Raw genomic sequence first — 49,153 nt, 5'->3', positions numbered from 1 at the left:
TCCTCAGGATCTTGCGATCCTGGGCGAGAGGCTTGTTTGTTTCCCCGTGCGTTTCCCGCTCGGGGCTTCACCACTCTACCCCATCTCCCGGCCGTTCGGAACCGCCCTGTCGAGCGGCCCTGGACCACCGGTCCTGGGCCCAACCGTGCCGCAGGCGCACGAAGCACCTGCGATCTGATCGGGGTTGTTCGCCTGCGGGACCAGCCACATCCAGATCCTTGCGGATCCGGCTCCGTGTCCGTTCCTCCCTGCCGGGCGACCTCGAGAACATTACGCGGATGTCGCGGCGAACGCCAAATCCGTGGTCGCGTGACGCCGCTCACCGGGCCCGATCTGTGCTCTGACCTGCGCGGACGCCCCCACGTCGGGTGCCGGCGGTGCTCCGGGGACAGCGCGGGCCGGCTCCCGAGGACCCCGTGGGACCTCCGGAGCCGGCCCGCGCCGGGTGACGCCGAGCGGCTGACGCCCGGTCCCGCGATCAGGCCCGGGTGTCCACGACCGCGAGCGTGCGCTTGCCCCGACGCAGCACGGCCCAGCGTCCGTGCAGCAGGTCACCCTCGCCGAGCGCAGCGTCCTCACCGGCGACGCGGACGTTGTTGACGGACGCCCCGCCCTCGGCCACCGCCCGCCGCGCCTCGGACTTGCTCTTCACCACCCCGGTCGCCGCGAGCAGGTCGACGACGAGGTCGCCGACCGCGCCCGTCGCGGTGGGCAGCTCCGCGACCGCGGCGCCGAGCGTCGCGGCGTCGAGGTCGGCGAGCGAGCCGCGGCCGAACAGCGCCTGGGACGCCGCGACCACCGCGTCGGCCGCCGCCGTCCCGTGCACGAGCGCGGTGACGTCGTACGCGAGCGCGCGCTGGGCCTCGCGGGCGGCGGGTCGGGACGCGACCGCCTCGGCCAGCTCGTCGATCTGCTCGCGGGTGCGGAACGTGAAGACCTTGAGGTAGCCGAGCACGTCCGCGTCGTCGGCGTTGAGCCAGAACTGGTAGAAGGCGTACGGCGTCGTCATCTCCGGGTCGAGCCACACCGTGCCCGACTCGGTCTTGCCGAACTTCGTCCCGTCCGCCTTGGTGACCAGGGGCGTGGTCAGCGCGTGCACGCCGACGCCTTCGACCTTGCGCACGAGCTCGACGCCCGACAGCAGGTTGCCCCACTGGTCGGAGCCGCCCGTCTGGAGCGTCACGCCGTGCCGGCGGTACAGCTCGAGGAAGTCCATGCCCTGGAGCACCTGGTAGCTGAACTCGGTGAACGAGATGCCCTGGTCGCTCGCGAGGCGTCGCGCCACGGTGTCCTTCGCGATCATCGTCCCCAGGCGGAAGTGCTGGCCGACGTCCCGCAGGAAGTCGATCGCCGACAGCGGCGCCGTCCAGTCGAGGTTGTTGACGAGCGTCGCGGCGTTCTCGCCGTCGAAGCGCAGCAGCGGCGCGATCTGTGCGCGGATCCGCTCGACCCAGCCCGCGACCACGTCGCGCGAGTTCAGCGTGCGCTCGCCCGTCATCTTCGGGTCGCCGATGAGGCCCGTCGCGCCGCCGACGAGCGCGACCGGGCGGTGGCCTGCGTCCTGGAGCCGGCGCACCGTGAGGATCTGGACGAGGTTGCCGATGTGCAGGCTCGGCGCCGTCGGGTCGAAGCCGCAGTAGAGCGTCACGGGCCCGGCTGAGAGCGCGTCGCGCAGCGCGTCGACGTCGGTCGTGCTGGCGATGAGCCCGCGCCACGCGAGCTCGTCGAAGATGTGGGTCACGTCTGGTCTCCGGTCAGGGGGCCGCGCGGGGGCGGCTGAGGTCACGGTCGAGAGGTGGCGGCGGGGGCACCGTCGCACGGCCGACGTCGTCGTCCCGTCACGGGACGTCTTCCGACGCCGGCGGGAGATACCCGTCCGACGAGCCGCGCGAGCGCGAGGTCGACGACCGGTACGCCGGGCGGTAGGCCGACACGCTCGGCTCGCCCACGAGCCAGTAGCGCCAGGGGTGCCGGGACGCGTCGCCACCCGGGCCGGACACGCCGACCCGCGGACCGCTCGCCTGCGTCGAGAGCACGGGACCCTCGTGCCGGTGCAGCACGACGCGTCCCCCCGCCTCGGTCACGTCGTCGCCGTTCCACGACCGGTCGACGCCGAGGCACACCGCGAGCCGCGCGGGACCCCGGGCGAGCTGACGGTGGGAGTCGACGACGCCCACGTGCTCGCGGCGCGCCCAGGCGAGCTCGGCGCCCGCGACGACCTCGCCCGCCCGGAGCAGGACGGCGGCGGCGCGTCCCGTCGGCTCGGCGACCACGTTGACGCAGTGGTGCAGCCCGAGGTGCCGGTACACGTACAGACGACCGGGCTCGGCGAACATCACAGCGTTGCGGGCCGTGCGGCCCCGGAACGCGTGCGAACCCGGGTCGTCCGCGCCGGAGTACGCCTCGACCTCCGTCAGCCGGACCGTCACCTCGCCCTCGGGGGTGCGGGACGTGAGGTAGGCGCCGAGCAGGTCCCGCGCGACGGCGTGCACGTCCCGCGCGTACCAGGTGCGCGCGGGGACCGCGACGAAGCGCAGCGGGTCGGCGGTGTCCGGCGAGCGGGGCACGTCCGACGAGCGGGGAGCGTCCGACGAGCGGGGAGCGTCCGGCACGGCGTCCGGTGGGGCCACGGCGTGCGCGAGCGCCCGGTCGACGAGGACCGGTTCGCGGGGGGCGTCCGCCGCGGGGCTCATGGGGTCATCCTGCCAAACGCGTCCAGCCGCACGTCGGCGCGTTCACGGGTGCGCTCGCGCGCGAAGTGCGCCGCCTCGTCCGCCATCCACCGCAGCCAGTGCGCTCGCGCGTCCTCGCCGTCGCGCGCGAGCCCGCGCTCGAGTCGCAGCGCACGGTCGGCCTCGACCCACACGCGCAGCACCGCGATCGGGTCGCACGCACGTTGCGCCGATCCGCACCCCTCCACCACGAGCAGCTCGGGCACCGGGACGTCGACCCAGTCGGCGAACCGGCCCGCGGTCCAGTCGTACCGCTGGAACCGCCCGGGCCGCCCACGCCGCAGCGGCTCGAGCACCTGCGCGGCGAGCCGCGGCCAGAGCGTGCCCTCGAGCCCGGACCAGCCCGCGTACAGGTCGTCGAGGTGCACGACGAGGGCGCGCACGCCGCGCGCGGACGCCCTCTCGACGAGGCCGTCGCCCGCGGTCGTCTTGCCTGAGCCGGCCGGGCCGTCGACGCACACCACGCGGACCGGACCCAGCCGGGGTGAGGCGACGAGGGCGCGCTCGAGCACCAGCCCGAGCGCGCCCTCGTCGGAGCCGGTGGTCACGGCCTCGGCGCCGCCCAGGCGCGCAGCTGCGCGGCACGCGCGGCCGCCCGCCCCAGCTGCTCGCGGACCCGCACGGGCGCCGTCCCGCCGTACGCCGAGCGCGAGGCGAGCGAGCCCTCCACGGAGAGCACCGAGCGGACCTGCGGCGTCAGGTGCGGCGAGATCGCCGCGAGCTCGTCGTCGGACAGCTCCCACAGCTCGATCGCCGGGGTGTGTGCCTCGCACGCGCGAACGCACTCGCCCGCGACCTCGTGCGCGACGCGGAACGGCACGCCCTGACGCACCAGCCACTCGGCGATGTCGGTCGCCAGCGAGAAGCCCTGCGGTGCGAGCGAGGCGAGCCGGTCCGTGTCGAACGCGAGCGTCGCGACCATGCCCGCGAACGCCGGCAGCAGGACGGTGAGCTGGTCGACCTGGTCGAAGACCGGCTCCTTGTCCTCCTGCAGGTCGCGGTTGTAGGCGAGCGGCAGGCCCTTGAGCGTGGTCAGCAACCCCGTGAGGTCGCCGACGAGCCGGCCGGCCTTGCCTCGCGCGAGCTCCGCGACGTCGGGGTTCTTCTTCTGCGGCATGATGCTCGACCCGGTCGAGAACGAGTCGTGCAGCCGCACGAAGCCGAACTCCTTGGTCGCCCAGAGGATGACCTCCTCGGCGAGCCGCGACAGGTCCACCGCGAGCATCGCCGACACGAACGCGAACTCCGCGACCACGTCGCGCGACGCCGTGCCGTCGATCGAGTTCTCGACCGGGGCGTCGAAGCCGAGCTCCGCGGCGACCGCGGCGGGGTCCAGGCCCAGCGACGAGCCCGCGAGCGCACCCGAGCCGTACGGGGAGACCGCGGCGCGGCGGTCCCAGTCGGTGTAGCGCTCGACGTCACGCAGCAGCGGCCACGCGTGCGCGAGCAGCGCGTGCGCGAGCAGGACGGGCTGCGCGTGCTGCAGGTGCGTGCGGCCCGGCATGGGCGCGTCGCCCGCGGCCTGGGCCTGCGCGACGAGCGCGTCGACGACGTCCAGCACCAGACCGCTGATCGTGCGCGCCTCGCGGCGCAGGTACATCCGCACGAGCGTGGCGATCTGGTCGTTGCGCGACCGGCCCGCACGCAGCTTGCCGCCCAGGTCCGCGCCCGCGCGCTCGATCAGGCCGCGCTCGAGCGCCGTGTGCACGTCCTCGTCGTCGGGCGACGGGCCGAACGCACCCGACGCGACGTCGGACCGCAGCCGCTCGAGCGCGTCGACCATGCCCGTGACCTCGTCGTCGGACAGCAGGCCCGCGGCGTGCAGCACGTGCGCGTGCGCGACCGAGCCCGAGATGTCGACGTCCGCCAGGCGCCAGTCGAACTGCGTCGAGCGCGACAGCTCGGCGAGGGCCGCGGCCGGGCCGGACGCGAACCGGCCGCCCCAGAGGGCGAGCGGCGCGTCCGGCGCACCGGCCGCGGGCGACTCAGGCATCGATCCCGCCCTGCGAGCCCAGGTCCACGCCGTTGCCGAACTTCACGTCACGCGCGGCCGCGAGCTTGCTCGACAGGCCGTAGATCTCGATGAAGCCGCGCGCGGCCGCCTGGTCGAACGTGTCGCCGGTGTCGTACGTCGCGAGGTTGAAGTCGTACAGCGACGAGTCCGAGCGGCGGCCCGTGACCGTCGCGCGGCCGCCGTGCAGGACCATGCGCACGTCACCCGAGACGTACCGCTGCGTGTCCGCGATGAACGTGTCGAGCGACCGCTTCAGCGGGCTGAACCACTGGCCGTCGTACACGAGCTCGGTCCAGCGCTGCTCGACGCCCCGCTTGAAGCGCGCCTGCTCACGCTCGACGGTGACGTTCTCGAGCTCCTGGTGCGCCGCGATGAGCGCGATCGCGCCCGGCGCCTCGTACACCTCACGCGACTTGATGCCCACCAGGCGGTCCTCGACGATGTCGATCCGGCCGACGCCCTGGGCACCCGCACGGCGGTTCATCTCCTGGATCGCCTGCAGCGGCGTGACCGGCACGCCGTCGAGCGCGACCGGGACGCCCTGCTCGAACGTGATGACGACCTCGTCGGCGACCGGCGGGAACGTCGGGTCGTCGGTGTAGGTGTAGACGTCCTTCGTCGGACCGTTCCAGATGTCCTCGAGGAAGCCGGTCTCGACCGCACGGCCCCACACGTTCTGGTCGATCGAGAACGGGTTGTGCTTGGTGGTCGCGATCGGGAGCTTGTTGCGCTCGGCGAACTCGATCGCCTTGTCGCGCGTGAGCGCGAGGTCCCGGACGGGCGCGAGGCAGGTCAGGTCCGGCGCGATCGACGTGATGCCGACCTCGAAGCGCACCTGGTCGTTGCCCTTGCCCGTGCAGCCGTGCGCGACCGTGGTCGCGCCGAACTGGCGCGCGGCACGCACCAGGTGCTTGACGATCACGGGGCGGGACAGCGCCGAGACCAGCGGGTACCGGTCGAGGTACAGGCCGTTGGCCTGGAGCGCCGGCATGCAGTACTCCTGCGCGAACTCGTCGCGGGCGTCCGCGACGTACGCCTCCACGGCGCCGCAGTCCAGCGCGCGCTGACGGATGACGTTGAGGTCCTCGCCGCCCTGGCCGACGTCGACCGCCACGGCGATCACCTCGGCGCCGGTGGCCTCGGCGATCCAGCCGATGCCGACGGACGTGTCCAGACCGCCGGAGTACGCGAGGACGACGCGCTCAGTCATGAGATGTCACTTTCTACGAGCTGGTGTGGGTGGGGCATGCGGTTCGCGGCCGTCATTCGCCGGACGCGAGGGTCAGGAAGCGCGACGCCAGGGCGGCGCCGTCCGGGTCGCGCGACACCACCAGGACGGTGTCGTCGCCCGCGATCGTGCCGAGCACGGCGGGCAGGACCGAGTGGTCGATGGCCGAGGCGAGGTACTGCGCGCCGCCGGGCGGCGTCCGCAGCACGACGAGGTTGCCGGACGACTCGGCGGTGAGCAGCAGCTCCGCGCACAGTCGCTCGAGGCGCGCCGCGAGGTGCTCGGTGTCGGCGGCGGGTGCGCTCGGCAGCGACCGGACGGCGCCCTCACCGGGCACCGCGTACACGAGCGCGCCCGACGGCGTGCGGACCTTGACGGCCTGCAGCTCGACGAGGTCGCGCGACAGGGTCGCCTGCGTGACGCTCACGCCCGCGTCCGCGAGCAGGTCCGCGAGCTGCTGCTGGGAGTGCACCTGCTCGCGCGTGAGCAGCGCCGCGACGAGCGCCTGGCGCGCCGCCTTCGTCTGCGGCACCGTCGACGCCGAGCCGCCGGACGAGGTCGCCGGGGCGCCCGGCACCGCCGCCGGCGTGCTCGTCGTGCTCGACACGGACACGTGCGTCACCGTGCCTCGAGCAGGAACGTCAGCAGCGCCTTCTGCGCGTGCAGGCGGAACTCGGCCTCGTCCCACGCGATCGACCGGGGCCCGTCGAGCACGCCCGCGGTGATCTCCTTGCCGCGGTACGCCGGGAGGCAGTGCAGCACCTGGGCGTCCGGCGCCGCGAGCGCGAGCGCGGCCTCGTCGAGCCGGAACGGGACGAACGGCAGCTCGCGCTGCGCCGCCTCCTCCTCCTGGCCCATCGACACCCACGTGTCCGTCGCGACGACGTCCGCGTCCGCGACCGCCTCCGCGATCGAGCCGACCACGGTGACCGAGCCGCCCGTCTCCTGCGCGACGCGCTGCGCGGCCGCGACCACCTCGGGCGCCGGTCGGTAGCCCTCCGGGGAGCCGACGCGCACGTGCAGCCCGGCGGTCGCGCCACCGAGCAGGTAGGAGTGCGCCATGTTGTTCGCGCCGTCGCCCACGTACGCGAGCGTGAGTCCGGCGAGCGCGCCCACCCCGCCGCGGTGCAGCGCGACCGCCGACAGGTCCGCGAGCACCTGGCACGGGTGGAAGTCGTCCGTGAGCGCGTTGACCACGGGGACGCCCGCGTGCTGCGCCATCGACTCGATGCGCTCCTGCGCGTGCGTGCGCCACACCACGGCCGCGACCTGCCGGCCGAGGACGCGCGCGGTGTCCGGGATCGACTCGCGCGTGCCGATCTGCGCGAGGTTGCCGTCGACGACGAGCGGGAAGCCGCCGAGCTCGGCGATCCCCGTCGAGAACGACACCTGCGTGCGCAGCGTCGGCTTGTCGAAGATCACCGCCACCGCCCGCGGACCGGCCAGCGGCGTGCGGATGTGCCGGTCGTCGCGGAACGCGAGCGCGAGCTCGAGCACCTGCCGCTGCTCGGCGGGCGTCAGGTCGTCGTCGCGCAGGAAGTGGCGCGTCATGCCGCCACCTCGCCCGGGTCGAGGTCGGCGAGGAAGTCGACGAACGTGCCGAGCTGCTCGTGCGTCACGACGAGCGGCGGCGCCAGCCGGATCGACGTCGGGTTGACCGGGTTCACGATGAACCCCGCGGCCAGCGCGCGCGACGCGACCGCCGGCGCGACGGCGGCCGTCAGGCCGATCCCGACGAGCAGGCCCTCGCCCCGCACGCCGTCGACGAGCGGGTGGTGGAGCTCGGCGATGCGCGCGCGCAGCGCGGCGCCGACGTCGCGCACGTGCGCGAGCAGGTCGTCGCGCTCGATGACGCCGATCGTCGCGAGACCCGCGGCCGACGCGACCGGGTTGCCGCCGAACGTGGTGCCGTGCTGGCCGCGGCCGAGCAGCGTCGCCGCGGTGTCGCCGAACGCGATGAGCGCCCCGACCGGGAACCCGCCGCCCAGGCCCTTCGCCACCGTGACCGCGTCCGGCACCACGCCGCCGCCGACGTGCGGCAGCTGGTGCGCGAACCACTCCCCGGTGCGCCCCATGCCGGTCTGCACCTCGTCGAGCACGAGCAGCGTGCCGTGCCGCGCGGTGAGCTCGCGGGCCCGTGCGAGGTAGCCCGGGGGCAGCGGGAGCACGCCCGCCTCGCCCTGCAGCGGCTCGACGAAAAGCGCGGACACGTCGCCCGGCTCGAGCGCCGCCTCGAGGGCGTCCGCGTCACCGAACGGCACCCACTCCACCCCGCCGGGCAGCGGCTCGAACGGCTCGCGGTACGCGGCCTTGTGCGTGAGCGCGAGCGCGCCCATCGTGCGGCCGTGGAAGGCCCCCTCGAGCGCGAGGACCCGCGTGCGACCCGTGCGGCGCGCGAGCTTGAAGGCGGCCTCGTTGGCCTCGGTGCCCGAGTTGGTGAAGAACACGCGCGAGCCGTCGGGCGCCTGCGCGAGCTCGAGCAGCCGCTCGGCGAACGCGATCTGCGTCGGGCTGCCGAAGAAGTTCGAGACGTGCCCGAGCGTGCCGAGCTGGGCGCTGATCGCCGCCGTGAGCGTCGGGTGCGCGTGGCCCAGGCTGTTCACCGCGATGCCGGCGAGCAGGTCGAGGTAGCGGTTGCCGTCGGCGTCCCACACGTAGGCGCCCTCGCCGCGCACGAGCACGCGCTGCGGCGGCCCGAACGTGTCCATCACCGAGCGCGAGTACCGCTGGGTCCACTCCGCGACCGACCCGCCCGCGACCGAGACGGGGAGCCCGTCGACGGTCGCGGCGGCCTGGCGCAGCGCGCGACGGGTCGTCGGGGCGGGGGGTGCCGGGGCGGCCGGCGTGGTCGTCGGCTCGCTCATGCGGGCACCTCCGGGTGGACGACGGGGATGGGGGCGGTGAACGGGGCGTCCTCGGGCTCGGTGTCCGGCAGCACCATCGTGCCGATGCCGTCCGAGGTGAAGACCTCGACGAGGATCGAGTGCGGCGCGCGACCGTCGATGACGTGGGCCCGTCCGACGCCGCCCGTCACGGCGCGCCAGCAGGCCTCCATCTTGGGCCGCATGCCGGAGTCGAGCGTCGGCAGGACCTCCGCGAGCTGGCTCGCCGACAGGCGCCGCACGAGCGACGAGCGGTCCGGCCAGCTGAGGTAGAGGCCCTCGACGTCGGTCAGCACGATGAGCTTGCGCGCACCGAGCGCGACCGCGAGCGCGGCCGCCGCGGTGTCCGCGTTGACGTTGAGGACCTGCGTCGGGTCGTCGATGTCGGGCGCGACCGTGCTGACCACCGGGATCCGACCCGCGTCCAGCAGGTCCTGGACCGCACCGGGGTTGACCTGCACGACGTCGCCCACGAGCCCGACGTCGACCGCCTCTCCGCCGACGAACGCCGTGCGGCGTCGCGCCTGGAACAGCCCGCCGTCCTCGCCCGACAGTCCGACCGCGTGGGGGCCGTGCGCGTTGAGCAGGCCGACGAGCTCACGCGACACCTGGCCCGTGAGCACCATCCGGACGACCTCCATGGCCTCCGGGGTGGTCACGCGCAGGCCGCCGCGGAACTCGGACTCGATCCCGAGCCGGTCGAGCATCGCGTTGATCTGCGGGCCGCCGCCGTGCACGACGACGGGGCGCAGCCCCACCTGGCGCAGGAACACCATGTCCTCGGCGAAGGCGCGCTTGAGCTCCTCGTCGACCATCGCGTTGCCGCCGTACTTCACGACGACGAGCGCACCCGCGAACTTCTGCAGCCACGGGAGCGCCTGGATGAGCACCTCGGCCTTCTGGTCGGGGCGCAGGTCGGTGCGGGTGTCGAAGACGAAGTCGTCGGGCACGGGGGTCGCGCTCGGGACGGCGCTCGAGCCGGTGGTCGCGTCGTCGTGGCTCACGTGGAGTACTCGCTGTTCTCGGAGACGTAGGCGTGCGTCAGGTCGTTGGTCCACAGCGTCACGACCTCGTCGCCCGCGTGCAGGTCGACCAGGACGTGGACCTCGCGCGTCGCCGCCAGGTCGACCTTCGAGCGGGGCTCGTGCGCGCCGCCCGCGCGGCAGATCATCACGCCGTTGATGGACACGTCCAGCGCGTCCGGGTCGAACGCGGCGACCTCGACGGGCACGGTGCCGACGGACGCGAGCACGCGACCCCAGTTCGGGTCGTTGCCGTACACCGCGGCCTTGAACAGGTTCGAGCGCGAGATCGCGCGGGCCACCGCGAGGCCGGCGTCCTGCGACTGCGCACCCGTGACGGTGATCGCGATGTCGTGGGTCGCGCCCTCCGCGTCCGCGACGAGCTGGCGCGCCAGCTGCGCGGCGACCGCCGTGACCGCGGCCGTGAAGCCCGCCGGGTCCGGGGCGACGCCCGAGGCACCCGACGCCAGGAGCGTGACCGTGTCGGACGTCGACATGCAGCCGTCCGAGTCGACGCGGTCGAACGTCTGCGAGGTCGCCGCGCGCAGCGCCGCGTCCGCGAGCGCCGCGTCGACCACGGCGTCGGTCGTGATGACGCACAGCATCGTCGCCAGGCCCGGTGCGAGCATGCCGGCGCCCTTGGCCATCGCGCCCACGCGCCACACGCCGTCGTCGCCCTCGACCGTCAGGTCCGCGGTCTTGGGGACCGTGTCGGTCGTCATGATCGCCTGCGCCGCCGCGGGGCCGCCCGTCCCGGACAGCGCGGCCGCGGCGGGTGCGACGCCCGCGAGCAGCGTGTCGATGGGCAGGCGCTCGCCGATCAGGCCCGTCGAGCAGACGACGACGTCACCCGCGGAGACGCCCAGCGCGTCCGCGACCGTCTCGGCGGTGCGGTGCACGTCGAGGAAGCCCTCGGGCCCCGTGCAGACGTTCGCGCCGCCGGAGTTGAGCACGACCGCGCTGACGACGCCGTCGGCGACGACCTGCCGCGACCAGGTCACGGGGTGGCCGACCACCCGGTTGGACGTGAACACGGCGGCCCCGACCTGCAGCGGGCCGTCGTTCACGACGAGCGCGAGGTCCGGCCTGCCGGACGCCTTGAGGCCCGCCGTGACACCGCTCGCCCGGAAGCCGAGCGGGGCGGTGACGCCGGGCGAGGGCTGCGCGGAGCCGTCGGCGGTCTGGGTCGAGGTGCTCACGGTGCGACTCCGTCCAGGGGCAGGCCGAGCGTCTCGGGCAGGCCGAGCGCGAGGTTGAGCGACTGCAGGGCGCCACCGGCGGTGCCCTTGACCAGGTTGTCGATGGCCGTCACGGTGACGACGCGGCCGGCCCGCTCGTCGACCGCGACCTGCACGAGCGCGGTGTTCGCGCCGAGCGTCGCGGCCGTGGTCGGCCACTGCCCCTCGGGCAGCAGGTGGACGAACGGTTCGTCGGCGTACGCGCTCTCCCAGGCCGAGCGGACCGCGGCCGGGTCGGTCCCGGGCACGAGACGCGCGGTCGCGGTGGCGAGGATGCCCCGCGCCATCGGCACGAGCGTGGGGGTGAACGAGAGCGTGACGTCGGGCGCTCCGGCGGTGCGCAGGTTCTGCGCGATCTCGGGGATGTGCCGGTGGGAGCCGCCGACCGCGTACGGCTGCGCCATCCCCAGGCCCTCGGACGCGAGCAGGTGCGGCTTGAGGCTCTTGCCGGCGCCCGAGTAGCCGTTGGCGAGCACCGCGACCAGGTCGGTCGGCTCGACGATGCCCGCCGCGACGCCGGGCTGCAGCCCGAGCGTCACGGCGGTGACGTTGCAGCCGGGCACGGCGATGCGGGTCGTCCCCGCGAGCGTGGCGCGCTGCGCCGCGGCCGTCCGCTCCCCCGCGTGCAGCAGCTCGGGCAGACCGTACGGCCAGGTGCCGGCGTGCTCGCTGCCGTAGTACGCGAGCCAGTCGGCCGCGTCGGACAGGCGGTGGTCGGCGCCGAGGTCGACGACGACCGTGCCGGCGTCGCGCTGCGCGAGCTCGGCCGCGACCGCGCCCGAGGCGCCGTGCGGCAGCGCGAGGACGACGACGTCGTGGCCGGCCAGGGTGTCGGGCGTCGTGGGGGCGAGGACGCGGTCGGCGAGGCCTCGCAGGTGCGGCTGGTGCTCACCGAGATGCGTGCCCGCGTTCGCGTGGGCCGTGACCGCGCCGATGCGTGCCTCGGGGTGCTGCAGCAGGAGCCGGAGCATCTCGCCACCGGCGTACCCGCTCGCGCCCGCGACCGCGACTGTGAACGACATGCGCATGAACATACACGTTCGCGCGAATCGATGCACATAGCGTCGGGTCGGGCCCCACCGGGATGAAATGGTGCCCCACGCGCGTTCGGCTCGACGTGCACGCCGTCGAAGCCACCCGCGCCGGTGGACCCGAGGTCCTGTCGTCCGTCACCCGTCCCGACCCGGAGCCCGGGCCGCACGAGGCCCTGGTCCGCGTCGCCGCAGCGGGTGTGAACTTCATCGACACCTACCGCCGCTCCGGCGTGTACCCCGCGAGCTTCCCGCACGTCCCCGGCTCCGAGGGTGCCGGGACCGTGGTGTCCGTCGGTGCGCAGGTCACGCACGTCGCACCCGGCGACCGCGTCGCCTGGTCCGCGGGACCCGGCTCGTACGCCGAGCTCGTCGCCGTGCCCGAGCGCGAGCTCCTGCCCGTCCCGGACGGCGTGGCCGACGAGGTCGCCGCCGCGCTGCCGCTGCAGGGCATGACCGCGCACTACCTGGCGACGTCCACGTTCCCGGTCGAGCCCGGCACCACGGTGCTCGTGCACGCGGCCGCGGGCGGCGTCGGCCTCCTGCTGACCCAGCTCGCGACCCAGCGCGGCGGTCGCGTCATCGCGACGGTCGGCTCCGTGCAGAAGGAGGCCCTGGCGCGCGGCGCGGGCGCCACCGACGTGATCCGCTACCGCGAGCTCGACGACCTGACGACCGACCTGCCCGCTCGCGTCCGGGACCTGACCGACGGCCGCGGGGTCGACGCCGTGTACGACGGTGTCGGGCGCGACACGTTCGACGCGTCGCTCGCGTCGCTCGCCCGGCGCGGCATGCTCGTCCTGTACGGGGCGTCGTCCGGCCCGGTCCCGCCCGTCGACCCGCAGCGGCTCAACGCCGCCGGGTCGGTGTTCCTCACGCGCCCGACGCTCGGGCACTACGTCGCCGATCGTGCCGAGCTCGAGTGGCGCGCGTCCGAGCTGTTCGGCGCGGTGGCCGACGAGCGTCTCGACGTCCGCATCGGCGCCCGATTCCCCCTGTCGGCCGCAGCCGACGCCCACCGCGCGCTCGAGTCGCGCGCCACGACCGGAAAGGTCCTGCTTCTCCCGTGAGCACCACGAGCACGCCCACCCTGAACCCCGTCCGCACGATCACGGTCGAGGTGTGGTCCGACATCGCCTGCCCGTGGTGCTACATCGGCAAGCGCCGGTTCGCCGCCGCGCTCGCCGCCTTCCCGCACCGCGCCCACGTCGACGTCGTGTGGCGGTCCTACCAGCTCTCCCCCGACACGCCGCGCGGACCGGGCCGTCCCGAGGCCGAGGCGCTCGCGGAGCTCAAGGGGCTGCCGCCCGAGCAGGTGCAGCGCATGTTCGCGCACGTCACGGCCGTCGCGGCGGACGAGGGGCTGGCCTACGACTTCGACTCGGTGCTCGCGTTCAACTCCTACGACGCGCACCGCCTGACGCACCTGGCGCGCGAGCTCGGCGGGTCTCAGCTCGCGGACCGCACGATCGAGGCGCTGTTCTCCGCGCACTTCGAGCGCGGTGCCGACCTGGGCGTCGACGACGCGCTCGTCACCGTCGCGCGCGAGGCCGGGTTCGCGCAGGCCGGGCACGACGACGCGGCCGTCGCGGCGTTCCTCGCGGGCGACGCGCAGTCGGACGCGGTCGACGCCGACGTCGCGGCGGCGCGCGAGCTCGGCGTGACCGGCGTGCCGTTCTTCGTCGTCGACCGCCGCTACGCGGTCTCCGGCGCCCAGCCCGCCGAGGTGTTCGCCCAGCTCCTCGACGCGGGCTGGCGCGAGGCGAACCCCCTGCAGGTGCTGACGGGCGACCCGTCGGCCGCGACGTGCACCGACGACTCCTGCGCGGTCTGACGGCGAGCGGTCCGCAGGCGGTCCGCGGCCGCCGCGCGACCGGCCTGACCGGGGCGGCCGTCCGGACGTCGCCTCTCCCCTAGGCTGCAGCCTGCGGACCCACGGCGTCGTGGCCCCTCGCACGCGCGTCGGCGGCCCGCACCGCTCCACGACGCGCCCAGGAGGCACCCGCATGACGACATCCCCGGACGTCCGGCCCGCATCCCGTCCGCTCACGGAACCGGTCGGCACCGTCGTGCCGTCCCAGGTCCCGACGCACTGGTACAACCTCGCGGCGGACCTGCCCGAGCCCGCGCCGCCCGCGCTGCACCCGGGCACCCGCGAGCCGCTCGGCCCGGACGACCTCGCGCCGCTGTTCCCGATGGCGCTCATCGCGCAGGAGGTCAGCACCGAGCGGTACGTCGAGATCCCGCAGACCGTCCGGGAGCTGTACGCGCTGTGGCGCCCGTCCCCGCTGATCCGGGCGCTGCGCCTCGAGCGCGCGCTCGGCACGCCCGCGAAGATCTACTACAAGTACGAGGGCGTCTCCCCGGCGGGCTCGCACAAGCCGAACACCGCGGTCGCGCAGGCGTACTACAACGCCATCGAGGGCACGACCAAGCTCACGACCGAGACGGGCGCCGGCCAGTGGGGCGCATCGCTGTCCTTCGCGTGCTCGCTGCTCGGCCTCGAGTGCGAGGTCTGGCAGGTGCGCGCGTCGTACGACGCCAAGCCGTACCGGCGCATGCAGATGGAGACGTACGGCGGCGTGTGCCACCCGTCGCCGTCCGACCTCACCGAGGCGGGGCGCGCGATGCTCGCCGCCGACCCCGAGACGACCGGCTCGCTCGGCATGGCCATCTCGGAGGCCGTCGAGGTCGCCGCGCAGGACCCGAACGCGCACTACGCGCTCGGGTCGGTGCTCAACCACGTGCTGCTGCACCAGTCCGTGATCGGCCAGGAGGCGCTGGCCCAGCTCGACGAGGTCGGCGCGAGCGCGGACGTCGTGTTCGGCTGCGCGGGCGGCGGGTCGAACCTCGCGGGCCTGAGCTTCCCGTTCATCGGCCGCAACCTGCGCGACGGCACGACGACGCGCGTCGTCGCGTGCGAACCCGCCGCGTGCCCCTCGCTCACCCAGGGCGAGTACCGGTACGACTTCGGGGACGTCGCGGGCCTGACGCCCCTGCTCAAGATGCACACGCTCGGCAAGGACTTCGTCCCGCCGCCCATCCACGCGGGCGGGCTGCGCTACCACGGCATGGCGCCGATGGTCTCGCACGCGCTCGAGCTCGGGCTCCTCGAGGCGATCGCCGTCGACCAGGAGACCGCGTTCGCGGCCGGGATCGAGTTCGCACGGGCGGAGGGGATCATCCCGGCGCCCGAGTCGACGCACGCGGTCGCCGGGGCCATCGCGCACGCGCGGGCCGCGACGACCGAGGAGACGATCGTCATCGGGCTGTCCGGCAACGGCGTGCTCGACCTGCCCGCGTACCACGACTTCCTCTGACGCCCCGACGAGCGGCCCGCGCCCACCGCGGGCCGCTCGTCGGGTCAGGCCGGCACCCCGGCGTTGACGAGCTCGTCGGACGTCGCGCGGGCAGGTCCGGGCGCCGGGCGGACCTGGTCGAAGAACGCGACCTCGTGCTCGCAGGAGACCGCGAGCACCTCACACATCCGGGCCCGACCGGCCGCGTCGAGCGACCGGCCCGCCGCGTCCGCGTGCGCGCGCGCCTGGGCGGTCAGGGCCGCGAACTCCTCGTCGCCGTACGTGCCCACCCAGTCGCCGTACGGGTGCGCCGTGAGGTCGCCGGCCCGCGCGCGCAACCGCGCACCGAGGTCCGCGTACACCCAGTAGCACGGCAGCACGGCGGCCACGACGTCGGCGTACGACCCGGTCGCCGCGACCGCGAGCAGGTGGTCGACGTACGCGGTCGTGACCGGCGACGCGCCCGCCCCCTGACGTGACCCGTCCCGGGCCGACCTCGCCAGGCGCTGCTCGTGCAGCCGCCGCTCGACGTCGAGGCACGCCGCGGCGCCGCGCGCGAAGAACGCCTGCGACTCCCCGTCCGGGGCGAGCTCGCTCGCCCGCGCGAGCACCCGCGCGTACCCGGTCAGGTACAGCGCGTCCTGCCGCACGTACTCCTCGAACCGGTCGACCGGCAGCGACCCGTCCGCGAGGGCCCGGACGAACGGCAGGTCCTGCGACCGCTCGACGGCGTCCGCGACGAGACCGGCCACCTGCGCGGTGAACGGCCGGGCGCCCAGCCCCGGCGCGTGGTGCAGGTGGTCGACGGGGCCGTGGCCCGCGCCGACCTCCAGCCGCGCCCCGGCCGCGATCGCCCCGGTGAGCCACTGCTTGGCCTCGCGCACCGCCTCCGGCCAGCCGTCGCGCGCGGGCCGCAGCGCCGCGACCGCGGCCGACAGCGAGCACCCCGTGCCGTGCGTGCTCGTCGAGGCGACGCGCTGCGCCGCGACCTCGACGACCGCACCGTCCGGGCCGACGAGCGCGTCCGGGCTCGTCGGCCCGCCCAGGTGCCCGCCCTTGAGCAGGACCGTGGTCCCCGACCCGCGGGCGAGGCGGGTCGCCTGGTCGAGCGCCTGCGCCCACGTCTGCGCGCGCGGCTCGTCGACGAGCACCGCCAGCTCGGGCAGGTTCGGCGTCACGAGGTCCGCGCGGCCCACGAGCTCGCGCACGGCGATCTCGGCCTCCCGGTCGAGGAGCCGGTCCCCGCTGGTCGCGACCATCACCGGGTCGAGCACGACGACGGGCGAACGCCCCGCGGCACGCTGCCGGTCCAGCCACGCCGTCACCTCGTGCGCGACCTGCGGCGTGGCGAGCATGCCGATCTTCACCGAGTCGACCGTGACGTCGTCGCTGACGGCCTCGAGCTGCGCACGCAGGAACTCCGGCTCGGGGACGTGGACCGCGCGCACGCCGCGGGTGTTCTGCGCGACGAGCGCCGTCACGACCGCCATGCCGTACGCCCCGTGCGCGGCGAACGACTTGAGGTCCGCCTGGATCCCGGCGCCGCCCGTCGGGTCGGTGCCGGCGATGGACAGCGCGCGCACGCGCGACGGGCTCACCGCGCACCCGCCGGCGTCGCCACCGTGCCGCTCGCCGACCGCCGCCACGTGGCGACGAGCCCCGCGGCCGCGGCGGACGGGTCGGGCGCGGAGCACACCGCCGAGACCACCGCGAGCCCGTGAGCGCCGGCCGTCCGCACGGCGTCGACGTCACGCGCGTCGAGCCCGCCGATCGCCACGACCGGCAGCCGGGTGCTCGCGACCGCCGCGGCGAGACCGTCGAGGCCGAGCGCGACGTCGGCGTCGGGCTTGGTCGGCGTCAGCCGCACCGGCCCGCTCCCGACGTAGTCGACCAGGTCGGCCGGGACCGCGCGCACGTCCTGCGGCCGTGCCGCCGAGACGCCCACGACCGCGTCGGGGCCGAGCAACGCACGCGCGTCGGCGGCCTCCAGGTCCCGCTGGCCGACATGCACACCGTCCACGACCGCACCGCGGGCGCGTGCCGCGAGCACCACGTCCACGCGGTCGTCGACGACGAGCAGCGCGGGTCCCGCGGTGCGCACGGCCTCCGCCACCGCCGTCGTGAGCGCGACCAGGTCGCGCACCCCCGCGCGCGTCGCACGCACCTGCACCACGCCGACGCCCGCGCGCACCGCCGCCGCCGCGACGCCTGCCGGGGCGCGGCCGGCCGCCGCGCACACGTCGGCGTCGAGCACGAGGTAGGGACCGCCCGGGAACGGGGGGCGCCGGGACGCACCCGCCGCGCCGGTCACGCGGGTGCCCCGACGGGCGCGGTCGCGGCCCGGCGCGCGCCGGTGCGCGCGGGCTCGACGACCAGCCGGTCACCCAGCCCGACGACGTGCTCGGGCCGCAGCCCGTACAGCTCGTCGAGCAGCGCGACCTGGAACGAGCCCGGACCGCGCGCGACCGACGCGGCGCGCTCCGCCGCGAGCCCGAGGACCAGCGAGGAGCCGACCGCCGCGGTGAGCGGGTCGGTGACCGCGGCGAACGCCGCCGCGAGCGCGCCGAGCGCGCACCCTGCGCCGGTGATCGCCGTCAGCAGGGGGTCCCCCGCCGACACGCGCACGGCGACGTCACCCGCGACGACGAGGTCGACCGCGCCCGACACCGCGACCGCGCCGCCCGTCGCGTGCGCGAGGCGGACCGCGGCCACGCGCGCGTCCTCGACGGCGTCGCACGAGTCGACGCCCCGTCCCGACGACGTGAGCCCCGCGAGGCCCAGGACCTCGCTCGCGTTGCCGCGCACCACCGCGGGCCGCGCGCCCAGGAGCTGCTCGGCGAGCCGCGTGCGGACCGACAGCACCCCGACGGCCACGGGGTCGAGCACCCACGGCACGCCGGCGCGCCGCGCCGTGGTGACCGCGGGCTCGAGGCACGCGCGCAGGTCGGGTCCGGGCGTGCCGAGGTTCGCCAGGACCGCGCCCGCGACGGCCGCGAGCTGCTCGGCCTCGCCCGGGACCGCGGTCATCGCGGGCGAGGCGCCCACCGCGAGCAGCGCGTTGGCGACGAGGTTCGTGGTCACCTCGTTGGTGAGGCACTGCACGAGCGGCGTGCGTGCCCGGACCGCCGCGAGCGCCTGCGCCGCGTCGGCGGCGAGCCTGCCGGGGCTCAGGGGCGGGGCGCCGCCGGGTTCGTCGGCGCGCTCGTCGGCGCGATCGTCGGCGGGAGGGCAGGGTGGGACGGCAGACGTCATGGAGATGACATCCCTTCGCTAGTACGAACTAGATCAGGTTCGGCGGGTGTGATCTCAGCCCTGCGTGCAGGGCACCCCGTGTCAGTGCGGCCAGGCTAGCCCGCGCTCACCGCCGCCGTCCGCCCCCCGTCCGCCCACCGGACGGCGCGTCGGCAGGCGCGTTGTCAGGCGCGTCGGCGGGCGCGTCGACGACGACCACCGGGCGAGCCCACCGGCCGGTGGGCCGCACGGGTGGGCATGCGCGAGGGGCGCCCGACCGTGGTGGTCGGACGCCCCTCGAGCGTGTCGGCTGCCGCGTCCCTCGGGTCAGCGGCGGCCGTGCCCCCCGTGCTTCACGACGAGCGTCCGGACCGCGGACACCGAGATGTACGAGTCGTCGCCCTGGTACCTGGCCCGGACCGTCACGTCACGGGTCACCGCCGGCAGCCGGAACGTCGCCTTCCCCTTCTGGAGCGTCGCGACGAGCGGACGGCCGCCGGCCTCGAGCGTCACCTTGCCGGTCGGCGAGGGGGCACCGGCCACCCCGGCGACCGTGACCGCGATGGTCGGACGCGTGCCACGGGTGACGGTCCACGACGCGGTCGACAGCGCGATCGTCGGCGTCGCCCTGGTGACGGTGAGCCGCACGGGCGCGGAGGTCGAGGCGGTCAGGTCCGCCGAGCCGCCGTACACCGCGGTGAGCGTGTGCGTGCCGCGCGCGAGCGTGCGCGGGAGCACGACCGTCGCGGTCGCCGTCGCGCCCGACCCCGTGAGCGTGCCCGCCCCGAGGACCCTCGCGCCCTCGCGGACCTGGACCACGCCGGTGGGAGCGCCCCCGGTCGACGTGACCGTCACGGTCGCGGTGACCGTGCCGCCGAACGACACGGTCGTCCGGTCGAGGGACAGCGTGGTCGTCGACGTCGCCTTCGCGACCGTCACGGACAACGAGCCCTCGGACCCCTCCCATGCCTCGTCGACCGGGACGAGCACCGCCCGCAGGGCGTGCGTACCCCCGCCCAGCCGGACGTCGAGGCTCGCCCGGCCGAGCTTCACCGGGACGGTCCCGAGCCAGGTGCTCCCGTCGACGAACGTCACCGTGCCGGTCACACCCGCGGGCGTCACGGTCGCGACGAGCGTCTGCGTCGCGCCCGCGACCGGGTCGCCGGTCATCGTGAGCGTCGTGGTGGTCGGCCCGGACGACGCCGGCTCGACCGTGAGCCGCAGGTGGACCGTGGTGCCGCTGGGGCTAGCGACGAGCGTGAGCTCGTGCTCCCCCGCCGCCGTGCCCGCGGGCACGACCGCGGACACCGTGGCCGCGCCGCCGGTGACCGTCGCCGTGCCGATCGACTCACCGTCGAGCCGCACGTCCAGGCTCGTGTTGCGCGGCGAGCCGAGGCTCGTGAGGTCCAGGTGCGACACCTCGAACCCGAGCGTGCCGCCCGCCTCGACCGACTCGGGTGCGTCGCTCACGGCCACGGCGTGCCGCGCGAAGTCGGGCGACAGGCCGGGGTGCGCCCGCAGGTACGCGATCCACGCGTCCCGGTCGACCAGACCCGAGTCACGCGTGTCGCTGCCCTGCGTGAACACCCGGAAGTTGTCGCCGCCCGTCGCGAGGAACGAGAACGTCCCCACGCGGTAGTCGGCTTCCGCGTCCAGCGGCTCGCCGTCGATCGTCACCGACGTGATGCGGCTGCCCTCCGGCAGGCTCGCGTCGTACGTGTACGACACGTTGTCGGAGAGCCCGAGCTGCAGGTATGGCCGGCTCGGCACGTTGCCCGCGGCGTCACGCTGCCACTGCTGCTCGAGCATCGTGCGGACCTGCGCACCCGTGAGCGTCGTCGTCCAGAGGTTGTTGACGAACGGCAGAACGGCGTTCGCCTCGGCGTACGTCACCACACCGTCCGTCGTCTCGGCGCCCGAGCGTGCGTACAGCAGCTCGTTGCGCAGCCCGCCCGGGTTGACGACGCCGATGTCGGCGCCGCCCAACCGGTCCTCCGCGAGGGTGTCGCGCAGCGCGTTCGCCACCAGGTTCCCGAGCGTCGACTCGCTCGCGCGGTCGTCGCGACCCGTCGTCGGCAGCGGGCCGGAGCCTGTGTAGACGCCGTCCACGTACGAGCCGCCGGAGTACGCCGTCGTGATGTCCGCCGTGACCGAGCCGACCGGCTCGCTGCCGACCTCGTTCGCGTACGCGACCGCCGCGTCGACGATCGTCTTGACCTCGGCCACCCGCGGGAAGGCCGCGACCAGGTCGGCGTCCGCCGTCGTCGTGCGCGCCACGTTCGCCTCGGTGTGCGCGAGGACCTCGTCGGTCGCCCGGTCGTACGTGAGGACGACCTTGCCCACGAACTCGCCGTACGAGCCCGTCTGCACGACGGGTCGCGTCGCACCCGGGACACCGGGCACGTCCGCCGACCACGCGTACTGCTTGTGGGTGTGGCCGGTGAAGATCGCGTCGACCGCCGCGGACGTGCCCGTGACGATGTCCGCGAACGCGCCGCCCGCCGCGACCTCCTGCGCGAGCGTGGCGCCGTCGGGCGTGCCCGCGCTCGCACCCTCGTGGTACTCGGCGACGACCACGTCGGCCTCACCGTTCGCCTCGTCGCCGTCGGTGAGCCGCGCCGCGACGCGGTTGACCGCCTCGACCGGGTCGCCGAAGTCGAGGTCCGCGATCCCGGCCGGGGTGACGAGCGAGGGGGTCTCCTCGGTCACCGCGCCGACGACCGCGACGTCGACGCCGTCCATGTCGACCATCGCGTACTCCGGCAGCACCGGGTCCGTCGTGCCCTTCGCGTAGACGTTCGCGCCGAGGTACGCCCACGCCGCGTTGCGGTCGTCGTCCGGGCCCACCACGCGGTCCCGCAGGTCCGCGAAGCCCTGGTCGAACTCGTGGTTGCCCACCGCCGAGGCGGCCAGGTCGAGGGCGTTGAGCACGTCGATGGTCGGCTGGTCCTGCTGGACCGCCGACGCGAACAGCGACGCACCGATGTTGTCGCCGGCCGACAGGAACGCGACCGGTCCCGGTGCGGCGGCGCGCAGCTGCTCGACCGTGCCCGCGAGCTTGACGGTGTTCGACCCCGCGGCGGCGGACTCGATGCGGCCGTGGAAGTCGTTGATGTTGAGGAACGTCAGGTCGACCGTGCTGCCGGCCTCGCCCGCGTCGAGCCCCACGACCACCGGGTCGTGGTCCGACGAGCGGTACTCGTCGGACGCGTAGTACAGCGCGCCGTGGTAGTCGTACCGGCTGTACTCGAGCGCGATCGACTCCTCGGCGTTGATCTCCCAGACGTCCGCGCCGGTCGCCCGTGCGAGCGCGTGCTCGTTGAGCAGCACGTGGTCCAGCGACCCCGACAGCCCGCCGAACGAGTACGAGTACTCCCCCGGCGCGAGCTCGGTCGTCGCGTCCGCGTAGCCCGCGTCGTACAGGACCTGGAGCGGGTCCTCGAGGGTGTACGCGTTGAAGTCCCCGACGAGCGCGACCGACTCGACGTCGCCCTGGATGTCGGCGACCCAGTCCCGCAGCGCGGTCGCCTGCGCGACGCGCGACGCGTTCGACGCGCCCTGCCCGTCGCCCGCGTCCGCATCGCCGGGCAGCGGTCCCGCCGAGCCCTTCGACTTGAGGTGGTTGACCGCGACGAGCACCGGCTCGCCGCCGCCGACCGGCGCGAACACCTGCGCGATCGGCTCGCGCGCGTTGTCGAACGGCTCACCGGAACCCGACAGGGTGCCCAGCGCGCGGGACTCGCCGACGCGTTCCACGGCGGCGGGCTGGTAGATCAGCGCGTTCGAGATGACGTCCATCTCGCCGACCGGCGGCAGCTGCGACGACGAGGGCACGAACGCCCAGCGCTCCTCGCCCGCGGCGTCGTTCAGCGCGTCCACGAGCGTGCCGAGCGCCTCGTCGGCGACGCCGTCGACCACGAGCGAGTTCTCGATCTCGAGCAGCCCGACGACGTCCGCGTCGAGCGCGTTGATCGCCGTGACGATCTTCGCCTGCTGACGCTCGAGGTCCGCGGGGTCCCACGCACCGCGCGGGTCGCACCCCTCGCGCACGGTCACGCCGTCGCCGGTGCGGTCCGTGTACGGGACGCAGCCCGGCGTCTGGGCGCCGAGCGTCGTGAAGTAGTTGAGCACGTTGAACGACGCGACGGTGAGGTCGCCGCCCACGTCGCGCGGCGAGTCGGTCCGCGTGTTCTCGACCGTGACCGGGCTGTTCGCCAGACCCTGCACCGGGCGCGTGGGGTCGAGCTTCCACGTGGAGTTCACGTAGGTCACGACGACCGGCTCGTCGAACGTCACCGACGCACCGACCCGCACCGGGCTCTCGAGCGACACGTACGACGGGACGAGCCCCTGGTTCGCGGCGCTGAGGAAGTTCGTCGTCGCGCCGTCGTCGAGCACGACGCCGCGGGCCGCGTTGTCGTCCTTGACGGCCTGGATCGCGGCGGTGTCCTGCGGGTCGGCCACCTCGGTCCACTGCAGCAGCGGCGTGGTGCCCGTCGCCAGCCCGAGCTCCCCGTACTGGTTGGTGGAGAACGTGTTCGTGACCGTGAGGTCGCCGGTGGGCAGCAGGAGCATCGACTCGATCGCCTCACGTGCCGCGGCGGTCGCGGGCCACGCGCCGGTGAGCGGCGTGACGCTCGCGTCGGAGTCGAGGACCTCCAGCCCCGCCGCGCTCGTCACGGTGATCTCGGTGAGCCCCTGGAACTCGCTCACCGCGCCCGTGACGCGCACCTCGTCGCCGATCGTGACGAGGTCGTCGGTGCTCGCCGAGAACACGAAGATCGCGTCGGACGCGGTGCGGCTGCCGAGGGCACCGCCCGTGCCGGCGGTCTGGATGACGTAGCCGTTGCGGCCGCCCGTGGGGTACGCGGCGGTGACCACGCCCTGGGTCGTGACCGTCCGGCCGGCGTACGGCGACGTGTCACCGGTCCCCTGGACCTCCGCGATCGGGACGACGGTGGGGTCGGGGTCGGGGCCGGGGTCGGTGCCGCCCTGCGCGCGCTGCGGCGTCGGAGCGCCCGCCGTGAAGTCCGCGGCGTTGTCGGCCGTGTTGGTGTGCTCGTCGTCGCGCGAGACCGAGGTGGTCGCACTCGCCGCCGGCGCGGGGCCCGAGCCCGCGTACGACGACGCCGTCGGCCCGTAGCCGACCAGGTCGACCACCGGGTCCTGCCCGGCGCAGCCCGTCGAGCACGTGAGCGACGTCGTCGAGCTCACGAGCGCGACCTTGCCGGCGGTCCCGCTCAGGTTGATCGTCCCGTCGACGTCGACCTCGAGCGCGGCGCCGTTCGACCCGCCCGCGCCGCCGACGAGCAGGTAGCCGCCCGCGGCGATCGAGCCGGACAGCGGCGTGGTGTTCGTCCACGAGCTCCCGGTCGCCGACGCGTACTGCACCGACCAGCCGGAGAGCGCCACGGGCTCGTCGCCCGGGTTGTACAGCTCGACGAAGTCGCGGGCGAGGACCGCCCCGGAGTTGCCTCCTGCGCCGTACACCTCGTGGACGACGACGGGTGCCGTCGGTGAGACGGCAGCGTTCGCCGGGGCGGCGGTGGCCGCACCTGCGAGCACGACGGCGAGGGCGGCGATGCCCCCGGTCAACGATCTGGTGCCACGGAGCACGGGGGCTCTCCTTCGTCGGGGAACGCACGAGCGGTCGCCCGGTAGGGCGACCCGCGTTCACCCTGACGCGCAGCCCGATTTGTCGCAACTACTGGTGAGTAACGATGCGGTGAACTCATCGGACGTCCCATGACGAGCACGTGACGCCGGGTCGTCGTCACCCGTGCGGGGAACGGCGCGGACCGGCCCGGGGACGACGACGGCCCCGGGCGGACCTCCGTGGGAGGCCGTCCGGGGCCGCCGTCGCGTCGCTCAGACCAGCAGCGCGGCTCAGGCCCGCAGCGTCGCGCCGAACCGTGCTCCCGCCTCCGCGACGACTGCCTCGCGCACGCCGGCGGTCTCGGCCGCCGTGAGGGTGCGGTCGTCGGCACGCAGCCGCAGCGAGAACGCGAGCGACCGGTGCCCGGGGGCGACCTGGTCACCCTCGTACACGTCGAACAGCCGCACATCCTCGACCACGTCGCCCGCGGCGCTCGCCCCGGCTCCCGTGCGGACCGCGTCGAGCACGTCCGCGGCCGGCACTCCGGACGGCACGACGAGCGCCACGTCCTCCTTCGCCACCGGGAACGTGGAGACCCCGCGCGCCTGACGCGCCTCGCGCGGCGCGGCCGCCAGCAGCGCGTCGAGGTCGAGCTCGAAGGCCGCCGCGCGGGCCGGCAGGTCGTGCGCCGCGACGACGTTCGGGTGCAGCTCCCCCGCCCAGCCGAGCACCGCACCGTCGGCGGTCTCGACGCGAGCGCACCGCCCCGGGTGCCACGGCGCACGTGCGCCGTCCGCGACGAGCCGCACCTCGAGACCCGCGACCTGCGCCACGCGCTGCACCGCCGCGATCGCGTCACCGTGGTCGGCGCGGCGACCCGCGCCCCACACCCCGGCCGGCTCGACGCGTCCCGCGAGCACGCCCGCGACATGCCTCGGCTGCGGCGGGACCGCGGCCTCGAGAGCCGCGAGGTCCTCCTGCGACGGCCGCGCACCGCCCGGCAGCGACACGGCGGCGCCCGCACCCGCGCCCGGGCGAGTGACCAGACCCACCTCGAACACGCAGACGTCCACGTTGCCCCGGGCCACGTTGCGACGCGCGGTGTCGAGCAGCGTCACGAGGAGGTCGGTGCGCATGAACGGCTGCGCGTCCGAGAGCGGGTTGACCAGGCGAACCGCGCGACGACGCTCGTCGTCCTGCGGCAGCGCGAGCGCGTCCAGCTGCTCGGTCGACACGAACGGGTAGCTCAGCACCTCGACCAGCCCGGACTCGGCGAGCGAGTCCGCGATCCCGCGGCGCGCGCGCTGCTCCCACGTGAGCCCCAACCCCGCGGGCGCCGGAGGCACCACGGACGGGATCGCGTCGTAGCCGCGCAGGCGGGCGACCTCCTCGACCAGGTCGACCCCCGTCGTGAGGTCCGGGCGCCACGTGGGCGGCGTCACCGCGACGACGCCCGGACGCACGTCGCGCACCTCGCAGCCGATCTCGGTGAGGACCGAACGGACCTCGTCGTGCGTGTACGGCACGCCGACGAGCCGGCCCGGCTGCTCGAGGTCGAACTCGAACGACGCGACGGGCGTCGTGCGGTCCACGTCGGTCAGCGCGACGTCCGCGGTGCCACCACCGTGCTCGACGAGCAGGTCGACGACCCGCTGCACCGCGACCCGCGGCAGGCGCGGGTCGACACCGCGCTCGAACCGCTTGGACGCCTCGCTCGGCAGCCGGTGCCGACGCGCGGTGCGCGCGACGGACACCGGGTCGAAGTGCGCCGCCTCGATGAGCAGGTCGCTCGTCGTCGGCCCGACCTCGGTCTCGCCGCCGCCCATCACCGCCGCGAGGCCGATCGGCCGCGAGCCGCGCCCGTCCGGCGAGTCGGTGATCAGCAGGTCCTGCGGGTCGAGCGTGCGCACCTGGTCGTCGAGCGTGCGGATCGTCTCGCCCGGGCGCGCCCGGCGGACCACGATCGGCTCCGCGAGCGTCGCCAGGTCGTACGCGTGCAACGGCTGGCCCAGGTCGAGCATCACGTAGTTGGTGACGTCGACCGCGAGCGAGATCGGACGCATGCCCGCCTGCTGCAGCCGGCGCTGCAGCCACGCCGGCGACGGGTCGTGCGCCCGCACGCCCCGCACGACCTGCGCGACGAACCGGTCCGCGCCGGGCACGCCGTGGATCGGCGCGTCGTCCTCGATCTCGACCGCGAACCCGGCCGGACGCTCGTCGACCGGCTCGGGCAGACCCGGGTCGGTGAACGCCGCCCCCGTCGAGTGCGCGTACTCGCGTGCGACGCCCCGCATCGAGAAGCAGTACCCGCGGTCGGGGGTCACGTTGATCTCAAGGACCTCCTCGCCGAGCCCGAGCAGCTCGCGCGCGTCGGTGCCGACGGGCGCGTCGAGGCCGAGCTCGCTCAGCACGATGATCCCCGAGTGGTCCTCACCGAGGCCCAGCTCGCGCGCCGAGCAGATCATCCCGTCGCTCACGTGCCCGTACGTCTTGCGCGACGCGATCGGGAACGGCCCCGGCAGCACCGCGCCGGGCAGCGCGACGACGACGTGGTCGCCCACGTCGAAGTTGTGCGCACCGCACACGATGCCCCGCGGGCCGCGCGTGCCGTCCTCGGCGACCTCGTTGTGCTCGTCGCCCACGTCGACGCGGCACCAGTTGATCGTCTTGCCGTTCTTCTGCGGCTCGGGCGTGCGCTCCACGACGCGCCCGACGACGAGCGGACCCGTCACCGCGGCGGCGTGGATCGCCTCCTCCTCGAGACCGACGCGCACGAGGTCGGCCGCGAGCTGCTCGGCCGTCAGGCCGGCCGGGAGCTCGACGTGCTCGCCGAGCCACGACAGGGGGATGCGAGGCATCAGATCACCGCCTGGAACTGGGTGGAGAACCGCACGTCGCCCTCGACCATGTCGTGCATGAGGCCGATGCCGTGGCGGAGCATGAGGGTGCGCTCGATGCCCATGCCGAACGCGAAGCCCGAGTAGACCTCCGGGTCGACACCGCAGGCCCGCAGCACGTTCGGGTTGACCATGCCGCAGCCGCCCCACTCGATCCAGCCGGGCCCGCCCTTCTTCTGCGGGAACCACAGGTCCATCTCGGCGGACGGCTCGGTGAACGGGAAGTACGACGGGCGCAGCCGCGTACGGGCGTCGGGCCCGAACATCGCCTTGGCGAAGTGGTCGAGCGTGCCCTTGAGGTGCGCCATCGTCAGGCCCTCGTCGATCGCGAGGCCCTCGACCTGGTGGAACACCGGCGTGTGCGTCGCGTCGAGCTCGTCGGTGCGGAACACCTTGCCCGGGCACGCGATGTACACCGGCACGCCGCGCTCGAGCAGGGAGCGCGCCTGCACGGGGCTCGTGTGCGTGCGCAGGACCAGGTTGGACGGCGCGTCGGACCCGGCGGGGTCCGCGACGTAGAACGTGTCCTGCATCTGGCGCGCGGGGTGGTCGACACCGAAGTTCAGCGCGTCGAAGTTGAACCACTCCGCCTCGAGCTCGGGACCCTCGGCGATCTCCCAGCCCATCGCGACGAACACGTCGGCGACGCGCTGCTGGAGCACCTCGAGCGGGTGGCGCGCGCCGCGCGGGCGACGGTCCACGGGAAGCGTCACGTCGACGGTCTCCTCGACGAGGACACGCGCGTCGCGCTCGGCCTCGAGGACGACCTGGCGCTCGGCGACCGCGTGGTTGACGCGAGCGCGGGCCTGCCCGACGAGCCGGCCGGCCACGCCCTTGTCGGCGGGTGCCAGGCCGCCGATGGCGCGGTTCGCGAACGCGAGCGGGCTGCGGTCGCCCGTGTGCGCGAGGCGCACGGACTTCAGGGCGTCGAGGTCGCCCGCGGCGGCGACGTCGGCGAGCGCCGCGTCGACCGCGGCGGCGACGCCGGCCTCGTCGAGCGGGGACAGGTCAGGTGCGCTGCCGTCGGCAGCAGCAGGGGTCTCGGACATCCGAACCTTCCGAACGATGGTCTTCGGCGGGCGCGCGTGCACGCAACCCACCGGCGGGCAAGTCTAGGTGTAGTGACCAGGACACCGGTGACGAGGTCGGCGACGCGGAACGCGACAACGCGTGTTCCTGGTGCGCGCCGCTCTTCGCACCACGCACGGGGTACGATCTGCGGTATGACCACTGGTGCGAAGCATCGAGGCGCCACGAAGTTCAGCGCGAGCCTGCCCACCGGCGAGCTCGTGTACCTCGAGCAGTACGCGCAGCTGCACGGACTCGCCTCGCGTTCAGCAGCTCTGCACGCGGCGGTGCGTGCCCTCCGCGAGCAGGAGCTCGCCTCCGAGTACGCACAGGCGTACGCCGAGTGGGACGACTCGGGCGAGGCGGCCGCGTGGGACGGCGTGGCATCCGACGGGATCGACGGCCCCGCGTGAGGCGCGGCGAGATCTGGACGGTCGAGCTCGATCCCGCGCGAGGCTCCGAAGCGGCCAAGACGCGACGCTGCGTCATCGTGTCGAACGACGCGGGCAACCAGGCAGCGGTCGAGCACGGCCGAGGCGTCATCACCGTCGTCCCGCTGACCTCGGCCACCGGACGCGTCCTCTCGTTCCAGACGCTCGTCCCCGCCGACCCCGAGACCGGGCTCGACCATGCGTCGAAGGCGCAACCGGAACAGGTCCGGGCCGTGGACGTCTCCCGCTTCGTGGCCCGTGTGGGGTCGCTGGGCAGGGAGCACGTCGCAGCGATCGACGAGGGTCTGACGACCCATCTCGCGTTGTCCTGAGCGAGGCGACATTCCGGACGCGGGCGGACTGCCGGCCGACCCCGGACCCGAGCGCGTCCTCGGGACCGCTAGCCTGCCGCCTGTGATCACCGGCGAGTTGAAGAGCAGGATCGACCGCGTCTGGGACGCCTTCTGGTCGGGGGGCATCAGCAACCCGTTGCAGGTGATCGAGCAGATCACCTACCTGCTGTTCATCCGCCGCCTGGACACCCTCGAGACCCTCGAGGAGAACAAGGCGGCACTCACCGGGGCGCCGATTCGCGACCGCCTGTTCGCGCACAACCAGCAGCACCTGCGGTGGTCACGTCTGCGGAACAAGGACGCCGAGTCGATGTTCGAGATCGTCGACAAGCAGGTCTTCCCGTACCTGCGCGAGCTCGGCACGACCGTCGGCGGGGACGGCTCGGCGTATGCGGAGCACATGAAGGACGCGCGGTTCGCGATCCCGACCCCGGCGCTGCTGTCCAAGGTGATCGACATGCTCGACCACATCCCGATGGAACAGCGCGACACCAACGGCGACCTCTACGAGTACCTGCTGAGCAAGATCGCGAGCGCGGGGGTCAACGGGCAGTTCCGCACCCCTCGGCACATCATCGGCCTCATGGTCTCGATGATGGCGCCGCGGCCCGACGACGAGATCTGCGACCCCGCCTGCGGCACGGCCGGGTTCCTCGTCGCGGCGGCGGAGTACGTGCGTACGAACCACCCGGCGGTACTCAGCGACACGGCACAACTCAAGCACTACCACCGCTGCATGTTCCACGGGTACGACTTCGACTCGACGATGCTGCGCATCGGCAGCATGAACATGCTCATGCACGGCATCAACTCGCCGGACATCCGCTACCGCGACTCGCTCGCCGAGACCGCGCCGGACGAGGAGGGCCGGTACTCCCTCATCCTCGCCAACCCGCCGTTCGCGGGATCCCTCGACTACGAGCAGACGGCGAAGTCCCTGCTGGCCACGGTCAAGACGAAGAAGACCGAGCTGCTGTTCCTCGCGCTGTTCCTCAAGCTCCTCAAGACCGGCGGCCGCGCCGCCGTCATCGTGCCAGACGGCGTCCTGTTCGGCTCGTCGACGGCCCACAAGACGCTGCGCAAGACGCTGGTCGAGGACCAGAAGCTCGACGCGGTCGTAAAGCTGCCCTCCGGCGTCTTCAAGCCCTACGCCGGAGTCTCGACGGCGATCCTGTTCTTCACCAAGACCGAGTCCGGCGGCACCGACGACGTCTGGTTCTACGACGTCCAGGCCGACGGATTCTCCCTCGACGACAAGCGCAACCCCGTCGAGCCCAACGACCTCCCGGATGTGCTCACCCGCTGGTCCCAGCGCACGACGACGGAGCGCGACCGCGCCCGCACCGACCAGTCCTTCCTCGTCCCGAAGGCCGACATCGTCGCGCAGGGCTACGACCTGTCGATCAACCGCTACAAGGAGATCGTCCGCGAGGAGATCGAACACCGCGCCCCCCTGGACATCCTCGCCGACATCGAAGCCCTCGACGCCGAGATCGCGGCAGGCGTCGCCAACCTGAAGGCGATGCTCGCGTGAGGCGCGTCGCACTTGGCGAGGTCGCGACGATCGAACGTTCAGTTGTTGATCCCGCGACCCTTGACCGCGACACGCCATACCTCGGTCTGGAGCACATCGCACGCGGCGGCGAGATTATAGGTAGCGACTCCATTGGCGGCGCTGAACTGGCCAGCGCGAAACATCGCTTCGATGATGGGCACGTTCTCTTCGGCAAACTCCGGCCCAACCTTGGAAAAGTCGCGAGGCCATCCTTCTCCGGCGTTTGCAGCACCGATATTCTTCCCATCAGACCGGGAGCGAACCTCGACCGCGACTACCTCGTCCACTTCCTCCGGCAGCCCTCCATGGTCGACTATGCAGCGACGCGGACAACCGGTGCAAACCTGCCCAGGCTGAGCCCGGCGACCCTCGCCACTTTCAAAGTGCCACTGCCCAGGATTGCGGAGCAGCGGCGAATCGCGGCGATCCTCGACCAGGCCGACGCGACCCGCACCAAGCGCCGCCAGATCCTCACCCACCTCGACACCCTGACCCAGTCCACCTTCCACGCCATGTTCGGCGACGCGGAGGATGGGCAGCCTCTCGGCGAACACCTTGCCTTCCTGACCAGTGGATCGCGCGGCTGGGCGAAGTACTACGCGGACTCGGGTTCGGTTTTCATCCGGATTCAGAATGTCCGGGGTGCGACGCTTGACCGGTCGGACCTGGCGTTCGTCGACGCACCCGACAACGCTGAAGCGCGACGCACGCAGGTGCAACCCGGCGATGTTCTACTGAGTATCACGGCGGATCTCGGCCGGACGGCAGTAGTGCCGGACGATCTCGGCAAGGCGTACATAAGTCAGCACTTGGCGATTCTTCGTGCCCCTCGCCTGGCGCCGCTCTTTCTTGCGCACTATCTTGAGTCCACTCGCGGGCGCGCCAGCCTCATGCACGAGAATCGAGGCCAGACGAAGGACGGCCTCAACTTCGAGAACATCCGGTCGGTGTGTGTGCCTGATGTCCCCGTCGAACGGCAGGCCGAGTTCGCTCGTCGCGCCCACGCGATCGCTGCCCATCGCGACGAGGTCGTGCGGGCGCTCGCAGTTGACGATGAACTCTTCGCGTCGCTGCAGGCCCGGGCGTTCCGAGGTGAGCTGTGAGTGCGTCCGTCATGCCGTGGTGGGACCAGTGCATTGTTCCGGTGCTCCGCGTCCTGGGCGACCAGGTCTCCCGCCAGCGTCGTGAGCTGTTCGAGCTGGTCGCCGAGAGCTGGGCCTGACGCCCGGGCAGCGTCGGGAGGCGGGCACGGGGCGGTGAGCCCAAGCACCAGAACCGTGTGGGATGGGCACTCTCCTACCTTGACCGGGTCGGTGCGCTGGAGCGCCCGTCGCGCGGCATCTACCGGCTGACCCGCTCGGCGCCCAGATCGCCGCGAGGTTCCCGTCGGAGATCACCGAGCGCGAGCTGCGGGAGTTCGCTCGCGAGGGCGCCGCATGGTGGGCGGCCAGGCCGAAGTCTTTGTCGCCGGACGTCATGCCTTCGGACGCCGACGCGCCGGAGGACCACGTGCTGGACCCGTACGAGCAGATCGAGACCGGTGTCGCCCGTATCCACTCGGACGTCGCCGTCGATCTGCTGGCGCGCATGCACGCGCAGGACCCCGCGTTCTTCGAGCAGGCCGTGCTCGACCTGCTGATGGCGACGGGGTACGGCGGCGCGGAGGGCAAGGCGACGCGCACGCAGCTGTCGAACGACGGCGGCATCGACGGGATCATCGACCAGGACGCGCTCGGCTTGGCCCGCATCTACGTGCAGGCCAAGCGGTACGCGCCGGACTCGTCGGTGGGGCGCCCGGAGATCCAGGCGTTCGTCGGCGCGCTGGCCGGGAACTCGGCGAGCCAGGGTGTGTTCATCACGACCGCGCGGTACTCACCGGGTGCGCGGATATTCGCGGACTCGGTCGCGGCACGCGTGGTGCTGATCGACGGTGACCGCCTCGCGCGCCTCATGATCCGGTACCGGGTCGGTGTCCAGGTCACGGAGTCGTACGACGTCGTCTCACGTGCCGCGTGTGCGCGCAGGCCGCGCAGACGGACGGCCGTGTCGGTGGCGCGTGAGACGTTGCTGCGTTGCGGCGGAAGGAGCCGCAGGGAGGGCGACGCGTACGGTCTCGCCCGGTGAGGACGAACCCTCATGTGCACGACGACCTGTACGGATGCGATCTGGGCGCGGTGCCGTTGCGAGTGCGCCGGCGCGAACCACGGTGCACACAGGATGACGGCGTTGATCGGCGCTGCTCCGAGACGGACCGGCGCACGACGCGGTCGTGCAACCGGTGCCGCCGGCGGGCTCATGGCCCCCGACTCTGGGCCGCCGCTCTTCGGCGTCGATCTCGATCACATCGAGTCCTGGCTCGACGAGCATCCCGAGCTCCGCGCCGAGGTCGTCGACCTCGTGCTCCTCGCCAGCGGCCGGGGTTCGGCGGGCGACCAGGGGACGGCCGCGCACGTCGCCTGCACGGTCCTGGTGAGCGTCGTGCGGGCGCTGTCGGCCATCGAGCTCGTGCAGGACCGCGTGGTCGGCAGCATCGCCGACGCCGTGAAGGACGCGGCCATGTCGACGATGCGTGAGTGTTGCGGTAGCACGATGGCCGAGGGTCTCGAACCCGTGGTCGCGGACGTCGCGGTCCGCGCCGTCGACGCCGTCGTGCCCGAGCTCGGGCTCGTCGAGCCTGAGCTCCTGACGGCGCTTCGTCTCGCCGCGCTCCTCGCGTGCCCGGACCCTCAGGAGCACACGGCGGTCGACGAGCACTGCCGCCGATCCCTCGCACTCGCTGTCGTCGAGAGCGAGGAGCGGCCGTGAGGCGAGCGACGCCGGGACAGGGAGCCCCGCCGGTCGGTGGGCCTCGCTCGCCCGGACTGCGCCGACCGGTCGACCTTCACCCGCCGCCGTCGCGCGAATCGAGCACCATAGGACCCGCCGTCTCTAGGGTGGGTGTCGTGCAGCCGCTGAACAGCAACTTCGGCTTCGTAAAAGATGTCTGGCCGACCGTCTGGCAGGACTGTGCGCGGGCCGAGTCGTACCTCACGACCGATCCCCGCTCAGCGTGCTTCTACGCACGGCGCGCGGTCGAGGTGCTCGTGCCGCACCTCTACGACGTGCTCGCCCTGCAGCCCCCGTACCGGGCGGACCTGTCCGCGATGGTCAACGACGCGGCGTTCAAGCAGGTAACCGGGCACGCCATCGGGACCAAGCTCAACCTCGTCCGCAAGGTCGGCAACGCCGCCGTGCACGACCCCCGGCCGATCGCAGCGCGGGTTGCGCTCGACGTGCTGCGTGAGCTCCACCACGTGGTCGTGTGGGCCGCGTTCCACCACTCGTCGGTACGCGACACCGTCCCGACTCCGTCCGTGTTCGATCCCACGCTTGCCGCGAAGGCAGCACCGCTGACCCAGGACGAGCTCGTCCGGCTCGCCGCAAAGTTCAAGGCCCAGGACGAGGCGCACGCGAAGGCACTCGCCGAGCGGGACGAGTTGCTCCAGGCCCACCAGGCACAGATCGCCGCACTGCGCGAGCAGATCAGGACCGCGCAGGCATCATCGGCGGCGTCGGACCAGCACGACTACACCGAAGCGGACACGCGCCGCCTGTTCGTCGACCTGCTGCTCCACGAGGCCGGCTGGCCGCTCACGGACGTCAGGGACCGCGAGTACCCGGTCACGGGACTGCCGAACGCCAACGGCACCGGGTTCGTCGACTACGTGCTGTGGGGTGCTGACGGTAGACCGCTCGCCGTCGTCGAGGCGAAGCGCACGACGAAGAGCCCGCAGGTCGGGCAGCAGCAGGCCAAGCTGTACGCCGACTGCATGGAGAAGCAGTACGGGCGGCGTCCGGTGGTGTTCTACACCAACGGGTACGAGCACTGGCTCTGGGACGACGCGGCCGGGTACCCACCGCGCGAGGTCCAGGGGTTCTACACGCGCGACGAGCTCGAGCTGATGATCCAGCGCCGTCAGACCCGCGGCGATCTCGCCGCCGCCCCCGTGAACACCGCGGTGGCGGGGCGCCCGTACCAGGTGCGCGCGATCAAGGCCGTCGGCGACGCGTTCGACCGCAAGCAGCGCGAGGCCCTGCTCGTCATGGCGACCGGCACCGGCAAGACGCGCACCGTGATCGCGCTGGTCGACCAGCTCATGAAGGCCGGATGGGTCAAGAGGGTCCTGTTCCTCGCAGACCGTACGGCTCTCGTGAACCAGGCCGTCAACGCGTTCAAGGCGAACCTGCCCGCCGTCACCACGGTCAACCTCGTGACCGAGAAGGCGGCCGAGGGGCGGGTGTACGCATCCACCTACCCGTCGATGATGAACCTCATCGACGAGGTCGACGGGGGCGTGCGCCGCTTCGGGCCCGGCTACTTCGACCTCGTCGTCATCGACGAGGCGCACCGGTCCGTGTACGCGAAGTACGGCGCGATCTTCGAGTACTTCGACTCGCTGCTCGTCGGGCTGACGGCGACGCCGAAGGACGAGGTCGACCACAACACCTACCGGCTGTTCCACCTCGAGGACGGCGTGCCGACCGACGCCTACGGCCTCGACGAGGCGATCGCCGACCAGTGGCTCGTCCCGCCCGTCGCCATCTCCGTCGGGACGAAGTTCCTGCGCGCCGGCATCACGTACGCCGAGCTCAGCCAGGAGGAGAAGGACGAGTGGGACCTGCTCGACTGGGGTGACGACGGCGCCCCCGACGAGGTCGGCGCCGAGGAGATCAACCGGTTCCTGTTCAACGAGGACACGATCGAGAAGGTGCTCTCCGAGCTGATGACGCGCGGCCACAAGGTCGCGGGCGGGGACCGGCTCGCCAAGACCATCGTGTTCGCGAAGAACCAGGAGCACGCCGAGTTCGTGCAGCAGGTGTTCGACGTGCAGTACCCCGAGCACGCGGGGCACTTCGCACGTGTCATCACGCACGCCAGCCCCTACGCGCAGTCCCTGATCGACGACTTCTCCCGGCCGGAGAAGGCCCCGCACCTCGCGATCAGCGTCGACATGCTCGACACCGGCATCGACGTGCCCGAGGTCGCCAACCTCGTGTTCTTCAAGTCAGTTCGGTCCAGGACGAAGTTCTGGCAGATGCTCGGGCGCGGCACCCGGCTGCGACCCGGCCTTTTCGGCCCGGGGAAGGACAAGAGCGACTTCTACGTCTTCGACTTCTGCGGCAACCTCGAGTACTTCAGCCAGAACCTGCCCGGTACCGAGGGGTCCGTCCAGAAGTCGCTCACCCAGCGGATCGTCGAGGCGCGGCTCGGGCTGCTCACCGGCCTCGACGCCGCGTCGTCGTACCCCGAGCTGCGTGCCGAGACCGCGGCGGCGCTGCACGCGTTCGTCGCGGGGATGAACCTCGACAACTTCGTCGTGCGGCCCCACCGCAAGCACGTCGAGCGATACGCGGACGCTGACGCCTGGAGCGTGCTCACGAAGGACCAGGCGCAGGACGTCCTCAACCACCTCGCGGGGCTGCCGTCGTCGCACGCCGCGAACGACAAGGACCTCGACGCCAAGCGGTTCGACCTGCTGATGCTGCGCTGCCAGCTCGCCACCCTGGAAGGCGACGTCGCCGCCGCCGACCGGCTGCACGGGCAGGTCCAGGCGATCGCCGACGCCCTGCGCGCCCAGGCGAACATCCCCGTCGTCGCCGCCCACCTCGAGCTGATCGAGTCCGTCGCCGGTGAGGAGTGGTGGATCGACGTCACCCTCCCGATGCTCGAGCTCGCGCGCCAGCGCCTGCGGTCCCTGGTGCGGCTCATCGAGAAGATCCGTCGTGAGCGCGTCTACAGCGACTTCGAGGATACCCTCGGCGAAGCGACCGTCGTCGAGCTGCCGCAGGTCACCCCTGGCACCAACTGGGACCGATTCCGGGCCAAGGCGCAGGCCTACCTTCGGGACCACATCGACGACCTCGTCCTGCAGAAGCTGCGCCGCAACAAGCAGCTCACCGAGGCCGATCTCGAAGCCCTCCAGGCCATGCTGCTCGCCAGCGGCGCCGGACAGGTCTCCGACATCGCATGGGCGGCCGAGAAAGAAAACGGACTCGGTCTGTTCATTCGCAGGCTCGTCGGGCTGGAACGGTCCGCCGTCGAGGAGTCGTTCGCGCACTACCTCGGCAGTGCGGAGTTCTCGGTGAACCAGGTGCGGTTCGTGCGGATGATCGTCGACGAGCTCACCGCCAGTGGGGTCATGGACCCGTCCCGACTCTTCGAGACGCCGTTCGTCGACCACGCACCGACCGGACCGACCGACCTGTTCCCGGCTACCGACGTGCGCGTGATCGTCGAGATCCTCGGGGACGTACGCCGACACGCCCAGGCGGTGCCCACGGTCTCGTCGGCGTGACCTCGGCGACGAGACCGAAGCGCCTGTCCGGGTGCAGGACGGTCAGTGCGCTCGCGTCGGCGATCGCCGCCATCGGCAGGTCGGGGTCCCCGCGCGTCAGGAACCGGCGCCGCGCAGCGGGAGGCGCTCGACCGTGCGGTACAGCGGGCCGCCGCCGCGCCCCGCGCCCGGCATGGACTCCACGACACGCACCTCCTCGACGCTCCAGCGCGGGCCCTCGTACACCGCGAGCGCGCGCACGAGCGCCGCGAGCGGGTCGTCCCCCGGCCGCGCGGTGTCCCTGGGACGTTCGCCCTCGGCCGCGGGTCGCGACGAGCGGCGGCGCGGCGGTCCGCTCCCCGGGCGCGCGCGGCCGATCGTCAGGTGCGGGCGCTCGCGCACCCGGGCGTCCTGCTGCGCGCCGACGAGCTCGCCCGCGTCGCGGGACGCGCGCACGACGTGCTGGTGCGCGTCGAGCGCACCCGCCGCGCCGACCCACAGCGTCCGGTGCGAGAACACCCCCGCACCGCGCAGGCCCAGCGGGTAGGGCGCGAGGCCCGCACAGGCCGCGTCGAGCGCCGCGACCAGGTCCGGCACGAGGCCGTCGGGCACGTCCCCGTAGAACGACGTCGTCAGGTGCCAGGTCTCGCGCGCGGACCAGCGCACGTCCGACGACGGGCCCGACGGACCGCCGCGCACGCTCGCGAGCGTGAGGTCCAGGTGGTCGAGCACCTCGTCGGACGGCCACACGGCCGCGAACGCCCTCACGAGGCCCGACCCGCTCCCGGTCGCGGGAGCGCGGGCGCACGCCGCTGCGCCCGGGCGCTCGCGTACAGGCACACGGTCGCCGCCGTCGCGAGGTTCAACGACTCGGCACGCCCGTGCAGGGGCACGCGGACCACCGCGTCCGCGAGTGCACGGTCGGCGTCCGGCAGACCCCACGCCTCGTTGCCGAACAGCCAGGCCGTCGGCGCGGCCAGGTCGGGCACGCCCGCGGGCGCCGCCCCCGCGACGTCGAGCAGGTCGTCGAGGTCGTGCTCCCCCGCACCGTCGGCGGCCAGGACCGCGAGCCCGGCGGCCCGCAGCGCAGCGACCGCGTCGCGCGTGGCGACCCCGTGACCGACCGGGAGGTGGAAGAGGGAGCCGGCGGTCGAGCGGACGACCTTCGGGTTGTGCACGTCCACGCTCGCGGCGCTCAGCAGCACGCCGCCCGCGCCGGCGGCGTCCGCCGCCCGGATGACCGCGCCCGCGTTGCCCGGGTCGCGGACCTGGGCGAGCACCGCGACGAGCCGCGGGGCGGCCGCGAGCACCACGTCCGACCCTGGCTCGAGCAGGTCTGCGACCGCGACCACGCCCTGGGCGTCCGGGCTCATCGCCGCCAGGACCGCGTCGCCGCCGAGCGTGGTCCGGATCCCGCGCCGCGCGGCGGCCTGGACGATCTCGTCGTACCGCTGCGCCGCCGCCGAGGTGAGGTACAGGTCGCGCACGTGCACGCGACCGGTGGGTGACACGGCCTCGCGCACGGCCTGCGGCCCCTCGACGACGAACCGGCCGTGCCGTTCGCGCGCCGCGCGTCCGGCGAGCGCGCGCACCGCGCGCACCCGGTCGCTGCGCGGGTTGGTCAGCAGGTCTCGTGCGTCCACGGGTCCATCATCGCGGGTCGTGCCGCGCGGGGACGACGAAGCCCCCGGCACCGGGCCGGGGGCTTCGTGGGAGAACTGCTCACGCGTGTCGCGTCAGGCCGCCTTGGGGGCGTTGACGTCGGCAGGGAGCGCGTCCTTGGCCGCCTTGACGAGCGTGTTGAACGCCGCCACGTCGTTGACCGCGAGGTCCGCCAGGACACGGCGGTCGACCTCGATGCCCGCGAGCTTGAGGCCCTGGATCAGACGGTTGTACGTCATGCCCTCCGCGCGGGCCGCAGCGTTGATGCGCTGGATCCACAGCTTGCGGAAGTCCGACTTGCGCGCCTTGCGGTCACGGTAGGAGTAGACGAGGGAGTGGGTGACCTGCTCCTTCGCCTTGCGGTACAGACGCGAGCGCTGGCCGCGGTAACCGCTGGCCCGCTCGAGGGTCGAACGACGCTTCTTCTGGGCGTTGACCGCCCGCTTCACGCGTGCCACGTGATGCTCCTTGCTTGGTCAGGGCCGGAAGGACCCCGGGCGCCGAGGGGCGCCCGGACGAGTCACTTGCCGAGCAGCTTCTTGATCTTGGGGGTGTCGGCAGCGGAGACGACCACGTCACCGGCGATGCGGCGGGTGCGGCGGCTCGACTTGTGCTCCAGCAGGTGGCGACCGTTGGCCTGCTCACGCATGACCTTGCCCGTCCCCGTCACGCGGAAGCGCTTCTTGGCACCGGAGTGCGTCTTGTTCTTCGGCATGGCTGCCGTGTCTCCTTGTCGTTCGCATCGCACGGGTTCGTGCGACTCGCTCGGGGGCCGGTCCGCGGGGGCGTCCCGGCCGTCTCGGGTCAGTCGGTGCTGCGCGGCGCGCTCGGTCGGGGCCGGGGTGCCGGCCGCGGCGCGGCGGGCTTGGCGGCCGTGGCGCTCGGCTTGGGCGTCGCCGTCGGCTTCGGCGCAGCAGCAGGCTTCGGCGCAGCAGCGGGCTTCGGCGCAGCAGCAGGCTTCGGCGCAGCAGCAGGCTTCGGCGCAGCAGCAGGCTTCGGCGCAGCAGCAGGCTTCGACGCAGCGGCGGGCTTGGCGGCGGCTGCCGACCGGGGTGCGGCAGCGGCAGCCGGGCGGGCCGGCTTCTCGGCCACGGGCTCGGCGGCAGGCGCCTGCGTCGTACCCTCGTCGCCCTCCTCCGTCGCGCCGGTCGTCGGCTCGTCCGACGCCTCGTCCGTCGCGTCCGTCTCGACCGCGGCGGGGGCCTCGGCGACCACCGCGGCGGGCGCCGGGGCGCTCACCACGGATGCCTCCTCGGCGTCGTCGTCTGCGTCGGACGCGGAGGCCTGCGCGGCCTTCGCGGCGGCGTTGGCGTCGCGCGCCGCGGCGGCCTGCGCCTGACGACGCTGCTCCTGGCGCTGCTCGGCCTTCTTCTTGGTCGGGCCGATCACCATGATCATGTTGCGCCCGTCCTGCTTCGGGGAGCTCTCGACGAAGCCGAACTCGGCGACGTCGGCGGCGAGCCGCTGCAGCAGGCGGAAGCCCATCTCCGGGCGCGACTGCTCGCGGCCACGGAACATGATCATGACCTTGACCTTGTCGCCGGCCTTGAGGAACCGCTCGACGTGGCCCTTCTTGGTGGCGTAGTCGTGCGGGTCGATCTTGAGCCGGAAGCGGATCTCCTTGAGAACCGTGTTGGCCTGGTTCCGCCGGGCCTCGCGGGCCTTCATGTCGGCCTCGTACTTGTACTTCCCGTAGTCCATGATCTTGACCACGGGCGGGCGCGCGTCGGGGGCGACCTCGACCAGGTCGAGATCGGCGTCCTGGGCCAGGCGCAGTGCGTCTTCCACGCGGACGATGCCGACCTGCTCGCCGGCAGGGCCGACCAGGCGGACCTCGGCGACGCGGATCCGATCGTTGATGCGGGGCTCGCTGATGGGTGCTCCTCCAGGTTCGTCGTGACGGACCGCCGGGGACGAAGAAGGCCTCCGTCCCGGGTACAGGTGGAGGCCTCTGTCGATCCGGCGCACGACGAGCATGCGCACGCACGACGCGCGTCCTCCCGGCGAGAGCCGGGACGGCGGACGTCGTAGACCGGACCCGGACCCTGTCGCCGGCTCGCGCCGGACGGTCGGGACCAAGGTGGGAGAGACTCCACTTGTGCACCTGGGCCGCGCTCCGGACCCTCACGGGCGTCGGGACACAGCACAGGTCAGTCGGTGGACGAGGCTACCAGACACAACGACGTGCCGACACATCGGGGTGATGCGACCCGGCACCTCGCGAGCGCGCGGCGCGGGCACCGGCCCGGCAGGGGCGACGACCACACCTGGAACTGTTCCATTACTTGAATCGTTCCAGTTTCTGTGATGGGGTGGGTCCCATGAACGACGACGAGCTCCTGCGCAGCCGAGGCCTGCGGGTCACGGCGCCGCGGCTCGCGGTGCTCGAGGCCCTGACGGCCTCGCCGCACGCCGACGCCGACGCTGTGCTGCGCGGGGTACGCACCCGCATGCCGTCGGTCTCCGTGCAGGCGATCTACGACGTGCTCGCCGCGTTCACCCAGGCGGGCCTCGTGCGCCGCATCGAGCCCGCCGGGCACCCCGCGCGGTACGAGCGTCGCGTGGGCGACAACCACCACCACGTGGTGTGCCGCGCGTGCGGCGCCGTCGAGGACGTCGACTGCGTCGTCGGTGAGGCGCCCTGCCTCGAACCGAGCGGGACCACGGGCTTCGCCGTCGACGCCGCCGAGGTGACGTTCTGGGGTCTGTGCGCGCACTGCCGCGGCGACGACCCGCACACCACCGGGTAGCTCCCCCGACCGCTCCCCCACCCGTCCGCGTCACGCACCGCGTGCCGCGGGTCCCCCACGACACGGACCGGCACCGCCGGGCCGTGGACCGTCACGCCCGCACCTGCGAGAGGACACCCATGTCTCACGTGCCCGCCACCACGACGAACTCCGGCGCGCCCGTCGCCTCCGACGCGCACGCGCTGTCGGTCGGCGCGGACGGCCCGATCGTCCTGCACGACCACTACCTCGTCGAGAAGCTCGCGCAGTTCAACCGCGAGCGGGTGCCCGAGCGCGTCGTGCACGCCAAGGGTGGCGGCGCGTTCGGCACGTTCACGGTGACCGGCGACGTCTCCTCGTACACGCGCGCCGCGGTGTTCCAGCCGGGTGCGACCACCGAGATGCTCGCGCGCTTCTCGACCGTCGCCGGCGAGCTCGGCTCGCCCGACACGTGGCGCGACCCGCGCGGCTTCGCGCTGAAGTTCTACACGTCCGAGGGCAACTACGACCTCGTCGGGAACAACACGCCCGTGTTCTTCATCCGCGACGGGATCAAGTTCCCCGACTTCATCCACTCGCAGAAGCGGCTGCCGGGCTCGCACCTGCGCGACAACGACATGCAGTGGGACTTCTGGTCGCTGTCGCCGGAGTCGGCGCACCAGGTGACGTGGCTCATGGGCGACCGCGGCATCCCGGCGTCGTGGCGCCACATGGACGGGTTCGGCTCGCACACCTACCAGTGGATCAACGCCGCGGGTGAGCGCTTCTGGGTGAAGTACCACTTCAAGACGCAGCAGGGCATCAAGAACCTGAGCCCGCAGGACGCGTCGCAGCTCGCGGGCTCGGACGCGGACGTGCACATCCGCGACCTGTACGAGCACATCGAGGCCGGCGACTTCCCGCGCTGGACGCTGTCGGTCCAGGTCATGCCGTACGCGGACGCGACGACGTACCGCTTCAACCCGTTCGACCTCACCAAGGTCTGGCCGCACGCGGACTACCCGCTGGTCGAGGTCGGCGTGATGGAGCTCAACCGCAACCCGGAGAACTACTTCGCGCAGATCGAGCAGGCGACGTTCGCGCCGAGCAACTTCGTGCCCGGCATCGCGGCGAGCCCCGACAAGATGCTGCTCGCGCGGATCTTCTCCTACGCCGACGCGCACCGCTACCGCGTGGGCACCAACCACGCGCAGCTCCCGGTGAACGCACCGCGCGCGGACGTGCACTCGTACTCGAAGGACGGCGCGGCGCGCTACCACTTCGAGTCGGCGACGACGCCCGTCTACGCGCCGAACTCGTCGGGCGGCCCCGCGGCCGACCCGACGCGTGCGACGGACGGCGGCTGGGAGTCGGACGGCGACCTGACGCGTGCGGCGGCCACGCTGCACGCGCAGGACGACGACTTCGGTCAGGCCGGCACGCTCTACCGCGAGGTGTTCGACGACGCGGCCCGCGCGCGCTTCCTGGACACGATCACCGGTCACGTGGGCGGCGTGCGCCGCGCGGACATCCGGGAGCGGGCCGTCCAGTACTGGACGCAGGTCGACGCGGGCCTGGGTGCGGCGTTGCGCGCCCGGCTCGAGGGCACCGCGCCCGTCGAGACCGGCACCCCGGCGACGTCGGCGACGCCCGTCGCCTGAGCCACCACCGAGCGGCCCGCGCGAGCGACCGACGGACGACCCCCGCACGCCCAGGTGCGGGGGTCGTCCGCGTCCGGCGACGAGACGCACACCACGCACGCCCCGCGCGGGCCGCCGCGCGGCGGGTGCGAGGATGAGCGCATGAGCGACGAGGCCACGCCCCACGACCCCGCCCGTGACGCGACCCGGGACATCGCGGACGTCGCCGCGGTCGAGGTGATCGTCACCGCGGCGGTGCACCTCATGAGCGCCGCCGCCGTCAAGTGCGGCCTCGCCGAGGACGGCCCGGACGGCGACGGCCGGCAGTACCTGGACCTCGACGAGGCCCGCAAGCTCATCACGGCGCTCGCCGCGCTCGTGACCGCGTCCGCACCGGACATCGGCAACCAGCACGCGCGGTCGCTGCGCGACGGCCTGCGTTCGCTGCAGCTCGCGTTCCGTGAGGCGTCGCCGTTCCCGGACGCACCGGGCGAGGGGCCCGGCGAGAAGCTCACCGGCCCGGTGAGCTGACCTCCGCGGCCGCGAGCGCTCGCGTGCCGCCCCGGCGGCGCCGCACCACGTGCTGGACCGCGAGCCCGCCCGCTGCGACCCCGCCCCCGACGACGGCGGCCGTGAGGAAGCCCGCGCCAGGGTGCACGTGGTCGATGACCCACCCGCACAGCGGGGCGCCGAGCGCGTTGCCGACGGTCGACATGGTCCCCGACCAGCCCATGACCTCACCGCGACGTTCCTCGGGCGCGATGCGCACGAGCGTCGCGTTGATCGAGGCGAGCGTCGGCGCGCAGGGCAGGCCGGCGACGAACACCGCGAGCGCGAGCCACACGGGCACGGGCGCGAACGCGGCGGGCACGACCGCCAGCGCGAGCAGCACGACGAGCACGAGCGGCGGCGGGGAGCTCGACCGTGCACCGTGCACGAGCCCGCCGACGACCGAGCCGCCCGCCCACAGCGCGACCATCCAGCCGACGTCGCCGGGGCGTCCCGCGTCGTTGAGCGACGCGACGAGCGCGACGTCGGTGCCGATGAGCACGAACGACGCCGCCGCGGCCGCGACGAGCAGCACGACGAGCTCAGGCGTGACGACGCGCGTGCGCGCCGGCGCGGCCGCGCCCAGCCCGTGCGCCGGCGCGTCGAGGTCCGCGGGCAGCACGGGCGCTGGTCGCTGCGATCGGGTGGGCGGGTCGGCCCACATGAGCAGGACGCCGCCGCCGACGGTCGCGACGCCGACGACGGTGAGCGCCGCGGTCGTCGAGACCTGCGTCGCGATGAGCACGCCGACGACGGGCGCGAGCATGAACGTGAGCTCGACGAGCACCGAGTCGAGCGCGAACGCCGTGCGCTGCTGCGCGGGCGGGACCAGCACCGCGAGCGACTGGCGGGCGACCGAGAACACCGGCACGAGGAACAGCCCGGCGACGAACGCCGCGCCGACGAGCGCGTGGTAGCCGAGGTGCGGCGCGACCAGCCAGACGGCGGATTCGACGACGACCGAGGGCGCGATGGCGCGCCGCAGGCCGAGGCGGTCGACGAGCCGCCCGCGCCACGGCGCGCCGATCGCGATGCCGATCGTCGACGCGCCCGCGACGACTCCCGCCTGGCCGTAGCCGCGGTCGAGCGACGTGACGACGTGCAGCGTGAGGACGACCCCCACCATGGCCGCGGGGATGCGGCACACGAACCCGACCACATACAGCCGCGCGACCGCGGGCAGGCGCAGCACGGCCCCGTAGGAGGAGGAAGACATCCCATCATTGTCACCCGTCGTGCGGCGTGCTCCGGCCCGCGTGCCTATCCTGTGCGGGTGCCGATGGAGGACGCGCGCGCGAGCGGGGGACGAGCGTCGGGCACCCCCGGCTGGGTGGCGCACGCCGCGCGGACGCCGCACGACGACGTGCCGCCCCCGCCACCACCCCCCGAACCCGCCGCCCCGCCTCGGAACACGGTTGCGGGCGACGCACCGTCGGTGGCGCACGCACGTCGCCGCCCGCGCGCCGTGCCGGTGCTGGCAGCCGGCCTGACGCTCACGCTCGTCGCCGGCGGCGCGCTGGTCGCGTACCTGTGGCGCACGACGGACGAGTGGCGCGCGACCAGCGCGGGCTGGGAGACGCTCGCCGTGACCGCCGCGGCGGACCTCGAGCGCACGCAGGGCGACCTCGCGGCCGCGCAGGAGGTGCTCGACGACACGCGCGAGCAGCTCGGCACCGCCCAGGACCGCATCACCGAGCTCGCGGACGAGAAGGCCCAGCTGGGTGACGACTCGGCGGCGCAGCAGCAGCTCGCCGACTACCAGGCGCGCGTGTCCCAGGCCGCGGGGAAGGTGGCCACCGCGCTCGCGACGTGCATCGCCGGCCAGGAGCAGCTCATCCGGTACATGGACAACGCCGAGGCCCACGAGCCCGCCGCGCTGCGCCGGTTCCGTGACGACGTCGACGCGCTGTGCGGTCAGGCCACGGAGGCGAACGAGCAGCTCCAGCACGAGCTCGAACCGTGACACCGGCGCGTCGCCCGTCGCGGGCGGGCTCGCGGCCGTCCCGGTCGTCGGGGCCCGCGCCGCGCACGCCGGTCACGGCCGTGCTGGCGGGGTTGACCGGGCTCGCGCTCGCCGCGTGCGGTGCGCTGCCGCCGCTGCCCGACCCGGTCCCGACGACGCTGGCCGGCACGTCCGCGCCGCTCGCCTCGCCGTCGCCCTCGCCCCGGCCCGGCAGCGCGCTGTCGCCCGACGGCTTCGACGCCGCGATCCGCATGTCGGTGCGCATTCGGAACGTCGGCTGCGGCTCGCTGTCCACCGGGTCCGGGTTCGCGATCGACCACCACACGCTCGTGACGAACCGGCACGTCGTCTCGGAGTCCGCGGCGCTCGAGATCAGCACGTACGACGGGCGGGACGTCCGCGCACAGGCGGCGAGCACCGCGTCGCTCGCCGACCTCGCCTTCGTGCGCACCGTCGACCCGCTGCCCGCGTACGGCGGCCTCGCCCCGCTCGACCCCGCACCGGGCGCCGAGGTCACGATCGTCGGCTACCCGCGCGGGAGCCAGCTCACCATGACCACCGGCAAGGTCATCGGCGCGACCACGGACCCGCTGGACGAGAACCTCGGCGAGGTCCTGGTGACCGACGCGCGGGTCGAGCTCGGCTCCTCCGGGTCGCCCGTGCTCGACGCGCAGGGGCGCGTCGTCGGGGTCGTCTACGCGCGGGGCGAGGACGGCACGAGCTTCGTCATCCCCGTCAGCACGCTGCGCAGCCTCCTGGACGACGAGGAGCAGGTCTCCCCCGCACCCACCTGCACCGGCTAGCACGACCCGCGAGCGGGGGTGGACCTCGCGGGCACGAGCGCGCAGGATCGAGCACGGGGCTCGCACCGCGACGCCCGACCCGACCGCAGGAGGCAGCCATGGCACACGTCCCTCGCTTCGACCCGTCGGCGCTCGCGACCGCCGCGAACGAGACGTTCACCGTCCGCCGCGTGTTCGGCGAGGCGTACGAGCGCGACGGCGTGACCGTGATCCCCGTGGCGCGCGTGTGGGCCGCGACGGGCCTCGGCGCGGGCGACGGCGAGGGCGGCGGGGCGCTCCCGACCGGCGGCTGGGCGCGCCGCGCACGCGCGTGGGCGGCGCGGGGTCGCGGTGTCGAGGAGTGGGACGCCGCCGGCCAGGGCGACGACGGGCCTGCCGACGAGGACGCGTCCACGTCGGGCGACGACGACACGGACCCGGACACGCACGGCGGGTACGGGGGCGGCCACGGCGGTGGCGGCGGTTACGGGGCGCACGTCAAGGCGGTCGGCGTGTTCGTCGTCGACGACGACGGCGTGCACTGGCGCCCGGCGCTGGACCTCAACCGCGTGATCCTCGGCGGGCAGCTCGTCGCGGTGGCCGCGGTCGCGTCGGCCGGGGCCGCGCTGGCCGTGACCGCTGTCGCGAAGGCCGTGTCGCACGCGGTGGCGGCGTTCGCCGACCGCTGACGGCCCGCGCGTCAGGCCGCGCTGCGCAGCCGCAGCTCGAGCGAGTCGACGCGCTCGGCCACGACCTCGTCCGCGGCGAGCGCGGCGTTGACCTGCTCGACCGCGCGCTCGAGTGCGGCCCGGTCGAGGCCCGCGACGAGCGTCGCCACGACCGCGAGCTCGGCCCGCCGCCCGGGCTCGACGTCCGCCCGCACGACTGCCGCGACGGGGGCGAGGGCCCGCGAGACCGCGGCGGCCACGTCGTCGGCCACGGCGCCCGCGTGCACGGCGGGGACCCACGCCTCCTGCTTGGCGAGCGCCCAGACTGCGGGCCGCGGCAGCAGCGCGGGCACCGGCCCGCCGGGGTCGACGACGACGACCTCCCAGCCCTCCTGCATCGCGGACAGCGCGGCGCGGGCGACGTCCGTGGGCACGGGACGCGCGTCGGTGCGCCACGCGGCCATCGTCGCCACCGACGTGAACGCGGGCAGCGCGCGGCGCCCGTCGGGGGTCCGCAGCGCGACGATGCCCGTCGACGCCTCCTTGTCGACCGTGTGCTCGTGCCCGTCGTGCACCACGACGTCGGCGACGTCGAGCTCCGCGAGCACGGGCACCAGCACGCGCGTGCCGGCGAGCGCGGCCACCACCTCGGCGAGCGAGCCCTCGCCCGCGCCGAGGGACGCGAGCGCCGCCGCGACCCGCGGGTCCGCTGCGCCGTCGTCGGACGCGAACGGCGACGAGGGCGGCAGCTCGCGACCGGCCACGCGTCAGCCCTCCGTCGAGGGACGCCCCGCGACGTCGAGCGCCTCGGGCAGCGTGAAGGCCCCCGCGTACAGCGCCTTACCGACGATCGCACCCTCGACGCCCGCGCTCACGAGCGTGCGCAGCACGCGCAGGTCCTCGAGGCTCGAGATGCCGCCGGACGCGACCACGGGCGCCTGCGTGCGCTCGCACACGTCGCGCAGGAGCTGCACGTTCGGCCCGCGCAGCGTGCCGTCCTTCGTCACGTCGGTCACCACGTAACGCGCGCAGCCCGCGTCCTCGAGGCGCGCGAGCACCTCCCAGAGGTCGCCGCCCTCCTGCGTCCAGCCGCGCGCCGCGAGGGTCGTGCCGCGCACGTCGAGGCCGACCGCGATCTGCGCGCCGTGCGAGGCGATCACGCGCGCGGTCCACGCCGGGTCCTCGAGTGCGGCGGTGCCGAGGTTGACGCGCGTCGCACCCGTGGCGAGCGCCCGCTCGAGGGACGCGTCGTCGCGGATGCCGCCCGACAGCTCGACCTTGACGCCCTTGCCGGCGAGCTCGGCCGTGACCTCGGCGAGCAGCGTCGCGTTGGAGCCGCGTCCGAACGCCGCGTCCAGGTCGACCAGGTGGATCCACTCGGCGCCGCCGGCGTGCCAGTCGAGCGCGGCGGACAGCGGGTCGCCGTACGAGGTCTCCGAGCCCGCCTCCCCCTGCACGAGGCGGACGGCCTGCCCGTCGGCGACGTCGACGGCGGGCAGCAGCTCGAGGCGGGGGTCGGTCATGCGAGTTCGTCCTCCGGACGGTCGGGGCGGGTCGGGGTGGGTCAGGGCAGGTCGGGGTGGGTCGGATCCGGTCGTCCGCGCGGGGGCGCGGTCAGCGCAGCGAGTCGAGCCAGTTGCGCAGCAGGTGCGCGCCCGCGTCGCCGGACTTCTCGGGGTGGAACTGGGTCGCGGACAGCGGACCGTTCTCGACCGCCGCCACGAACCGGTCGCCGTGCTCGGACCACGTCACGAGCGGCGGGGTGAGCCGCTCGGTCGGCGAGTCCGTCAGGGGGAAGGCGCGCGCGGCGTACGAGTGCACGAAGTAGAAGCGCTCGTCGTGCAGGCCGTCGAACAGGACCGAGTCCTCGGGCGCGTCGACCGTCGCCCAGCCCATGTGCGGCACGACGTCCGCCTCGAGGCGGTCGACCACACCGGGCCACTCCCCCAGGCCCTCGGTGTGCTTGCCGTGCTCGACGCCCTCGCTGAACATCACCTGCATGCCCACGCAGATGCCCAGGACGGGCCGGCCACCCGCGAGGCGCCGGTCGACGACCTGGTCGCCGCCGACCGCGCGCAGCCCCGCCATGACGGCCGCGAACGCTCCGACACCGGGCACGACGAGGCCGTCCGCCTCGGTGGCGGCGGTCTTGTCGGCGGTCAGCTCGACGTCCGCCCCGGCGCGCGCGAGCGCGCGGACCGCGGAGCGCACGTTGCCGAAGCCGTAGTCGAGCACGACGACGCGGGGCGTGGGCACGCGCCCAGGTTACCCGCGCGTGCCCACCGACCCG

General features: G+C 73.8%; 43 protein-coding genes and 1 riboswitch. Of the genes, 17 read left to right on the top strand and 26 right to left on the bottom strand.

All coding sequences use genetic code 11. The features are described 5' to 3' along the window. Positions 1-478: 478 nt before the first annotated feature. From tyrS to argC, 11 genes are all read right to left on the bottom strand, one after another. Positions 479-1,741 carry a tyrosine--tRNA ligase gene (gene tyrS, locus CUD01_RS10405; RefSeq protein ID WP_141320881.1) on the bottom strand — a complete coding sequence of 421 codons (1,263 nt, stop codon included), beginning with the start codon at positions 1,739-1,741 and terminating at the stop codon, positions 479-481. Positions 1,742-1,838: 97 nt separating this feature from the next. After that, positions 1,839-2,693, bottom strand: coding sequence for a DNA-3-methyladenine glycosylase (locus CUD01_RS10400; protein WP_141320879.1), 855 nt, complete (start codon positions 2,691-2,693; stop codon positions 1,839-1,841). Next, on the bottom strand, positions 2,690-3,280 hold the full coding sequence (locus CUD01_RS10395) for a nucleoside/nucleotide kinase family protein (RefSeq protein ID WP_141320877.1): 591 nt from the start codon (positions 3,278-3,280) through the stop codon (positions 2,690-2,692). The genes CUD01_RS10400 and CUD01_RS10395 overlap by 4 nt, the downstream gene beginning before the upstream one ends. After that, positions 3,277-4,725 (bottom strand): argininosuccinate lyase, encoded by a 1,449-nt coding sequence (argH, locus tag CUD01_RS10390; protein WP_141320875.1) that lies wholly within the window; start codon positions 4,723-4,725, stop codon positions 3,277-3,279. Before argH ends, CUD01_RS10395 begins: the two co-directional genes overlap by 4 nt. Further along, on the bottom strand, positions 4,718-5,956 hold the full coding sequence (locus tag CUD01_RS10385; protein ID WP_141320873.1) for an argininosuccinate synthase: 1,239 nt from the start codon (positions 5,954-5,956) through the stop codon (positions 4,718-4,720). Before CUD01_RS10385 ends, argH begins: the two co-directional genes overlap by 8 nt. 52 nt (positions 5,957-6,008) lie before the next feature. Continuing rightward, a complete protein-coding gene (locus CUD01_RS10380) occupies positions 6,009-6,551 on the bottom strand; it encodes an arginine repressor (RefSeq protein WP_174773866.1) in 543 nt (180 codons plus the stop codon). Positions 6,552-6,592: 41 nt separating this feature from the next. Next, positions 6,593-7,525 (bottom strand): ornithine carbamoyltransferase, encoded by a 933-nt coding sequence (gene argF, locus CUD01_RS10375; protein ID WP_094179856.1) that lies wholly within the window; start codon positions 7,523-7,525, stop codon positions 6,593-6,595. Continuing rightward, the gene (locus tag CUD01_RS10370; protein ID WP_141320861.1) at positions 7,522-8,838 is read right to left on the bottom strand and encodes an acetylornithine transaminase; all 1,317 of its coding nucleotides are present in this window, start codon (positions 8,836-8,838) and stop codon (positions 7,522-7,524) included. Before CUD01_RS10370 ends, argF begins: the two co-directional genes overlap by 4 nt. Further along, on the bottom strand, positions 8,835-9,806 hold the full coding sequence (gene argB, locus CUD01_RS10365) for an acetylglutamate kinase (RefSeq protein ID WP_141320895.1): 972 nt from the start codon (positions 9,804-9,806) through the stop codon (positions 8,835-8,837). Before argB ends, CUD01_RS10370 begins: the two co-directional genes overlap by 4 nt. A 50-nt stretch (positions 9,807-9,856) precedes the next feature. After that, entirely contained in the window at positions 9,857-11,077 is a 1,221-nt protein-coding gene (gene argJ / locus CUD01_RS10360) for a bifunctional glutamate N-acetyltransferase/amino-acid acetyltransferase ArgJ (RefSeq protein ID WP_141320859.1), read from the bottom strand. Then, on the bottom strand, positions 11,074-12,138 hold the full coding sequence (gene argC / locus CUD01_RS10355) for an N-acetyl-gamma-glutamyl-phosphate reductase (protein WP_208405422.1): 1,065 nt from the start codon (positions 12,136-12,138) through the stop codon (positions 11,074-11,076). Before argC ends, argJ begins: the two co-directional genes overlap by 4 nt. Positions 12,139-12,233: 95 nt before the next feature. Here argC and CUD01_RS10350 point away from each other — a divergent pair, with 95 nt between their 5' ends. The 3 genes from CUD01_RS10350 (at position 12,234) to CUD01_RS10340 (ending at position 15,467) form a co-directional block, all read left to right on the top strand. Next, positions 12,234-13,217, top strand: a complete 984-nt coding sequence (locus CUD01_RS10350; protein ID WP_094179852.1) for a quinone oxidoreductase family protein — start codon at positions 12,234-12,236, stop codon at positions 13,215-13,217. Continuing rightward, positions 13,214-13,981, top strand: coding sequence for a DsbA family oxidoreductase (locus CUD01_RS10345; protein ID WP_174773864.1), 768 nt, complete (start codon positions 13,214-13,216; stop codon positions 13,979-13,981). Before CUD01_RS10350 ends, CUD01_RS10345 begins: the two co-directional genes overlap by 4 nt. Before the next feature lie 172 nt (positions 13,982-14,153). Continuing rightward, on the top strand, positions 14,154-15,467 hold the full coding sequence (locus CUD01_RS10340) for a TrpB-like pyridoxal phosphate-dependent enzyme (RefSeq protein ID WP_141320854.1): 1,314 nt from the start codon (positions 14,154-14,156) through the stop codon (positions 15,465-15,467). Between the two features lie 44 nt (positions 15,468-15,511). Here the strand turns inward: CUD01_RS10340 and thiD are convergent, their stop codons facing one another. The 6 genes from thiD to pheS form a co-directional block, all read right to left on the bottom strand. Beyond that, positions 15,512-17,044 (bottom strand): bifunctional hydroxymethylpyrimidine kinase/phosphomethylpyrimidine kinase, encoded by a 1,533-nt coding sequence (gene thiD, locus CUD01_RS10335; RefSeq protein ID WP_141320852.1) that lies wholly within the window; start codon positions 17,042-17,044, stop codon positions 15,512-15,514. After that, the gene (thiE, locus tag CUD01_RS10330; protein WP_141320850.1) at positions 17,041-17,757 is read right to left on the bottom strand and encodes a thiamine phosphate synthase; all 717 of its coding nucleotides are present in this window, start codon (positions 17,755-17,757) and stop codon (positions 17,041-17,043) included. Before thiE ends, thiD begins: the two co-directional genes overlap by 4 nt. Then, on the bottom strand, positions 17,754-18,698 hold the full coding sequence (gene thiM, locus CUD01_RS10325; RefSeq protein ID WP_141320848.1) for a hydroxyethylthiazole kinase: 945 nt from the start codon (positions 18,696-18,698) through the stop codon (positions 17,754-17,756). Before thiM ends, thiE begins: the two co-directional genes overlap by 4 nt. Then, positions 18,692-18,787, bottom strand: a riboswitch (TPP riboswitch). It overlaps the preceding gene by 7 nt. Before the next feature lie 217 nt (positions 18,788-19,004). Next, positions 19,005-24,293, bottom strand: coding sequence for an ExeM/NucH family extracellular endonuclease (locus CUD01_RS10320; protein ID WP_166772121.1), 5,289 nt, complete (start codon positions 24,291-24,293; stop codon positions 19,005-19,007). Positions 24,294-24,563: 270 nt separating this feature from the next. Then, positions 24,564-27,131 carry a phenylalanine--tRNA ligase subunit beta gene (gene pheT, locus CUD01_RS10315; RefSeq protein ID WP_141320846.1) on the bottom strand — a complete coding sequence of 856 codons (2,568 nt, stop codon included), beginning with the start codon at positions 27,129-27,131 and terminating at the stop codon, positions 24,564-24,566. Further along, a complete protein-coding gene (gene pheS, locus CUD01_RS10310; protein ID WP_141320844.1) occupies positions 27,131-28,219 on the bottom strand; it encodes a phenylalanine--tRNA ligase subunit alpha in 1,089 nt (362 codons plus the stop codon). The genes pheT and pheS overlap by 1 nt, the downstream gene beginning before the upstream one ends. 174 nt (positions 28,220-28,393) lie before the next feature. Here pheS and CUD01_RS10305 point away from each other — a divergent pair, with 174 nt between their 5' ends. The 8 genes from CUD01_RS10305 (at position 28,394) to CUD01_RS10275 (ending at position 36,912) form a co-directional block, all read left to right on the top strand. Continuing rightward, a complete protein-coding gene (locus tag CUD01_RS10305) occupies positions 28,394-28,651 on the top strand; it encodes a ribbon-helix-helix domain-containing protein (RefSeq protein ID WP_141320842.1) in 258 nt (85 codons plus the stop codon). Further along, complete coding sequence (locus CUD01_RS10300) at positions 28,648-29,001, top strand: type II toxin-antitoxin system PemK/MazF family toxin (protein ID WP_141320891.1); 354 nt, start codon at positions 28,648-28,650, stop codon at positions 28,999-29,001. Before CUD01_RS10305 ends, CUD01_RS10300 begins: the two co-directional genes overlap by 4 nt. Positions 29,002-29,083: 82 nt before the next feature. Further along, positions 29,084-30,556, top strand: coding sequence for a type I restriction-modification system subunit M (locus CUD01_RS10295; protein WP_141320840.1), 1,473 nt, complete (start codon positions 29,084-29,086; stop codon positions 30,554-30,556). After that, entirely contained in the window at positions 30,553-31,680 is a 1,128-nt protein-coding gene (locus CUD01_RS10290) for a restriction endonuclease subunit S (protein WP_141320838.1), read from the top strand. The genes CUD01_RS10295 and CUD01_RS10290 overlap by 4 nt, the downstream gene beginning before the upstream one ends. Beyond that, a complete protein-coding gene (locus CUD01_RS17265; RefSeq protein ID WP_279589721.1) occupies positions 31,677-31,799 on the top strand; it encodes a hypothetical protein in 123 nt (40 codons plus the stop codon). Before CUD01_RS10290 ends, CUD01_RS17265 begins: the two co-directional genes overlap by 4 nt. Positions 31,800-32,053: 254 nt before the next feature. After that, positions 32,054-32,701, top strand: coding sequence for a restriction endonuclease (locus CUD01_RS17115; protein WP_243861111.1), 648 nt, complete (start codon positions 32,054-32,056; stop codon positions 32,699-32,701). 171 nt (positions 32,702-32,872) lie between these two features. Continuing rightward, entirely contained in the window at positions 32,873-33,382 is a 510-nt protein-coding gene (locus CUD01_RS10280) for a hypothetical protein (protein WP_141320836.1), read from the top strand. A gap of 137 nt (positions 33,383-33,519) precedes the next feature. Beyond that, a complete protein-coding gene (locus CUD01_RS10275; RefSeq protein WP_244937746.1) occupies positions 33,520-36,912 on the top strand; it encodes a DEAD/DEAH box helicase family protein in 3,393 nt (1,130 codons plus the stop codon). 96 nt (positions 36,913-37,008) lie between these two features. Here the strand turns inward: CUD01_RS10275 and thpR are convergent, their stop codons facing one another. From thpR to infC, 5 genes are all read right to left on the bottom strand, one after another. Further along, a complete protein-coding gene (gene thpR, locus CUD01_RS10270) occupies positions 37,009-37,659 on the bottom strand; it encodes an RNA 2',3'-cyclic phosphodiesterase (RefSeq protein WP_141320834.1) in 651 nt (216 codons plus the stop codon). Then, complete coding sequence (locus tag CUD01_RS10265) at positions 37,656-38,534, bottom strand: TrmH family RNA methyltransferase (protein ID WP_244937745.1); 879 nt, start codon at positions 38,532-38,534, stop codon at positions 37,656-37,658. Before CUD01_RS10265 ends, thpR begins: the two co-directional genes overlap by 4 nt. Before the next feature lie 93 nt (positions 38,535-38,627). Continuing rightward, positions 38,628-39,011: a 50S ribosomal protein L20 gene (gene rplT / locus CUD01_RS10260; protein WP_094179845.1), complete on the bottom strand. Its 384-nt coding sequence runs from the start codon at positions 39,009-39,011 to the stop codon at positions 38,628-38,630. A gap of 62 nt (positions 39,012-39,073) precedes the next feature. Next, the gene (gene rpmI / locus CUD01_RS10255; RefSeq protein ID WP_013883985.1) at positions 39,074-39,268 is read right to left on the bottom strand and encodes a 50S ribosomal protein L35; all 195 of its coding nucleotides are present in this window, start codon (positions 39,266-39,268) and stop codon (positions 39,074-39,076) included. Between the two features lie 89 nt (positions 39,269-39,357). After that, positions 39,358-40,380, bottom strand: a complete 1,023-nt coding sequence (gene infC / locus CUD01_RS10250) for a translation initiation factor IF-3 (RefSeq protein ID WP_243861180.1) — start codon at positions 40,378-40,380, stop codon at positions 39,358-39,360. 494 nt (positions 40,381-40,874) lie between these two features. On the opposite strand from infC, the gene CUD01_RS10245 reads away from it, so the two are divergent. The 3 genes from CUD01_RS10245 to CUD01_RS10235 all read left to right on the top strand — a co-directional run bounded on the left by CUD01_RS10245 (position 40,875) and on the right by CUD01_RS10235 (position 43,432). Next, on the top strand, positions 40,875-41,303 hold the full coding sequence (locus CUD01_RS10245; protein WP_094179843.1) for a Fur family transcriptional regulator: 429 nt from the start codon (positions 40,875-40,877) through the stop codon (positions 41,301-41,303). 119 nt (positions 41,304-41,422) lie between these two features. Then, positions 41,423-42,922 (top strand): catalase, encoded by a 1,500-nt coding sequence (locus CUD01_RS10240; RefSeq protein ID WP_141320832.1) that lies wholly within the window; start codon positions 41,423-41,425, stop codon positions 42,920-42,922. 141 nt (positions 42,923-43,063) lie between these two features. Next, complete coding sequence (locus tag CUD01_RS10235) at positions 43,064-43,432, top strand: DUF1844 domain-containing protein (protein WP_141320830.1); 369 nt, start codon at positions 43,064-43,066, stop codon at positions 43,430-43,432. Here the strand turns inward: CUD01_RS10235 and CUD01_RS10230 are convergent. Further along, positions 43,413-44,666: an MFS transporter gene (locus tag CUD01_RS10230; protein ID WP_141320828.1), complete on the bottom strand. Its 1,254-nt coding sequence runs from the start codon at positions 44,664-44,666 to the stop codon at positions 43,413-43,415. The genes CUD01_RS10235 and CUD01_RS10230 overlap by 20 nt on opposite strands. Positions 44,667-44,885: 219 nt before the next feature. On the opposite strand from CUD01_RS10230, the gene CUD01_RS10225 reads away from it, so the two are divergent. From CUD01_RS10225 to CUD01_RS10215, 3 genes are all read left to right on the top strand, one after another. Further along, positions 44,886-45,413 carry a hypothetical protein gene (locus tag CUD01_RS10225; RefSeq protein WP_244937744.1) on the top strand — a complete coding sequence of 176 codons (528 nt, stop codon included), beginning with the start codon at positions 44,886-44,888 and terminating at the stop codon, positions 45,411-45,413. An 80-nt stretch (positions 45,414-45,493) separates the two neighbouring features. Then, positions 45,494-46,216: a S1C family serine protease gene (locus CUD01_RS10220; RefSeq protein WP_141320826.1), complete on the top strand. Its 723-nt coding sequence runs from the start codon at positions 45,494-45,496 to the stop codon at positions 46,214-46,216. 98 nt (positions 46,217-46,314) lie between these two features. After that, on the top strand, positions 46,315-46,884 hold the full coding sequence (locus tag CUD01_RS10215; protein ID WP_094179840.1) for a hypothetical protein: 570 nt from the start codon (positions 46,315-46,317) through the stop codon (positions 46,882-46,884). An 11-nt stretch (positions 46,885-46,895) separates the two neighbouring features. Here the strand turns inward: CUD01_RS10215 and CUD01_RS10210 are convergent, their stop codons facing one another. The 3 genes from CUD01_RS10210 to hisH form a co-directional block, all read right to left on the bottom strand. Further along, positions 46,896-47,627 (bottom strand): SseB family protein, encoded by a 732-nt coding sequence (locus CUD01_RS10210; protein WP_141320824.1) that lies wholly within the window; start codon positions 47,625-47,627, stop codon positions 46,896-46,898. Between the two features lie 3 nt (positions 47,628-47,630). Next, positions 47,631-48,386, bottom strand: a complete 756-nt coding sequence (priA, locus tag CUD01_RS10205) for a bifunctional 1-(5-phosphoribosyl)-5-((5-phosphoribosylamino)methylideneamino)imidazole-4-carboxamide isomerase/phosphoribosylanthranilate isomerase PriA (RefSeq protein WP_094179838.1) — start codon at positions 48,384-48,386, stop codon at positions 47,631-47,633. A gap of 91 nt (positions 48,387-48,477) precedes the next feature. Next, positions 48,478-49,119, bottom strand: coding sequence for an imidazole glycerol phosphate synthase subunit HisH (hisH, locus tag CUD01_RS10200; RefSeq protein ID WP_141320822.1), 642 nt, complete (start codon positions 49,117-49,119; stop codon positions 48,478-48,480). Between the last annotated feature and the right edge of the window lie 34 nt (positions 49,120-49,153).

It is taken from the genome of Cellulomonas uda (assembly GCF_006538705.1).
In the GTDB taxonomy this organism is placed as follows: domain Bacteria; phylum Actinomycetota; class Actinomycetes; order Actinomycetales; family Cellulomonadaceae; genus Cellulomonas; species Cellulomonas uda.
The sequence above is the reverse complement of the archived record's forward strand: the minus strand, read 5'-3'. Positions and strand labels throughout refer to the sequence as shown.

What these genes read in the sequence shown, in the direction of transcription:
- argC (WP_208405422.1), bottom strand. Translation starts at nt 12,138, where the DNA reads ATGTCGTTCACAGTCGCGGTCGCGGGCGCGAGCGGGTACGCCGGTGGC.
- CUD01_RS10235 (WP_141320830.1), top strand. Translation starts at nt 43,064, where the DNA reads ATGAGCGACGAGGCCACGCCCCACGACCCCGCCCGTGACGCGACCCGG.
- CUD01_RS10370 (WP_141320861.1), bottom strand. Translation starts at nt 8,838, where the DNA reads ATGAGCGAGCCGACGACCACGCCGGCCGCCCCGGCACCCCCCGCCCCG.
- pheS (WP_141320844.1), bottom strand. Translation starts at nt 28,219, where the DNA reads ATGTCCGAGACCCCTGCTGCTGCCGACGGCAGCGCACCTGACCTGTCC.
- CUD01_RS10400 (WP_141320879.1), bottom strand. Translation starts at nt 2,693, where the DNA reads ATGAGCCCCGCGGCGGACGCCCCCCGCGAACCGGTCCTCGTCGACCGG.
- rpmI (WP_013883985.1), bottom strand. Translation starts at nt 39,268, where the DNA reads ATGCCGAAGAACAAGACGCACTCCGGTGCCAAGAAGCGCTTCCGCGTG.
- argH (WP_141320875.1), bottom strand. Translation starts at nt 4,725, where the DNA reads ATGCCTGAGTCGCCCGCGGCCGGTGCGCCGGACGCGCCGCTCGCCCTC.
- CUD01_RS10305 (WP_141320842.1), top strand. Translation starts at nt 28,394, where the DNA reads ATGACCACTGGTGCGAAGCATCGAGGCGCCACGAAGTTCAGCGCGAGC.
- CUD01_RS10340 (WP_141320854.1), top strand. Translation starts at nt 14,154, where the DNA reads ATGACGACATCCCCGGACGTCCGGCCCGCATCCCGTCCGCTCACGGAA.
- CUD01_RS10215 (WP_094179840.1), top strand. Translation starts at nt 46,315, where the DNA reads ATGGCACACGTCCCTCGCTTCGACCCGTCGGCGCTCGCGACCGCCGCG.
- CUD01_RS10385 (WP_141320873.1), bottom strand. Translation starts at nt 5,956, where the DNA reads ATGACTGAGCGCGTCGTCCTCGCGTACTCCGGCGGTCTGGACACGTCC.
- priA (WP_094179838.1), bottom strand. Translation starts at nt 48,386, where the DNA reads ATGACCGACCCCCGCCTCGAGCTGCTGCCCGCCGTCGACGTCGCCGAC.
- thiM (WP_141320848.1), bottom strand. Translation starts at nt 18,698, where the DNA reads ATGACGTCTGCCGTCCCACCCTGCCCTCCCGCCGACGATCGCGCCGAC.
- pheT (WP_141320846.1), bottom strand. Translation starts at nt 27,131, where the DNA reads ATGCCTCGCATCCCCCTGTCGTGGCTCGGCGAGCACGTCGAGCTCCCG.
- CUD01_RS10280 (WP_141320836.1), top strand. Translation starts at nt 32,873, where the DNA reads ATGGCCCCCGACTCTGGGCCGCCGCTCTTCGGCGTCGATCTCGATCAC.
- CUD01_RS10240 (WP_141320832.1), top strand. Translation starts at nt 41,423, where the DNA reads ATGTCTCACGTGCCCGCCACCACGACGAACTCCGGCGCGCCCGTCGCC.
- CUD01_RS10245 (WP_094179843.1), top strand. Translation starts at nt 40,875, where the DNA reads ATGAACGACGACGAGCTCCTGCGCAGCCGAGGCCTGCGGGTCACGGCG.
- CUD01_RS17115 (WP_243861111.1), top strand. Translation starts at nt 32,054, where the DNA reads ATGCCTTCGGACGCCGACGCGCCGGAGGACCACGTGCTGGACCCGTAC.
- argF (WP_094179856.1), bottom strand. Translation starts at nt 7,525, where the DNA reads ATGACGCGCCACTTCCTGCGCGACGACGACCTGACGCCCGCCGAGCAG.
- CUD01_RS10230 (WP_141320828.1), bottom strand. Translation starts at nt 44,666, where the DNA reads ATGTCTTCCTCCTCCTACGGGGCCGTGCTGCGCCTGCCCGCGGTCGCG.